The organism is Rhizobium sp. TH2 (assembly GCF_024707525.1).
GTDB lineage: Bacteria > Pseudomonadota > Alphaproteobacteria > Rhizobiales > Rhizobiaceae > Rhizobium_E.
The window spans coordinates 57,212-114,882 of the sequence record NZ_CP062232.1; the positions used below are offsets into that span (position 1 = coordinate 57,212).

Consider the following 57,671-nt stretch of genomic DNA (forward strand, 5'->3'; position numbering starts at 1 on the left):
CCAAACAGCTCCTGCAGCATGAAGAAGACGACCGCGCCGAGAATCGCCCCTCGAAGGTCTTCAGTCCGCCGACCAGAACCATGAACAGCATGAACACGGTCCACTGCACTCCGAAATTGGTGCTCGGCAGGAAGGTGATGGCGCTTGCGAGCCAAACGGTGCCGGCGAGCGCCGAGCCAAAGGCGGCGACGACGTAGATGATCTGCTTCGTGCGAGTTATGTCGATGCCGACGGAGCGGGCAGCGTCCTCGTCGTCACGGATTGCCTGCGCGGCGCTGCCCGTCCGGCTGCGCAGCAGCCAGAAGGTCAGGACAAGGAAGTCCGCCATGGCACCAAGGCCGAGCCAGTAGGTCATGTTCCGTCGGAATTCGGGATCGTAGACATTGAGCGCAATCAGCGAATTGCCGGTATCGCCCTGCACCAAGGGATCGAACATGACGATAATGCGCAACACCTCCGCCAGCACCCAGGTGGCGATGGCGAATTCGCCGTCGCGGAGTTTCAGCACATAGAAGGAAAGCGGAATGGCGATGAGACCCGCCCCGATGGCACCGGCAATCAGCGCGATCCACGGGTTCATGCCAGCCTCGACGAAGCGCAAAGTGAGATAGGCGCCGGCGCCGAAATAGCCTTGTTGCCCGACGGATACCAGGCCGGCAAAGCCCGCCAGCAGATTCCACACTACGGCGAGAATGACATAGACCCAGAGCGTGGTCAGCTTGTCGACTGCGGTTGCCGGCAGAAGGAGCGGCGCGACCAGCAGCAGGACGAGCAGGACGGCGGAAAGAAGGACAGTCGTCTTGCCCACGCGATTCCAGCGCTCGAACATGAACCGTTGCGACGATTTCAGGTTACCAAGCATCAGCGGCCTCCTGTCAGAATTGCACGAAAGCCGGAGAGATTGACGCCCTGAAATCGCAGCGCGAGAACCGCGAGGAACACCAGATGTCCGGCCAGCTGGAAGAGCTGCGGCGAGACGATTGCGCCGAGGCTCTGGGCAATTCCGAGCACGATGCCGCCGATCAACGTGCCCCAGAGCGAGCCGATGCCACCGATCACCACCGCCTCGAAGGCGAAGATCAACTGCGCCGGTCCGGCATAGGGACTGATCAGCGAACGCATGGCGAGCGCCGCCCCGGCAAGCCCCGCCAGCGCCACCGCGATCGCAACCGCGGCGCGCTGGATACGCTTGGCCTCGATGCCGGAAAGCTCCGCCGCCTCGAGGTCGGAGGACGTGGCGCGGATCGCGCGGCCGAGCCTGGTGTAGCTCAGAACCAGCTGCAGCACGGCGAGCAGCAGGACCGCTGCGGCGAAGGTCAGGACGGGAAGCTTGCCGACCGTGAGGCCGAAGGGAAGATTCCAGGAGGACCAGGAGAGGTTGCCGATATAGTTTCCGAGCGATTTCGCATCGGATGAGAAGGCGCCATAGATCCCATTCTGGAGCACGGCGCCGAGCCCGAATGTGGTGAGCAGGGGCAACAGGAAGCCGCCGCGCATGGTGCGGGCGAAGAGCAATGCCTGGAGTAGATAGCCCAGCACCGCCAGCACCGGCACCATGATCAGGATCGCGTAGCCGACCGGCATCTGGAAGCGCTCGACGAGAAGCAGCACGACATATGCGCCGAGCACGGCAAGGTCGCCATGAGCCAGGTTGATGAAGCGGATGACGCCGAACATCAGCGAGAGGCCGGCGGCGAGAATGGCATAGTAGCCACCGAGCAGAATTCCTTGAACAAGCGCGTCGAGCATCAATGTACCTCCGCGCCGGCGATGGTCACCAGCCCGAAATAGGCGCTGGTGATCTGGTCATGGCTGAGTTCGGCCGCCCTGCCTTCGAGCACGACACGCCCTTCCAGAAGGCAGATGATGCGGTCGGCGAAGGCAGTTGCCCGCACCAGGTCCTGTTCGACGATGACCATCGTGGTCTCACCTTCCTTCTTCAGCGCTTCCAGCGATCCATAGAGCCCACCGACCGCGATCGGCGAAAGCCCGAGCGACACTTCGTCAAGCAGGACGACATCCGGACTCGTCATCAGCGCACGGCCGATGGCGACGGCCTGGCGCTGGCCGCCCGAGAGATTGCCGGCAAGGGAATTGAGGATCTGGCGGAGTGACGGCAATACGGACAACACCCGTTCGAGGTTCCAGCGACCTTTGCGGCCATTCTCGCCGGCGACCTGCAGGTTTTCGCGAACCGTCATGTCGAGAAAGAGCCGACGGCCCTCCGGCACCATGGCGAGCCCGGCCGCCACGCGCTTCGCCGGCGACCAGACGCTGATATCGGTCCCGCCCAGCCGGATACGCCCCGTCATGTTGGTGTGAACGCCGGTAATGGAGCGGAACAGTGTCGTCTTGCCGGCTCCATTCGCGCCGATAATGGCGAGCACCTCGCCCTTCTTCACGTTCAACGACACGTCCCTGACGGCCGTCAGCAGGCCGTGCCGCGCCACCACGTTTTCGACCTCCAACATTATTGTACTCCCCCGAGATAGGCGCCGACCACCGCCCGATCCGCCATGACCGCGCGCGGGTCTCCTTCCGCGATCACTTGACCGGCATTCATGCAGATCAACCGGTCGATCACCTTGAGCAGTGCGTGCAGGATGTGTTCGATCCAGACAATGGTGATGCCCGATGACTTGAGGCCCGAAATCAGCGAGACAAGGATGCCGAGTTCCGCCTCGGTCAGGCCACCGCCGATTTCGTCGAGCAGCAGCACCTTCGGCCCGGTCGCAAGCGCGCGGGCAAGCTCAAGCCGCTTGCGGTCGAGCAGGCCGAGCGTCGCGGCGGGCCGGTTGGCAAACTGCAGCAGCCCGCTCCGCTCGAGTGCTTCGGCTGCGAGATTTCCCGCCTCCTCCCCGACACGCCCGGAGCCATGCTGGGCAGCCACAAGCGCGTTTTCGAACACGCTCATGCCGAGAAAGGGACGCGGCACCTGATGGGTCCGTCCGATGCCGGCGCGGCAGCGGCTCGCGGCATCCGCCTTGGTCACGTCGGCGCCGGAGAACATCACCGTGCCGGATGACGGCACGAGCGACCCTGCAACGACGGAGAACAAGGTCGTCTTGCCGGCGCCATTGGGCCCGACAATCCCCAGTGCCTCCCCTTCCGAAAGCGTGAAACTCACGTCCTTCAGCACCGGGAACGAGCCGAAAGTCTTGTTGATGCCGCTGCCTGAAAGAATTTCCGCCATATTTCCCTCCGAAGGCGGGCGCCGCATGCGACACCCGCCCGTTGTCAATCAGCCAAGCGTGTAGGGCTTGAGCGGCGCGGTGATCGGCACGCGGTCGATCAGAAAATTGGACGTCACTTCGAGCTTGAACGGGAACTTGCCGCTCTCGTCCTTCAGCCATTGCGTGCCGACGAGCCCGGTCGCGGCCATGCTGGGCGCGGGACCGTTGGTGAAATCGACCACGCCGGTGGCGGTTTCGACATTCAGCGTCGAGATAGCCTGGGCCACCGCCGCCTTGTCCTTGGGATTGCCGGATGCCTTCAGCGCCGCGATCGTCGCATCGAACAGCGCCATCTGGGCGCCGACCTGCTGGCTCCAGGGCTTGTCGGTGGCCGCCTCGAAACCATCAGCGAGTTCGGCGCAGGTCTTTCCGGTGACCGGCGAGACGAAGGGAAACGCCTTGTGCCAATAGGCGCCCGATGCCACGCCGTTGCCCAGATCCCCGAGCGCTTCCATTTCGGGCTCGAACAGCCCGGCCTTGGCGACCTGCACGATCTTGATCTGTTGCGCCAAACCCTTCTGCGCCGCCTGGCGCCAGAAAACGGGGAAATCGGGCGGGAACGGAAAGGTGTTAAAAATCTCGATGCCCGCATCCTCCAGCGTGGCGATCTGTGCCGAGAAGTCGGTAACGCCGTTCTCATAGCGTCCGGCGTCGGTCACCTCGAAGCCGGCTTCCTGCAGTGCAGGGATCATCACGCCTCGGATCGCGTTGCCATCGGCGTCGTTCGGCAGCAACAGGCCGACCTTCTTGTTGGTCTCGACCTTCGACCATTGGTCGGCATAGAGCGCCGCAAAATCGTTCGCACCGAAGGAGAAGTGAAAGGTCCACTTGTAGGGCGACGGTTCGCCCGGCTTGGCGCCGCGTCCATAATAGATCGCCTCCCAGGGGGCAACTGTCGAGAGGCAGGGCGTGCCGGCGGCCTCGCAGGTATCGGCGACGGGATTGACCGTCTCCGGCGTCGAGGATGTCATCATGATATCGACACCGTCGGAGGAAATGAGCTCCTTCGACACCTTCGAGGCGTTCACCGGATCGGACTGCGTGTCCTTGAGGATGAAGTTGACGGCATATTTCTTGCCGCCGACCTCGATCCCATCCTTCAGCGCCTCATTGACCAGGCCGAGCACATATTCGTCCGCCTCCGAGAACGCGCTGAGCGGCCCGGAGCGCGCATTGACCCAGCCGATATTGATCGTCTCGCCACCCGAAGCGAAAGCCTTGCGGATGGTCGCCGGCATGGCGAATGCGGCAGCGGCGCCTCCCGCGACGCTGCCCGTGGCGCGCAGCAGACCGCGGCGCGTGATATCGAAATGCTTGCCCATATTGTCCTCCCAGACCAAGAGCTTTGAAAAATTCGTCAGACAGCGACCCGTCGCTCCATGCCGGATCGCAGATGGTTGCGAAGAAAGCCGCCGGCTTCCTCGATCGACTGCATGCCCTCGTCGAGCATCGGCGCGAAGAGCTGCCAGGAATGCACCATGCCGTCGAAGATCTTGAGTTCGGTGGACACGCCTGCGGCCCTGAGCCTCTCGACAACGGTCACGGAATCGTCGCGCAGGATTTCCCAGGACCCGACCTGGACGAGCGTCGGCGGCAGGCCGGTGAAATCGCTGTAGAAGGGCGTGACCAGTTCGGACTTGCGGTCCCCGGTGCCGACATAGACAATATTGAAGAGCGCCATGAGTTGCGGTGTGAGCAGCGGCGCGTCGGTCACGGAATGATGGGAGTCGCCCACACTTGCGAGATCAAGCGCAGGTGACATCAGCACCAGCGCGCCGGGCTGCGGCAGACCTTCCTTCTTCGCCCGGACGGCGACCGAAAGCGCGAGATTGCCCCCGGCACTGTCTCCGGTCAGCGCGATCGCTGCCGGATCATAGCCCTGCGCCAATGCCCATTTGTAGACGGCGAGTGCATCGTCGTGTGCGGCCGGCGCTGGGTCCTCGGGCGCCAGCCGGTAATCTGCGGCAATCACCGCGGCACCCGACGTGCGGGCGAGATTGGTGGCGATCACCCGATGCGATCGGCCGGAGCCGAAGAAGAAGCCGCCGCCGTGATAGTAGATGACCAGCCTGTGCTCGTCGGTCTCATTCCGGCGGATCAGGTCGCCGCCGCAGGGCCCGGCCGAAACCCGTTCGATCATCGAACCGTCGGCGATCGGCGTCTGCGCATTGATGCCCTCGAACCACGCCCGCATCACGTCAGGCGTGGCGTTCTCGGGCGGTGGGTTCTGCGCACTGATATCGAGAATGAAATCGAGTTGTTCTTTCGACATGGTTTCCTCCCTGAAATTCCGGATGGGGAAGGGCCGGCGCGGCCCTCCACCCCGACTACTGTATGCGTACGATCGGCTTGATGGTCTTGCCGCTTTCCGAATCGTGTATCGCCTGGTTGATCTCGTCGAAGTCGTAGAACTTCACCAGCTTGTCGAGCGGGAAGCGGCCCTGGGCATAGAGTTCGACCAGCATCGGAATGAAGGTGTCTGGGTTGGACTCGCCCTCGACGATCCCCATCAGACGGCGGCCGCCGCTCATGAAATGCACTTCGTCGAGATTGATCTCAGTGCCCATGGCGGAGGCGCCGAGAATGCCGCAGGTGCCCATCGGCGCCAGCGCCATCACCGCGCCGCGGATGACGCTCGAAATGCCCGTGGTATCGAGCGCGAAGTTCAGCCCGTAGCCAGTGATCGCCATGATCTCGGCCGTCGCATCAACCTTGCCGGGATTGATCGTGTGGGTGGCGCCGAGCTCGCGGGCCATCGCCAGCCGCTCGTCGTTCATGTCGACGGCGATGATCGTCGTCGCGCCGACGACCTTTGCGGCCATCACGGCGGAAAGCCCGACCGAGCCGGACCCGAATACGGCGAAGGATTTGCCTGCGGAAACCTTGAGCGCGTTCATGACGGCGCCCGCGCCGGTTTGGATGCCGCAGGCCAGCGGTCCGAGCAGTTCGAGCGGCGCCGTGTCCGGCACCTTCACGACATTCACCTCATGGCAGATGGCGTGGGTGGCGAAGGACGACTGGCCGAAGAAGTTGCCGTGGATGCGCTCGGCGCCTAGCGAAAGCGCGCTTGAACCGTCGGTGCGGGCGGCAAAGAAGTTGCGCGGAAAGAATTCGTGGCAATAGCTGACATGATGGTCCTGGCAACTCGGGCAATGACCGCAGGAATTGAAAGTCATGACCACCTTGTCGCCGGCCTTCACCTTCGACACGGCGCGTCCGACCTTCTCGACAACGCCCGCGCCTTCATGGCCGAGCACCACCGGCAGAGGCGTCGGCAGCATGCCGTCGCGGACGACGATATCGGTGTGGCAGACGCCCGTCGCGACGACCTTGACGAGGATTTCATTGTCCCTCGGCTCCTCGATATCGATGGTTTCGAGGCTGAGGTCGGCGCCCTGCTGGCGGGCTATGGCAGCTTTGATCTGCATGGTGGTCTCCGGAATGAAATGTCACGCGGCGGATGCGGGCGCTCAGGCCCGCATCCCGGTCCCTGGGAGTGATCAGAAGGGATAGGGGGTGGCGGCGTCCTTGACGGAAATCCACTTCCAGGTGGTGAATTCCTCGATGTCGGCTGGGCCGCCGATGCGGCTACCGTTGCCGGATTTGCGGGGGCCGCCGAAGGGCGCAAACGGGCCGCCGTTGACGGTCTGGTCGTTGATATGGACCATGCCGACATCGAGTTCGTCGGCAATCCGCATGGCGCGGCCGGTATTGGCCGAGATCACGCCGGCGGCGAGGCCGTAATCGCTGTTGTTCGTCAGCGTGATCGCCTCTTCCTCGGTCCCGAAAGTGGCAATGCAGGCCACCGGGCCGAAGATCTCCTCATCGAAGGCTCGCATGCCGGGCTTGACGCCCGAAAGCACGGTCGCGGCATAATAGCGGCCGTCATGCGTACCGCCGGCGAGCAGTTTTGCGCCCTTGGCCACGGCCTCATCGACAATCGCCTGGATGCTTGCCACCTGTCCATCCGAAATGATCGGGCCGAGCGCCACCTGATTGGTGGAGGGATCGCCCGCGGGAAGGTGGGACGCTTTCACGACCAGCTTGGCTGTCAGCGCATCGGCGATCTTTTCGTCGGCGAGGATCAGCCCCGTCGCCATGCAGATCTGGCCCTGGTGCAGGAAGGCGCCCCAGGCCGAATTGGAGGCCGCGACGTCGAGATCGGCATCGTCGAGCACGATCAGCGAGTTCTTGCCGCCGAGTTCCAGCTGCACCTTCTTGAAATGCTTGCCGGCGATTTCCGCGACCTTCGAGCCGCCTTTTGCGGAGCCGGTAAAAGAGATCATCGCGATATTGGGATCGATGCACATCGCCTCGCCGGCATCGGCACCGCCGGGCACGACCTCTAGCACGCCTTTGGGCAGGCCGGCCTCCTCGAAAATGCGGGCGATGATGATGCCGCCGGAAATCGGCGTGCGGGGATCAGGCTTGTGGACGACGGTATTGCCGAAGGCCAGCGCCGCCGCGATCGAGCGGATTGAAAGCACGAGCGGGAAATTGAACGGCGAGATCACGCCGACGACACCATGCGGCACCCGCTTGGCATAATTCGCCCGGCCGTCCATCGACGGGATCATCATCCCCATCGGTGCCGTGGCCAGCGTTGCCGCATGGCGGATGAAGAGCGCACCATGTTCGATCTCAATGCCGGCCTTCGGATAGATCGAGCCGGATTCCCGCATGATCCAGGGGATCAGTTCGTCGCCGTTTTGTTCGAGCAGGTCGGCGGCCTTGGAGAGAATCCGCGCCCGGTCGGTCGGCAGCGCCTTGGCCCAGGCCTTCTGAGCGGTACGGGCTTCAGCCGCGGCACGGGCAATATCGGCGGCACCGCCGACGCCGACCGAAGCGATTACCGCGCCGGTCGCAGGATCGGTCACGTCCATGACGCCCGCCGCTGTCGCTTGCCAGCCGGCAAAGAAGGCGCGTCCCTGCCAGCGTTCGCTGTCGAGGAAATTCTGGTTCTGGATGTTCATCGTGGTCCTCCTCAAAAATGTCGCTCGGCCGTCGGGAGGTGCGGGCACAGCTTCGCCATCGCAAGAATGGGCGCTTTCGCCAACCTCGCTGGTTTGCTGTCACATGGCTGTCTGCCGATGTCCTCCTGCCGCCTCCTCAAGCGGTTCGGAAAGTACATAGCAAAGGCCGTGCCAGAATTTCGGAAGCCATGCGGCGCGTGCCGGGATGGGGCTGCAAGCGATTGACGACACTGGCTTTTCCGTCGCGCAGCGGAGGGCGGTTCGCCCCTGCGGCAAGGGTCTTGTAATTACGCAAATAATGAAATAGTGTTGATGAATTCATCAAATTATTAATGTCATCATGACAAACACACAGCAACCCGACGGACTGATCTCTCTCGCCGAAGCCTCTCGCAAGACGGGCAAGATCCTCACGCGTGGCGCTTTCAGCGAACTCGACACGGGTGCCGCCCCGACTCTCACCGATCTCACGGAGGCACTACATTTCGCGCTCGGCGATGGCCGGATCTGGCTCAACGACCAGCGCATGGTGCTGATCCAGTCGCTGGTGCTCGGTCGTCTCAGGCAGGAGATCATCGATGCCTTCGGCACCGAGACGGCCAAGGGCCTCTTCATGCGCGTGGGCTACATGCAGGGTGTGCGCGACGCCGAGCTCATCCAGAAGCGCTTCCCGCAGGAGGATCTCACGCATGCGCTCGCGGCCGGCCCGCGCGTCCATACGCTGGAAGGTTTCGTCAAGGTGACGACGAAACAGTTCCAGTTCGATCTGAAGAAGGGCACCTATTTCGGTGAGTTCTACTGGGATGACTCCTCGGAAGCCGCCGAGCACATTTCGAGCTACGGCATTTCCAGCGAGCCGGTATGCTGGATGCAGACGGGCTATCCCTCGGGCTATACGAGCACTCTCTTCGGCAGGCCGGTGATCTTCCGCGAGATCGAATGCGCCGCCATGGGCGCTCCGCGCTGTTTCGTCGTCGGCCAGCATGTCGATGCCTGGGGCAAGGACGCTCCGGAGCGGCACTATCTTGGTCTGGACTGGAAGAGCGGCCGCTATGTTGCGGTGGACCGTCCGAAACCGGCACCGGCGGCAAAGCCGTCCGGCGGGAGCGCGCAGGACGCCGCCGAGGGCCAGGTCGTCGGCGTTTCGGCGAGCTTCCTGCGCACTCGGCTGATGCTGGAAAAGGTGGCGGATACCGATGCGACGGTGCTGTTCATGGGCGAGTCCGGCGTCGGCAAGGAGCTTTTTTCCAACGAACTCCACAAGTTGAACCCCCGCGCGCAGGGACCGTTCGTGCCGATCAACTGCGCGGCTATTCCAGAAAACCTCGTGGAATCCGAACTGTTCGGCGTCGAGAAGGGCGCCTTCACCGGCGCCACCCAGTCCCGCGCCGGTTATTTCGAGCGCGCGCATGGCGGCACGCTTTTCCTCGACGAAATCGCATCGCTCACCTATTCGGCACAGGGCAAGGTGCTGCGCGCGATCCAGGAGCGGAAGATCGAACGTGTCGGCGGCGCCAAGACTATTCCGGTCGATGTCCGTGTGGTCGCCGCCTCGAATGTCGATCTCACGGACGAAGTCCGCTCCGGGCGCTTCCGCCAGGACCTCTATTTCCGCCTCTGCGTGTTCCCCATCGTCATTCCGCCGCTGCGTGACCGGCGCGACGATATTCCGCTGCTCGCAGCGCATTTCCTGAAACTCTTCCGCGAGCGGCATCGCCGCGATGTCGCCGGCTTCACGCGACGCGCGATGGATGCCCTTCTCGCTTATGGCTTTCCTGGCAATATTCGCGAGCTGCAGAACCTCGTCGAGCGTGGCGTCATCTATGCCGAAAGCGGTTCGCTGATCGACATGCAGCATATGTTCACGGGCTTCGAAAAAGTCCCGTCGCTCTCGTTGAAACTGACCGGCGAGGGCCGCATCGGCGCGGCGCCACAGGATGGGACGGACTTAACGGACGAGCGGCGGATGATAACGGCGCCCGAGGCTCTCAAGCGTGCCGAAGCCGAACTCTATCGATCGGCACTCGAGGCTGCGGGCGGGAACGTGTCCGCCGCCGCGCGCCAGTTGGGGCTGACGCGCGCCAAGTTGGAGTACCGGCTTCGGAGAATGGGGTTGTTGACGTGACCTCGACAAGAAAATCCGCTCGAAATAACAGCGTTCAGTTCAGCGCGCTGTCCACGATCACCAGCGGCCGGTTTTGCGAGCAGCGCTCGATTCTCGCCTCCACACGATAGATGTCGCGCAGCAGGTCGGATGTGATCACGTCTTCGGAAGGCCCGCTTGCGGCCAGGCGCCCATTGGCGATCACGAGCGTATGTTCGCAATAGCGGAGCGCGTGGTTGAGGTCGTGGAGTGCGATCATGACCAGCATGCCGCTGCTTTTCGCCAGCCCGGCCATATAGGTCAGGACTTCGAGCTGGCGATAGAGGTCGAGCGCCGATGTCGGCTCATCCATCAGCAGGATTTCCGGTTTGCGAATGAGGGCCTGGGCGATGGCGACGAGTTGGCGCTGGCCGCCCGAGAGCTCGCCGAGATTCTTGAAGGCCCAAGGCGCGATCTTGAGCGATGCCAGGATCCGGTCGATTTCGGCGAGCTCGCGGTCTTCCACCTGCCAGCCGGAACCCTGCTTGGCCGCCATCAGAACCGATTCATAAACGGAGAGGACGGCGTTGCAGGTGGAGTCCTGCGGCATGTAGGCGATGCCTTTCCCGCCTTGCCTGCCGTCGATGGTGATCACGCGGCCATAGCCCTTGGCGAGACCGGCGATGCGTTTGAAGAAGCTCGATTTGCCCGCCGCATTGGGGCCGATCACGGCAGTCAGCCCGCCGCCGGGTGGGATGTCGGCGCTGATGCCGGATATGATCTCCGTCCTGCCATAGCGGACGGAAAGATCCTGGATGGCAAGTCCTACCATGCGCGCCCCCGATGGGTGAAAATCAGCACAAAGAAGAAGGGCACGCCGACCAGTGCGGTGATCACCCCGATCGGCAGAATCGCGCCGGGGATGATCGACTTGCTCACCACCGAGGTCGCCGAGAGGATGAGCGCGCCGCAGATGACCGATGCAGGCAGGAAGAAGCGCTGATCCTCCCCCACCAGCATGCGGGCGATATGCGGGCCGACCAGGCCGATGAAGCCGATCGTACCGACGAAGGACACAGGGATCGCGGCAAGAAGTGCTACGATCATCAGCGTGGTCAATCGCAGGCGGCCGACATTGACGCCGAGGCTCGCGGCCTTCTCGTCACCCATCCTGAGCGCGGTCAGCTGCCAGGCGCTGCGGGCGAAGAGCGGAATGGCGAGCACCAGCATGATGGCGGTGACGGCGACCTTCAGCCATGTCGCCTTGGTGAGGCTGCCCATGGTCCAGAAGACGACTGCGGCGAGCGCCTGTTCGGAGGCGAGATATTCCAGCAGCGACAGTGCCGCATTAAAGGTGAACACCAGCGCAATGCCGAGAAGCACGATGGTCTCGACCGTCACGCCGCGCAGCGTCGAGGCAAAATGGATGAAGAGTGCTGCGACCATCGCCATGACGAAGGCATTGATCGGCACCATGAGATGGACGGCTGCGGGCACCAGCGCCACGCCGCCGACAAGGCCGAGGGCGGCGCCGAAGCTCGCGGCGGCCGAAATGCCGAGCGTGAAGGGGCTTGCCAGCGGATTGGCAAGAATGGTCTGCATCTGCGCGCCCGCGAGCGACAGTGACGCACCCACGGTGACGGCCATCAGCGCGATCGGCATGCGGATATCCCAGATCACGACGTGGAGCTGGGTATCGACGCTTTGCGGAGAGAAGAGGGCGGAGAGCACATCCGCAATCGCATAATTCGCCGGCCCGAGCGCCATGTCGGCGGCGACCGAGACGAAGAGAAGACAGCAAAGCACGCCGATCAGCAAAATGCGCTTGAACGAGAGGGCGCGGTAGATACCGCGCCCCTCCCTGATCTCTGCGGTTTCCGTGCCCGGCACCATGTCAATATCCCGGATTGAGCGAGACGAAGTAGCCGGGTCGGTATTCGACCGGCAGGAACTTCTCATGCAGCATGCGGAAGGTCTGGTCGGGATCGAGATCTTTGAAGAGATCCGGATGCAGCCATTTTGCGATCTGCTGCACGGCGACGAACTGATAGGGGCTGTTATAGAACTGGTGCCAAATAGCATGGACATTGCCGTCCTTGACCGCCTTGATGCCGGTGAAGGCCGGACGTTCCATCAGCTTGGCGAGCTTGCCTGATGCCGTCGCCTTATTGGCTCCAGGGCCTACGCCCACCCAGGCGCCGCCTGGCACATAGAGCTCCCAGTTCGAGCCGGTGATGATGACCTGATCGGGGTTGGAGGCGATAATCTGCTCCGGATTGACCGTGCCGAACGTGCCGGGAATGATGCCGGACGCCATGTTATGGCCGCCGGCGAGTTCGACCATCTGGCCGAAATTCTCGTTGCCGAACGACATGCAGCAATCGTCCGAATAGCCGCCGGCGCGCTCGATAAAGATGTTGGGGCGCTTGAGGTCCTTTGCCCTGGCGATCACATCGGTGACCTTGGCCATTTCCTCGGCACGGAACTTGACGAATTCCTCGGCACGTTCTTCCTTGCCGAACAGCTTGCCGATCACCCGCATGGACGGCTCAGTGTTGAGCATCGGTTTTTCGCGGAAATCGACATAGACGAGCGGAATTCCGACCTTGGCGAGCTTTTCGATATAGCCGGCTTCCTCAGTCGCGGTCTTGGCGTCGATGTTCATGATGATGACATCGGGCTTCAGCGCCACGGCCTGTTCGATATCAAATGTGCCGTCCTTCATGCCGCCGAAGGTCGGCAGCTTTTCCATCTCGGGGAACTTTTCGAGATAGGCGTTGTAGCCGTCGAGATCGGCCTTCCTGAAATCGTCGCGCCAGCCGACGACCCGCTTGAAGGGAGCGTCGGTATCGAGCGCCGCGACGAAGTAGATCTGCCGGCCTTCACCCAGGATCACATGGTCGACCGGCACGCTGACTTCGATCTCGCGGCCGCTGATATCCGTGACCTTGACCTTGTCCTTTGCCAGGGCGGATCCGGAAAAAAGCAATGCAATACCGAGGACGGCTTGCGCCGCCTTATTGAAGATATTCATCTTTTTCTCCTGCGTAGATTAATGCTCGCAATAGATATCTTGATATTTACAGTCAACAAATATCTTTTATAAAGCTTCCAAACTTGGCTGCGTTCGGAGCGGAAGATGAGCCTTGCCGGCAATTATGATTTGAGGGACGAGATCAAGGCCTACTGGTCAGAGCGGGCATCGACCTTCGACGACCAGCCCGGTCACGAGATATTCTCCGAGGGCGAACGGGCAGCCTGGCAGGCGCTGTTCTTGAAGCATCTGGGCCGCGGCGGCGGGCGGCATGCCGTGGATCTTGCTTGCGGCACGGCGGTCATTTCCCACATTCTCGACGATATCGGCTTTTCGGTCACCGGCATCGACTGGGCTGAGCCGATGCTGGCAAAAGCCCGAGCCAAGGCGAAGAACCGGTCCCGCAACATCCGCTTCCTGATCGGTGACGCGGAAAATACGATGGAACCAGATTGCTCCACCGACGTGGTGACGAACAGGCACCTCGTCTGGACTCTGGTCGATCCGGAGGCTGCTTTTCGTGAATGGCACCGTATCCTGAAGCCGGGCGGCAGGCTGCTGATCGTCGACGGCGATTTTGTCAATCCGAGCTCGCTCTCCCGGCTCTTTGCCCGGCTCGCCGGCTGGAGCCAGAAGCTCGGCCTATCCAAAGGCGTCAAACGCCACGGCCCCGGCGCGCTGACTGAGACGCACCGCAGCATCCTGTCCCGGGTCTATTTTTCCGGCGGCGCCCGCGCCGAGGACGTGGCGCGACTGCTCGAAGCCGCTGGGTTCGCCGATGTCCGCATCGACTACGATCTGAAAACTATTCATCGCGAGCAGCGCCGCAACTTTCCGTTTTTCGAGGGACTCCAGCGCGCCACGCAGCACCGCTATGCAATTTCGGCGGGCAAACCCCGGCCGTAGCTGCTTGAAAATCAGCAAAACTTTGCCCCGGAAGTCGCCATGTAAACAGCGTAAAGCGACTTTGTTGCGGTGATGAACAGCCTGTTGCGGCGCGGTCCGCCGAAGGTGACGTTGGACACGGTCTGCGGCACCAGGATCTTGCCGAGCAACTCACCCTCCGGCGAGAAGCAGTGCACGCCATCGCCGGCGCTCGACCAGATATTGCCCGTGCTATCGATGCGGAAACCGTCGGGCAGTCCCTTGTCGGTCACGCAAAGCTCGTCGCCACCGGTGAGCGTGCCGTCGGCCCGGACATCGAAAGACCGGATATGGGCGGGCCAGTTCGGGTCGTGGCTGTGGGCGGAGTCGGCGATGTAGAGCTTGGATTCGTCAGGCGAGAAGGCAAGGCCGTTGGGCTGCCCGAAATCGCTGGCGACAACAGTGAGTTTTCCGCTTGCAGGATCGAGGCGGTAGACATTGCACGTCGCCTGCTCCGGCTCTGCCTTGTAGCCCTCATAGTTCGACATGATGCCGTAGCTCGGATCGGTGAACCAGATCGTATCGTCCGACTTCACCACGACGTCATTCGGAGAGTTGAGCCGCATGCCCTGGTAACTGTCGGCGAGCACTGTAATCGTGCCGTCGATCTCGGTGCGGACCAGGCGACGTGCACCGTGCTGGCAGGAGATGAGCCGACCCTGGTTGTCGCGTGTATTGCCATTGGTAAAGTCCGACCGCGGCCGGAACACAGAAACTTCACCGTCCTGCGAATACCGTAGCATGCGCTCGTTCGGGATATCGCTGAAGATCAGGCAATTGAGATCGGCAAACCAAACCGGACCTTCCGCCCATCGGCAATCCGAATAAAGTTGATCAAGCGCAGCACTTCCCACGACGAGATGGCGGAAGCGCGGATCGTGGATTTCATAGATCGACGAATTGCTCATTTTATTTCCCTCCATTCCCGGCATGCTCAGCGACCCGTCCGGAACTTGCCGCTCGCCACAAGGATGACAGCGATGATGATCAGTCCGGTCAGGATGAGCCGCACGCCTGCGCCAAAGCCATAGGTGTGGAGCATCGACACGACCAGAAACATGAAAAGAGATGCGCCGCAGATACCGGGCACATTTGAGTTCCCCCCGGCCACCGCCGAGCCGCCGATAACGACCACGGCGATCGAGGTCAGCAGATATTCGGCACCCATATTGAGTGCGGCACCGCCGGAGAAGCTCGCGAATAAAAAGCCGCAGACCGCGGCGAGCACGGCGCAGAGCACGTAGGTGACGAAACGCGTCCCATCGACCGGAATACCGGCCATGCGGGCGGCGAACTGCGACTGGCCGATCGCCGAGATCCAGCGGCCATAAATGCTTTTCTCAAGCAGGAACCAGGCGGCCACGGCGAGAATGAGCGCGACAACAGCGATATTGGGTACGCCCGCCAGCTCCGAAGTGGTGAAGCTTGCAAGGCTCTCGGGCGGCTTGACCCGCAGTCCGCGGTTCGACCAGATCGCGGTCGATTGCACAATGAAGCTCATCGAGAGCGTGGCGATGATCGGCGGGATTCGAAGCAGCTTGATCAGCGCGTAATTTGCCGTGCCCACGGCGAGGCCGACAAGGATTGCGATGCCCAGGCCGGGGAGCACCAATCCCTCGCCGCCGTCCATGTATTTGAGCGACAGCGTGCCGGCGAGCGTCATGGTCGCAGGCACCGAGAGATCAACATTTCCGGGGCCGAGCGTGATAACGAACATCTGGCCGATACCGACCAGCACCGAGAAGGCGGCGAAAGTGAATGCCGCTTGCGACAGCCCGCCAGCGCTGGCGCCGCCAGTGAAGAGAATCGTGATGATCCAGACGATGGCCGCAGCGGCATAAGACCAGATCCAGGGCTTGCGGAAGACGAAACTCATGCTCGCTTCTCCCGCTTTTGCGATCGGTTGAGCAGCAGGCGAAGTCCCAGCACGATGATCAGGATCGCGCCCTGCGCGCCGATCTGCCAGTCCGGCGAAATGCGGAGGAATGATAGAAACGAGCCGGCGAGAGCCAGCGTCAGCGCACCGATGACAGCGCCGACGGGAGACACCCGCCCGCCGACGAACTCGCCGCCGCCGAGTATGACGCCCGCAATCGAAAGCAGCGTGTAGCGAAGCGCAATGTTCGCATCAGCCGAAGTTGTAAGGCCGACGGGTGTTGTCACATAAACGCGGCGTCAGTGAATTGGGCATAGAGACGGTGGGATGAAGAGTCCTGCCGTTAGCTACAAGCGCCACCGTTTCCCGCGACAGATCATCTCGAATGCGGTCTGGCTGTATTTCAGGTTTCCGCTGAGCTTACGCCTTGTCGAGGAAATGCTGCTGGAGCGCGGAATTGTCGTCTCGTATGAAACGATCCGGCGATGGGGTCGGAAATTCGGACCGGCCTACGCAAAACAACTTCGTCGCAGGCGACCTTCGCGCCAGGATGTCTGGCATCTGGATGAGGTGGTGATTTCCATCGCCGGCAGAAAGCACTGGCTTTGGCGTGCCGTTGATCAAGATGGCTATGTTCTCGACGAGATTGTTCAGAGCCGACGCGATACGAAGGCTGCCAAGCGACTGCTCGTCAGTCTACTGAAGAAAGCAGGCATGCCGCCCAAGCGGATCATCACCGACAAGCTCCGCTCGTATGGGGCAGCCAAGCGTGAGGTTATGCCGGCTGTCGAGCACCGATCCCACAAGGGTCTCAACAATCGAGCGGAAAATTCCCATCTGCCACTGCGAAAACGAGAACGAACGATGCAAAGGTTCCGATCGCCCGGAAGTCTGCAGCGCTTCATCTCGATCTTCTCCGCGCTTCGAAACCTCTTCGTCACCCCACGTCACAAACGATCCGCACTGGCCACCCACATTCATCGCATCCGCGCAATGGCGCACTGGAAGGCCGTCACCGGCGCGGCTGCTTGATAGCAGGCTGCCTGCGACAAAGACCGCTCAACGCTCGATAACGTGACAACTCCTATCAACGTTCCGGCCTCAAGACGAACTCCGTCGAGCTTTCCGGATCGGGCTCTGTGCGCCAGACGCTTCAGGTTGAAGTCGAGCATCTAACGGGCTTCGGCAAGCCACTGCGCGCCATCAGCTTCGACACCCAATCCGAGGCAATCCGCTTCCTTCATCGTGATGAATGTCGATCGCGGCATCAGATGCTCGTCAATCGGCCGGAAAGATCGGCTGCCGTCGATCCAGATCTCCGCAGATCTAAGCCGGTCTCGCAAAGCCGCGAGCGTTGCGATCTCGTAGAGACGGCGATCAGGGTTTCGTTGTTCGAAGAAGAGCCGTCGATCAGTCTGGCTGAGGTGGGTGAGCGGGATCCGATCCGGGAGTGTCCGCCGCTTCTCGGCATGGAGACGTTTCAGCAGCGCAATTGCCGCGAGAAGCGGATCGTGGCGACGCGCCGAGCGAAACGTGAACGCCTGTAGGAACGCACCGGAATATTTGTTGACGGTTGCATATTGCTCGGCCGCGACGGTCAAAGGCGGCGCCTCGTTGTCCTCAACCATCGACTCAAGCTCAGGCTTCATCCGAAGCAGCCGGTCCCAGCCGACTTTCTGGTCGAGAACCTCCAACGCGTTCCGACCATAGTCGTTGGCGGACTGCAGGGCAGTGATCGTATCGAGGAACATGCGCAGCGCCTTGGCGGTGTTCGGTCTGCAGTCAATCTGTCGCTGCTTCTTTCGGTTGTTGGCTTGCGAGAACAACTTACCCATCAGTTTGATGAACATAGTCACCGCATCGTCTGTGAGCTTCTGGCCGAGCTTGATGACCTGAGCCACTATCAGAGCGTGGCGGCGGCTGGCATTGAAGTCGTTGGCCAACCAGGCCGGCGTTGCGTTGCCCTCCCGGATCATCTGCTCCCACCGTCCCGATGATATGCGCGCCTGCAACGTCGGATCAATCTCCAGCCGACGCAGAAAGGCTATCCGCTCGGTCAGCCCGACCAGGTTCGACGCACCCGGCGCTTCTGGCGCCGAGCGCAGCCAATGAAAGCGCGTCTGGCCGATCGACGGGTCAACCTCCAACAGCCCATCCAATGACTGAAGCGTATCGAGCGGGAGGTCTTCAATCAGAGTTCTCTCTGCTCGTCGGCGGGCTATCGCACGACCGGCAAGGCCGATCCGTTCGATCGTGTCGGCCGCCGGCAGAAGCGCTCCGCGTTCACGAAACGTCGCGACAATCGAACTGGCGATTGCAGCACCGTCGTCGGACATCGTCGCCGCCTGGATTGCAGCCAATAGCGCGGCTCGGCGATCTTGCGCCGTGGCGCTTTTTGTATCCAGATACACCATTAGGCGCGCCGTGTGGTCGCGACGGGTTTCTTCGCGGCGTGCATAGAGGGCAAATGCTTCAGGCGCGGCGCCAATCTGATCAGCAACATATCTCAGCATGGCGCGAGGCGGAGTTTCTTCTGCTCCCAGCACTCGGCCCGGGTATCGCATCACACATAGCTGAATGGCAAAGCCGAGCCGATTATGATCACGCCTACGCAGTTCGATCTCCAGGCGATCCGCCAGTGACAACGAATAGTGTCGGATTAGGCTGTCCTCATCGACTGGTATATCGAAAAACTGCCGTCGATCTTGGTCTTTGAGAAGCTTCCGCTTAGCCATCGCCCGACTCCATCCACGACGAATCTGCACGAAGCGTTGCCGAGTCGGGCGGACGAAGAAATCAAAGCTGGCGCATCTTGATGGCAATCCACAGAGATCGGATGCTATAGGCCTGAGCTACAGCATCGTTCATGCTCCGTTCGGTCTTATCGTACGATTTCGGACTGCTCTTGTTCTGACCCCAGAAACCTGACGGCGCTCCTGCTCGGCATGAACAGGTAAGCGCCGCCGCGCATCCGAACGAAATCCTTTATTCCCGTCAGGTTTAGCGGGCCGCGCGGCGACGGTATCGTGAGGCGACCCATGCCGCCGCCGCGACCGGTAATAGGATCGACTTCGTTTTCCAATCCGTGGAACTGCCAGGCTGTAGCCCATGTTTGCTGAATAAACTCGAACTGGCGTTCGATATCCGCGTTGAGGCACATGAACAGCAGACCAGGCTTCTTCTCTGCCGGGTCACCGGCTCCATTTGCGTCGAAGGCGCGCCCAACGCGCAGGATGCGGTGGCGATTGACGATAGAAAGTTCGTCTTTGGAGCCCGGCGCCAGACTGTCGCGCGGATTAGATCGGCGAATGTGAGCACCGAGTGGGCAACGCTCGCCAAGCGGATCCTCCGCGCCGGGGAGGAATTCGTTGTCGGGCCGAAAATCTCCTGCCTGTTTAACGGTCGCCGGACGGTGAGGATACCGCACCAGAGAGGAACCATCCTTCCAACGGCCGACCATCTTGGCGCCGATCCACTCGGGTAAAAGTGCGGGATCGAGTTGATCGGGCACTGCGGGATGATGGGCGTAGCGTTTTGCTGCGTCCTCGAGATAGTCATTGAAGACATCGACATACTGCGCAAGCTGGCGGATTACCAGGAATGTGCCGTTTCGGCCGAGATCGCGCGCGGCAGCGGCACCGCTCGTCGCAAAATCGGGCTGGAAGGCACCGCGGGAGTGCCTCGGATCCGCAAGAGGCAGAAGATTGTCGGGATCTATTGCGGCAGGAACTTGCGGCGAAGGCGGGTAGAAGCCACGGGTGTCGGGGTAGCCGAGCAGAAATTCTCCAGGCTCGACCGCATGGATGGCATCCGATTGGCGCATCCAGCGTCGCGTCCCCTTTATAATCGGTTGCGAGATGCCGTCGGCAAAGCCAAACGGCTCGCGAACCATTTGCGCTGCGGTTTCACCGGGTTTTGGCTGTGGCAGCGGCATTGGTGTCACCCGGTGGATAATGCTGCCTCCTGCGGCATCAATGCCCGAGATCAGGCCTTCGGCATAGGAGGCGAGGGTCGCTTCTGAATCCGCATAGAGCAGCAGCGTGGCGTCGATCGCTTTTTCGGGACCGCCCCATAGCCATTGCCCAGCCTGATCGTCGCCCGTATCGGCAAGCAGGTTCGCCCGCCCAGGCGAGCCCATCCCCAAACGGAAAGCGGTTGGGAACGCGTCGCTCACATCGGAGGGCAATCCCAACCGTCGCAAACCGTCGGCGGTGAGCGCAAAGATCAACACTTTGTCGGTCGGCGTTGATCGCCGAAGGAGATTTGATCCTCGATCGATTTTAACCAGGCACACGCCTGTTTGGTATCATCCGATAGCTTGATCGCGAGACACGTTGAATATGGGTGTTTGCTCAATCCGCCATACAGCAGCGTCTGGACCTCGAATGTTTCGATCAATGTCGCCGGTCTTACTTTCGAGCCGAACAGCCCGAGCCACGCCGATGCTTCGTCCTCGGTGGATACACTCCCAAGACCTTGGCGGATTGCGGCATTGGTACGAATGCGTGCGGTTGTCAGATGCGGATAGGCACTGTACCAGAACCATGTCGGTTGTTGCTGGCGCCGCGCCCAGCGTTTGAAACGGTCGCCATCAACGGCCCCTTTGAAAAATAGGTTCTCCGTACGCGGGAAACCGAGCGTATTGCTCCAGGCGGCAGTCAGGCCGTGGGACGCCTTCGTGATGAAATCCTCCAGATAGCTTTCCCAACTGCCGCCGTAGTTCGAGAAAAACAGGAGCTTGTTGGTCTTCGGCAATCGCAGCCAGCGGGCATAGTGAATTGTGCTGATATCGCCGAGAAATCCAGGCCGGAAGCGCTTGGTCGCCATTTGGCCAATTACCCAGAAGGCTATTCTCAGGGTCATGCCGCGCAGCAACCCAGCCTGCATGATCGAGATGCCAGCAAGATGGTTCTGCTGCGTATCCTTGAGATTTTCGGCCTCTGATAGTGCCTCCATCACCACCGGATCGACCAAAGTGTCGATCGGCGTATTGGCGGCCTCGAGCCGCCGCAGCCCAAGGTAGACACTCGCCACAATCGCCAGGAGAGCCATGGCTGCTACGATGGTCGAGAGGAAAAACGCAATCACGCCAACCGCGAGGCCTTGCGAAAGCCCAGCCGTGATCGTCGCGCCAGCGACGACAATTCCGAGCAAACAAAGAGCCGGCCAGAAAAACTTGAGAAGCCCCTGGAAGGCGAGAGAGAGTATGAAGCCGATATCAAGACCGGACGGCTCTTCCGCAATAAGGCGTGGAAATGGCTCGGACACTAGCAACGGTGCCAAATCGGCATCGGCTTGTACGAACGCACGCACGCGCGCAACGGTATCTATTAGCGGCGCCCCAGCGGCGGGGTTAATGTCGAAGTAGGAACGCAATTCGCGCGCAAGTAAGTATTCGCGCTTGATCCGCTCTACCGTCATGCCTGGGGTGCCGCAGAAGTCCAGGCCCGGCACCTCGAACAGGCCTTGCCCGGTGCGGACGTGATGGGTTGCAAGGAGACGGCCCACCGAACCGCCCGCATCAATGCCTGCCACCGACAGGATTTCCGTGACGAATGACGTCAGCTTGCTATCGACCGTGTCAAAGGCATGCTGTGGCGTCCCGTCGACTGACATTTCGAAAACGAGGTGCGTCGACTCACCGACATCACCGCGAACCACCGTGATCGACATGAAATGGATGCCTTGGTCGCGCAGGGCGACGCGGATAAGTCCTTCCTTGCCGAACAACTCAGTGCGGAAGTCCTTGAGCTTTGCGTCGACGAGATCGGCCCTTTTTATGTCGAAGGGGATCGCACTCGTTACAAGCGATTGTGTCATGCCTGTCCTCCAGCCCGACGGCGTCCATGGCGGGACTGCCGCTACTCAGGATCACACTGTTTCCTGCGAGGGCCCTGCGCGTCCTCGCGTCAAGCGTGCAGTATGTGTTTCACCCTATTGGCAGAGTCACAAGTAGAAAGCTTGGAAATACCCTGCGCGAGGCGTTATTTCATTAAGTTGTCACCATAGACACCCAAGAGTGTATGCGGGGAAGAAAATGCTCGTTCTGAAAAAGCATATTCTCGTTGCTTCAATCTCATTGCACGAAATCCGTGCGCCTGCAGCGATCTCCGCCGCCCATGAGATCGCCTAGAGCCGCGCATCAGCCATCTTCGTCCAACGTTGGAGACCAAGGCATGGAAAAGGATCCGGAAGCGTCAGAAATCCAGAACGATATCGTCGCAACTGAGTCGGCAGCACTGTCTGTTATGAACCAGGTTAGAAAGCCGGCCTGCCTATTGGGCTTACCTTCTTCGAACAAGATTGACAGGCCTGGAACACTGCTCGCACCACGCTCAACGAGCTCTAATTTGGCCTCTTTCGATGCCGCATCACCGGTGAGTTTCAGGACTAGAACCGTCGTCCCGTTTTGCAGTCCCGGAGCCAGCGCGACAGTCGATCCCGCTTCAAACACGAAGCTGCTCTTCGCAGGAGCGGCAATGGCTGAGGGAAGATTGCCAGCCAATAAAATCATTGTCACCAGACTGGCGAAACAGCGAACCGGTGAGGCAGCGCTTGGGCATTTTGAAAAGCGCCGGTTTGCGTGAGCTCGTCATGCCGCGAATGGCAAACTCTCCTGGCGGCGGGTGCCAGTCAAAACTTGCAGAGCGCCACGGCAGGCGCTCAATCCGTCAATCGCCGAGAGCTACGGGTAGTAGTCACGCCAGTTGATACGAGCCATTCCTGGCGGGGTAGGTTCGTCCACTTCGGCAAGAACAACCGGCGGATCGTCTTCAAGTCCCGATCGGGCACGATCCTCCCAGTCGTCGTCGAATATCGACTTGTAGTAGCCCGCGATCTCGGGGTCGTAGATGATGAGACCGGCGTCGCGATTGCGTAGCACCCCGTCCGAGGACCAGTTCGTACTGCTGATCAAAACGATTTCGCCGTCGACGATGATGCCCTTGTTGTGGATGTTCGCCTGGACCTTGAAGCATTGCTCGTTGAATCCGTTCTCAACAAGCTTGCGGATCTTGTCGGCTGCATCCGACGATCCGACGATGATGCGTATCTCCATTTTGGGGCGGTAACTGAGGTCCGCCAGGAGCGCCAACATCTCGCGGAACGGCCCATCATGGGCTGCTGTGCTAAAATTGATGTAGGAGAATTGTAGATAGATAGAGCTTTTTGCATTCCGCAGCAATTCCATAATGCGCGGCAGATAGTTGTCCGGTGTCAGAACTGGCCTGATGCGAACCGGTCGATTGGAACTCGGTAGCCTGCGTGGTTCGACCAGATCGACAATGCTTGCAGCCAGCTCGACATCGGCCACAAGATTTTCCAGAGGAATGAGCAGGTCGGGCAGGCGAGGGACCTCCACGACGTCCATCACCAGGCCCGGCTCGCCGGCGTGGGACTCCGCTTCAGAGCCATCGCGGTCATGCTCGATGTAGCGCTCGAAGAGCCGCGACAGTGCCTCATCTTCGACAATGATGTGCCATTCCCGGTTGCCCTTCGAATACATCCCTGGTGCCTGGGCCGGATTGGCAATCGGGTCGATATCCGGCTGGCTACGGACGCTCCAATTGCCGCTCGAAAGCCAGAAGGCCTCTGAATCGCGAACTGCGACCTTTTCATGGTAGGCGGAGGCGAAGCGGCGATTGGCGCCGCATTTGACGATCCAGCCATCAAGCTGATCGCCGAGACTCGATCGCAGTTTTTCGCGGATTTTCGTCTCTGGCGCGGTCATGCCGTCGTCCCAGGTAAAGACCGCCTTGATATCGCTGGCGCGAACCGTGTCGATGAACGTCTTGGCGATGTAATCGGCGTTGAAGTCATACATCGCCGTTGTCAGCGTCTGTCGGGTCGCCTCTATGAAGGGTTTCAGGACCGGCCAACCCGCCTCTGGACCCACATGGCAAAGAAGGGACGAATTGACCTCGTACTCCTCGTCGATCGGATTGCCCTCGATCGGCTCATAGGTCAGTTCCGAAGCCGACGCAGTGACGATCGCATCCGAAAGCGATTGAAGACTTTCACGCGCTTCCAACTGCCGCTGCGGGCTGGCTTGCATGACAGACACCCGAAACGGCCCAAGCTGCCGCGGTGCCCTTTCTTCCTGCATTAAATGTGCAGGCGGTTTCTTATGAGCCACAAAAACGATGATAGCGGGCTCGCGGAAAATACGGCCATCGACAATGGGGAAGCCCGGCTCTGCGCCGACAAAGCCTGGAATGCGCCTGAGAGCCTCGGCATTGTCATCAATGACAGCCTGTACGTCGCGTCGCGTGGCGTTATCAAGGAACCGCATGACTGGCCTCCTTGGCGCAACCATTCATCCACGCCCGCGAGCTACGCGTTGCGTCATGAACCCACATTACAGCATGAAGAGGTGAAACTTGCTCGGCAGCCGGCCTGCTAGTCGATGACGGGCAGGGCTTTTGAGATCGAGATTGATTCCACCGCTGGATCGTTCTCGGCGCGGTGGAGGTCGCCCGCGTCGATCTCGCCGGAAAGCATGTCCGAACTGATACGAGCACGCTCTTGGATATAGTCCGGCGCCGAATGGCCCTTGTTGAGTTTGACCAAGATCTTGAATCGCTGCTGGGATCCAGAATCGAACTGCATCGCCGCTGAAACACTCTCCAGTTTTTGGAGCTTCGAAAAATCCATCGAACCAATCGCTCTTTGTTCGGTACAGTCCTAATATACGATCTTGCGTGATCGGAAACAAGAAGCAGCAACAATGCGCGCATTTTTTCCCTCCTAGACCGACGGCGGCTGTGCTGTCGGGAGTTGTCCTGCTGGCGGTTGTCCTAACGCATCGCCACTGGCCCGTCCGTAACCGGAGCGCGGATCCCAGGCGCCGGCGGCGGCCGCGGGGTGGGACTGCACCGAGTCCTTCAGACGTTCGCGTAACTGATCAATCGTTAGCTCCTGATTGTTGCGCTGAGCTTCTGCAAAGACCAGGGCAATGAGGCCAGTCGTGGCGGGGGCTGCCATACTGGTGCCCGATTTTCTGACGATCCCGCTGCCTGTCCTCGATCTCGCAGCGAAGACCGCATGGCCGGGCGCCGACAGTTCGGGCTTTTCGCGCCCATCACGAGTTGGCCCGGAGCTCGAGAAGCTTGACATGGGAAAGTTTGCCTTGTGTCCGTCATAGGACCCGACAACGATTGTCGACTTGCCTGTCGAGATTGAACCAAGCGTATGGGTGAACACCGGCTGTGCGAAGGACGCCTGGGCTAGGTCGTTGCGTTCGATCCAGGCATGATATTCGACCGCCGCTCCGTCATCGCTCTCGAGGCGCATGATCCATTCGCCATCGCTCAAGCCCTCGGCAATCCATACGCCAATCATGTTGTCGTGATTGTTAGGGTCGTCGAGGCGGCTGGAAACAAAGAGCACAACATTGTTGCCTGTACCTATGGGCAGGTTTTCTCCGGGTCGGACAGGCCCAAACGGCGTTCCGTCGGGCGCAATCATGGTGGCCCTGAGTCGGCTTGTCCCGGGATACCAGAGCTCCACTTCCGCACCGCCAGAACCGAACTGCCGGATAGCGATATCATGGGGACCTGCTGCCGGAGCCAGCCCTTCGGTATGCGTACCGTGCTGCTGCGAATTGCCTGCAGCGATGACGACTGCGCGGTTCGGCTTCTCCTGGACCAGAGCGTCCAGCCCCTGCTCGACCAACGACAAGCCATCATGCGGCCCGCCATTCGTTCCCAGGCTCAAATTTACCACACAGGGGCGATCACCAGCCATATTGAAGATGAAGCGGACGGCTTCGAGCAACTGGACTGAATCGCCGAAGGATTTCTGGACCACGGCCGGACCCTGCCAAGCGATATCGGAACTCGACGCCTCAACGAATATCAGGTCGGCGGCCGGCGCGACACCAGGCTGACCGGATCCGCCGCCGTTGCCCGCTGCAATGTCCATGACATGAGTGCCGTGGGTTCCCTGTTGCGAGAGGCTATCGGGTCTTGGACCATAGCCAAGCGTGTCATAGGGATTGGCTGTCGCTAATGCTCCATTGATACTCGCCGCATCGAACAACTGACCATAACCGAAAGGGCTTCCCGCCTGAGTGATCGCGCCTTGGTTCCAGATGGCAAGCAGACGCGTCTTGTCGTCCCGCAGAAAATTCTTATGAGCGAAGTCACAACCAAAATCGACAATGCCGATCACGACGCCTTTGCCGCCCTCGGGATCAACCTGCTTTGCGGCGAAGTCCATTGCGGTCACCTTCATCGCCGGAAGAGTCGCCGCAAGCGCGGGCCGAATCGGCTGGGATGCCTTTAGACTCAGGACCGGAGGCTGGCCCCGGACATATTCGACGCGGTTGATCGGTATCCTAGCCGTCACGATCCAGGAACCGTCATTGGCATCCTGCAGGCGCCCAAGTGTAGCGCCCTCAATGACATCCTCAAGATTGGTCCAGGCCTCGACGCTCGACACACGTGCGACCACCGCCACCTCATCTCCGTCGGTCGAGGCGACGGCCAGGTTTTCCTTGCCACATAGCCGATTGAGAATTGCGAGTTGCAGTCTAGGGTCCAGTGCGGACGAGACTTTCAAGGAAAGTCGCTTCAGCTCCTTGGACAGGATTGGCACTGAGGCACTCACGCGCGTGCTCAGCTTGTCGCTCTGAAAAAGCGGGCTGATAAGGCTCGTCGCGGCACTGACTATCGTACTGAGAGCTGCCTGGGAGGTCGCAGCGCCAACGACCTGTGCAGCGGCGTTGGCAGCAACACGAAACGCCCAGTCATTCTCTCCCCCGAGCAGTGCCATGGACGGGCGAGCAGCAGCAATGGGCATCCCTTGCGCGCTTTCGACGGGTTCACTGGGAGGCGCGCCCACCTTCGAGCGGGAACCTGCTTTCGATGTCTTGGGCTGCCCTCGCGATTTTCTGGCCATTGTGTTTCCCCCCGTCAGCTCTTACCCACCAATAAGCGCTGATGAACGGTGCGGCGAACTGCCCTATGAGGGGGCAGCGCCTTGACCAATCTAAGCGCTCTATCCAGCGGCAGAAACCTACTAGGGGTCGCGTTACGCGAGCGTTACAGGGCGCCGCAGGAACCGCATTGGTTCAAAGGCCAAAGATTGGTCACAAGCGCGCCGTATATAGGGTTCAATCGAGGGCTGCGCATCGCGCCTTCAACCTCTCAATCACCTCCTCGAATTCCGGTCGGGGATTATCCCAGCCAGCAGGACGGCTTGTCGAAGGCATCGTTTTTTCTGAGGCTTACCGCAGCGGGCCGCAGTATCTTTTGGACAGTGCAGGCAGCTCGTGGCATTGCGGCCGCGGCTTCAAGACGAGGGGGTGTAGCCGCGATGAAGTGTGACGGGCGACGTCTCATGCTCGTTTGAGCCCTGGGCCGCGACGTGCCACGCTTGCTTACTTGGACCTGAATTTACCGCGACCCATGCCAAGACAATGCGATTTAGCTCCTGAGGTTTCTTGACCCGAAACAATTTGGCCTTCGATGCTCCGGGATCAGCCACGACTCATTACGAATGCTAATTCGTCCCGTAGGAACTTTTTTGTATTCCCATAATAGCGTCGGCCACGTCTCCGGCGGAGCCGTCCCTGTTCGCGAGTTCGTTCCGGAGTTGCGCTGCTCGTTTCCAGGCACTCTCGCCTGATCTGAGAGCCTCTCTCTCATCGGTGGTGAGCGAGAGTGAGCTCTGCTCCACCAGGGGACCATAGATTTGCGGAATCCCGCTCACTGCACTCAAGAGGTCGTGCCCTTCTTCCCCGCCCCGCGTGAGCCCCGCAGCTTCCGTCGGCTTTCCGAAGACCTTCGCGGCTTTGTCGAACTCCAGCAGGTATCCCGCGAGCGCGGCGTCACGGTCACGCGCGATTAGTTCGGAGCCGTAGATGGTACGCTGAAGTTTGCGGAAAGAATTTGTTGCCGCGCCATCCGCTCCATTGAAGGACTCGATCACTTCCTCCCACTGTGTACCAAAGAGATCAGGTGCGGTGCCGCTCGCATCGATGATGGTCTCCCGTCGTTGCACCGCCAGTAAGCAGTAATCGAAGTCGGTGACCAGAGGGGAGTCGGCTGCTTCCCCCGTGCGGAGCCGACCACCGGACACGAACAGCTTTCCCTTATGGGGCGAGTTCTCCGGTGCGTTGGAGATGAGCAGATACCCGCTTTGCTTTAGCAAGCCCCCATGCAGCGCCTCCACTTGCGGCGTCACCCCGTCTATGCCGAGAAGTTCGTTGAATCCCGAATAAACCTTCTCAGCGACGGCGAGTGCCGGAGCAAGTGCTCCTCCCAAGGCTCCGCTCACGCTCCCCATCACATTGAGCAGTGTGCGCGCAATGTCATCGCCGGGCACAGCGTAGAGCCCGACGAAAGCCTGAAGGTTGTTGAGCGAGACCGGCATCAGGCGCACGATCTCAATATCGCGCAGTTCTACCCAACCAGGACGCGCCTTTTCGTTTTCGGGCGCGTCGGGCTGGATCTCCTTCAGGCGCTGGCGAATGGTATTCGGACCAAGCGAAAACGGTACGGTCTGTGGTTTGCCGCGGGACCGAAACTCCGCCAGGCATAGGAATAATGGGAGCACCTTTACAGCGAACCGTCGCGAATCCGCGAGATGAAGACCGGAAAGCCGAAGGGTGAAGTAACAATCTCCGGGGGTGAAAGTCTTCCCATCCACCAATTCGGGGTCGCGGTCATGGCGGATGCGTTCAGCATCAATCCATTCTACCAACCTCGGGACAGTCTGAGCACCACTAGCTTTGCGAGCCGTATCTACCGCTTTCTTAAAGCTGAACAAGTCCCACAGCGACATCGAAATTCTCCTCGTTTCTTAGACAGTTGTCCATTCGTCGTCCTGAACCACGAGCATCGGCGAGACGAAAGTAGGGCTGTGAGGGAACGCGGTTCGCACCGCGCTCCCGGCAGCGTGGAAGGCACGCGCCAGCGGAACTTGCTTGCCCAGCAATTCATGCAATTGGCCCGTAAAGAACGCTGCCTCCTTATCGTTGACTTCCCAACGGAAGCCGATAACGGCGGGAATCCCGGCCTGTGATAGGCGGAACACGGCTTCCGGGCCGCTGCTCTCGCACGACGATAATATGACGAGTTGGACTTCAGCTTTGCGAGCCCAGGCTGCGAACTCGCTTACTCGCAAAGGGAGCACGTCGCCGGGCGCACGGCCGGGCAGGATCAAATACGTGGTGTCGTTGTCAGCCCGAATGCTGTGGCCAGCATAATGGATGATCTGCGGTTTAGGGGTCTGGGCCGAGGGTGCCGCATCCAGTCGATTCCGCAGCACTGCCAACGCGTTCCCGTCGGCCGTCAGTGCCAGTTCCTCCGGAGCAACCAACTCCGCAAGTTTGCGCGCTTGATCGACAGCATCGAATTCGACATCCAAGGCCTGCAACGGTCCAAACATCCGCGCGCCGCCCGGACCAGGAAACTCGTATCGTCCATGCGCATCCGACTTGACGAAGATAATTTGGCCTGTGAGTTGCGCGGCATTCGTCAGTGCGGAAGCTGTCCGCGACTCGCTGGACAGACAGACGCGTCGAGCAATCGGCGCAAGAGAACGAACGAAGTTCTTCTTTAGCGGGTCATACAGCATCTCGAACGGCACATTGACGAACGGATTCGGCGAGTCCGGGCCAGGGCTCAGCAGGTTGAACCGGACGTGAACGCGGTCAAGCGTACCGACCTCGTCAAGGCATTTGGAGATCGCAGCGGTTACGGCTTGTCCGGCGTAGTCTGTTTCGTAAGAGATGTCTTCCCCCGCTACTTTCAATACATCGAACCAATTGTCGGTATAGCGCGCCGAACCGCCGCTACGCTGAATCGGCGTCCACTTAGCGAATTGTTCCTCCAACCGTCCCATCTTGCAGCGGCCAGCCCAATCCCGACTTGAAGATGCGCCCACAAGCTTGCCATCAAGCGCAACTTCCGTGCGGATACTTGCTGCTCCAATCTGTAGTTCAACTTTCGCGGTGCGCGGTGCGGGCCCGCTGATTAGCGGTGAGTCAGCGAGAGCCGCCGCAATCGTCGAGGGTGCGTCATTTGCAAGCAGCACAGTATCGGATGAACGCGACGCTATGCTCTCGAGACGCTCCGAGGGAAACGGAGACCACACCAGAAGAGGGATGATTTTGTCTGCCTTGCGCAATGCGTCAAGAACGTCGGTTGCTTCCAAGAGAGCGTCGCTCTGATGCTGGCCCGGGGCCGCGAGGGCACTGATGAGAACGCTTGCAAATTTGGAGGAGCGCAATGCCGCAAGCGACTGGATGACTGAACGGGGGCCAGGTACACCTGTGACTTCAACGTCATATGCTTCGAGCGCGATCTGCAGGAACTCGATCCAATTGGCATCAGGAGAGACAACGAGGAGGCGCTTCATACTGGCACCTCTTCGAATCCGGGCGAGTGATCGACGCTATCCTTGTCGGACTTTTCCAGCCGTATGATCCGCATTCCCCCTAATATGACCAACGTCCTGCCGCCTTCTCGCCGGACCTCAAGCCTTGCGGCATGCGCCCTCATCACTTTCCGAACAGCCTCGGTAGCGTGCGTTGCTACTTCGAATGCCATGGATTCAACGCGAGCGATTTGATCCGGCTGGTTGGAGTCCAGCGGCTCTTCTGAAAGGGCACTCACGATAGATGCGCTATTCTGAGTTGTCAGAACTATCTTGACGAACGCCTTTGAACCGACTTCCTCCAATGAGACCCTTAGGGGGGACTCTGCTGTACCTACGGCAAGCAAATGGCCGAGAAGGGAGCGGAACGCAAAGGCGAGGCGCTCCGGATCGCCCCTAACGACCAACATCTTGTCAGGTTCAAAGCCAAGTTCAATGTGCTCTACCTCGTCATCTGGAAGAAGTGACCAGAAGCGCCGCAATTCTGCCGCGAGGTCGAGAAAGCCGTTACGGCGCTTAGGAGCTGAGACGACATCGAACACGGACGCAATGCGCTCGAATGGTAGATCCGCTCTGGACAGATTGCGCGAAGCGCGGTCTATCAAACCACGTGCCGACGAGGAATCCTCGGCCGACAGCTTTTTCTGCGCGCTAGCGAGCAGTGCTCCCGTCAGGAGCAAGCGTCCATGGGCCTGTGCGGCCACGGTCCGCACCGCAGTTTCCATGTACTTCAAGGCGCCGATCCATTCCGCTTGTTCGACATCGGCCAGAAGTAGCACTCGGCGGTGAAATGCCTCGTCCCTGTAGGAGGCTACCGCTAGCGCGGTGCGTATGATGCCATCGGCTCCTTTTAACCGAAGGTGCATGCCGACGCTTGAAACCTGATCACCTGCGAGGAACTCGCGGGTCGTCCTATCGGCCGCATACCTCTTGAAGTCGGTGCGCTTGTCGCTACGAGAAAATATATGTTCCTTTGGCAAGCCGAGCAATTTTAGGGCCGCGACGTTGGCCCTTTCAATGCGTGTGGAACCGCCAAGCACGACGACGCCCTGCTCCACGACATTAAGCAGAGCCGCCGCGAGCCGCGCCTCAAACCACAGGGCGACCGCGCGCTCAATCTCGAGAATGACCTGTCTTAGCACTTCCTGGTCGGGGCGGGGAAAGGCATTGAATTGCGATGACTCAAGGTCAAGTATCCATTCGATTTCGGCGTCAGCGCGAAGGCCGATCTTGATCGGAAACGTAAGCGTCGACTTATGGTAATCGCTCACCCGGATGTAGTCGTGAGGCGTTGGCTCCTGCGTCACGTCCGCCACATAAAGTGCATGCCCCTTGTCCAAAGTTCGACCGAGCATCCCCGCCGTCAGGGGCTGTTCGTAATTGGTTGTGAAACTTAATTCTCCATGAGAGTCGTATTCCGCAACGACCTCAAACATGTTGCGAGCTCTATTGACGCGGAAGAGGCCTACATACTCCCACCCAAAGCCGCGACTGAGTTTTTTCACGAGTTGCCGGGCCAATTCCGTAGGCTGGGCGTCCGGCGTAAACAAACCCACGAGCTCCTGCGCAATCACCTGCGTACGCGCTTCGAACGCATCCTGAACTCGTCGCAGCACGCTTTCGAGGGACAGTGCGTCGAGCTTGATCTGATCGGCCTGTCCAAACGGACCGTAGGAATTGTCGCGTCGACGGGCGAGCGTGAGCACCGCCTTGACCCGGTTTCCGTCAAAGAGGGGTGCAACCAGGTAGCTGGTGGCTCTTCGTGCCTCGTATTCGCGTGTGACAATGTTGTTCCGCATGACTTCTGCGTGCGGGTTCTCTTCGTAGAATTTTTCAGAGTCCGCGACCCAACGCACCTCCCCCTCCGCCCAGCGCGCGAGACCTTCGGGTACGTCGACCCACCGGGCTGGCCATTGAAACTCGACGCCGCTGTCCATTGCAAAACGCCCTCGGACAAGCGTGGTGCCAGTGGTCGCTTCGTCGCCATGATAGTATTCGGCGAAGCTGACCAGATCGAAAGGGATCTGCCGCTGTAGGATCGCGATGACCGAACGCAACATCGACTCCGGTTCCACGCCCGGTCCGCACGCGTCGAGCATTTCGACCGAAGCCTTGGGCGGGGTGGAAGAGTCAGATAGGCGCATTGCGAGAAGTGCGGCCCGATCGAAAAAACCGGCGACAGCCGCGTCCAAGTCATTGTGACGCACGTGTTCCAGCGCGCGCGTGAGATCGCGCCAGTCGATCCCGGGATTGCGGAGCTGGACCGCCAAGGATCGGGCCAGATTAATCCAACGGTTCGGATCCGGGCTCAGAGCAGCTGTCGAAAACAGCGATGCGAGCTTGGTTATCCCGGATTCCTTATCATACAGCAGAGGTTCCATTCGCCATTTCCATGTCGATTGTCGCCACAGTCCGTGCGTCGCGGTCGCAAGCGGCCCCCGACTATTCATGGCCACCGAGACGGCGGCCATGAATAGTCGGGCTCATCTAGCGGAATGCGCTGACCTACTCTGCTCGGCTACCTTCTCGAACACCGTGTGCAGATGCAATCCAATCACAGGTCACGTGACGGAGCCGTTACATCGTCATCTCAAACAATGATTGGCGCGGAGCGCTAGGCTGCCGACCCAATACTTTGCACTACATTCGCAGGGAACCAACCACCGCTTTGCCGCTCGCGTTGTAACGAGAGAGTCACGCCGCATCTGCTTAGATGATCCCCCACGAGGCGACGTCTACCGTCTGACCGAGATCCGGGATCGGGATGTGGCTCAGTCATGACGTCCACCGTCGCGGCATCAACTCATTCAAAGAACGGAGGTAAGGGATATGCAAAGGCTCGAAGGCATTGCCGAGGTCGATTCCGACAGGGTCATCGCCGAGTTGATTTCGGCGGGTTTGTCGGTCGCAACGAAATTCCAGACGCCAGACCGGACCTGGACCTTGCTCGTCGACGGGCCCGGAGACGCCATGTCAGCGGCGAGAAGTCTCGTGCCCGAGGACGTCGATTACAAGCCTCCAGTCGCAGCATTGGATACGCCTTTGCCGATAAAAGCAGGGCCTGCGGGCAAATTCGTTTCCGCCCGCAAGATCGGCGACCGCCGCATTCTTTTCATCGACGAGAACGGCAGGGATTTTATCCGCGAAGGCGGGTCACGCGCATGGAGGAATTTCAACCCCGGCAATATCAGACGCGGTACCTTCGCGAAAAGCGCGGGTTCGATCGGAGACGACGGCGCATTCGCCATTTTCCCCGACGAGGATACAGGGCTGGAAGCCGTGGTCACCTTGTTGAGATCCAAGTCCTATAACGACCTCAGCTTGGTAGACGCCGTTTTCAAATACGCGCCGCCGTCCGAAAATGATTCCAAGACCTATGCCAAGTTCATCGAAGATCAGACCGGAATTAAGCGGACCACGGTCCTGTCGACATTGGGCATCGCCGAGATAAGAAAGATCGCAAGGACAATAAGGCAGATAGAAGGCTGGTCGAACGGTTCCGAGCATCCCAACATGCCGCCGTCTTCGTTGTCTGCGGACACGCAAGCGGTCGCTTCCGCTGCGGCTTCGGCGTCCGACTGGATGAGCACCGCGATAAGTGAAAGCCAGCTCCCTGCCAACGACCGCACGCAGTGGATCGACCCGGGCGAAAATCCGCGCATCCTGAATTATTTCAAGGTAGGCGCGCCCTGGTTCGATCCGGTTGGCGGTGACGAAGTCGACTGGTGCGCGGCGTTCGTGAACTATTGCCTCGTGACGGCCGGCTACATCGGAACGGAGCATCCGGGTGCGCGGTCGTTCTTCTGGAACAAGAAAAAGCAATTTGTTTCCCTGCCTGCGCCGACTTATGGCTGCGTCGCGGTGCGACGTTACGATCCCTTCACCGATCCGGAGTGGAAAACGGGCACCGGACATGTCGGTTTCGTCGTAAGCAGTACGGCGACGACCGTCACCCTCCTCGGGGGCAATCAAAGCGACACCGTGCGGACGACGACATTCCCGCTGGAGGAAAAGACCTCGGCCGGGAAGCTACTGTCCAAGTTCGTCGCCTTCATGATGCCAGTCGGCAACTGACCCGTCTTCGACCGACCATCGCGTGGGAGATGGACAACAACTATGGAGCCTGGTGCTTTTCCAACCGTCAACGTCAAGGACGTGAACGACGGCCTCTCGCGGCAGCTACAGCCGCTGTTGGATCTGACCTCCGCGAACGCGTCTGGCATCTCGGATCTTTCGTTGGCCGCACCTGTTGCCATGTTCTCGTGGGAAGCGCCAAAGCCCTCAAACTGAAGGAAGCGGAGCGCCTCGTGCTATCCACCAGCACCGATTTTCTGACGGCCTTCCTGATTGGTCTCGGTCGGCCGCCAACATGACGACACCGAAAGCGGTGGAGGACTGGCTCGGCTAAGACAGTGGGGAGAAGCGCTGCTCGGCAACTATTCCGACGCGCTCGAGAAAATAGCCCCCGAATTCTTCGAGCAAGTCCCGATACCGGATCTGGTGGAATTCGAGGCACTGCCCGATCAGACTGGGCGTGCGATCCAACAATGGACGACTACATGAAGTTGGCTCTAAATTCGGAAGGAGGGCATTTTAGACATACAAACTTCTTGGTCGAGTACGTCATCGACCGCTTCACGACGTTCTCTAAGAATCGTGGCGGGGCTTCGGGAGGATATCGTCAACCGCAGTGGGAAGGATGGACTTGACGCGTGAATCACCGGCAATCTTGCGTAGCATCGACACGTCACCATGGACGGCAAACGACTTTGCGATGCGGCTAACCGGGCCTATCGACGCGCCTCCCGCTGTTTTAACAATTTCGTGTGCCAAGGTTTCCACTTCGGAATTTGGCACATCTTCGCTCAGAAACACTTGCAGGCCGGGCTCGGCTGAGCCCGACTGCTCCAGATGTTTCATGACATCAGCCTTTTCCCAGTTCGGCGACTGACCCATGACAAATCCTTTGTTACAACGTCGACTCTACTTTTTCGCATTGCCGCGCCGTCGTGCTGCACCAACCGCCGGAACCAGCGCCGCTGCCGGCACCCCGACGCATTTGAGCGCCTTGATGGCGTCAGGCACGCCTCGGTTACCCCGGCTTTTATCCATAGTTGGTGGCAGCGTGCAGGAATTCAAGATGCAGTCCTGTATTTGGGTCACTGTGGCAAGCGGGTTGGCTTGGCACAGGATCGCGGCGAGCCCGGCAATGTGCGGCGTTGCCATCGAAGAGCCGGACATGGTTGCATACCCTCCGCCCGGGATACACGAGACGACATCGACACCGGGGCCCACGACATCAGGCACGAGCGCGTCTCGGTCGCGAAGGAAGGTCTCGCTGCTCGAGAAATCCGCGACCAGGTCATTGACGCTGCTGGCGCCGATCGAGAGAACTTCGGCATAGTTGCCCGGTGAGCGGCTTGACCCCGCATATTCGTTGCCGACAGCGATGACCGGCAGGACGTTACCATCGATCAACGCATTGATGAGGACCTGAAAGGCAGGTGTGAATCCGCGCAGTCCCAGTGACATCGATAGGACACGTGCACCTTGCCCGAGGACCCATTCCATGCCGCCGATGATGCGCGTGATGACGTCGCCATTTTCGATGACGAGTGCGCTCGCCAGCTTGCAACCGGGCGCCACGCCAAATCGTGCACCGTTGGCAAGTCCACGGCCGGCAATCGTGCCGGCAGTATGGCTGCCATGTTGACCGCTATCGCGGGGCGCCGCGTTGTCCACACGCCGCCCCGCGAGATCGAATTCGGCGAAGCTGTGAAGCGCATCGGCAAGCGCAGGGTGCGTTGCGTCGATGCCCGTGTCGAGATGGCCGACGATAACGCCCGTGCCGTCATAGCCCGCAGCCCACGCGTTGTCGACGTTGAGCCGGCGAATGCCCCACGTAACGTCTACCGGCTCAACTACTGCCATGGCTGCTGCCGGTCGGATCAGGCTGAGCACCGGTGCCTCGTGAATGGCGCGTGTTGCCGCATGGTGCCTGAGGTTGTTGATCGTCCTCCAGGTCACAATTCCGACGGCGACGCCGAGACGAGGGAACACGGTGACGGGTTGGGGCCGTATCTGGTGTTCCTCCGCGCTGTCGATCGCCGCGGCAGCGGCAAGATGGTCCGCCTGCGCCATGTCGGGAAATTCGAAGCACGCTTCGAAAGAAGGATCACCGATGGAAGCGGCAAAGCCCTCAGCGCCCAAGGCAAGTGCCGCGCCCGCAGTGTCGCGTCTCAGCGACACAAGAACTTTGGCAAAGCCCGTCCGCTCGATCGCGTTATCGACGTCGCTTGCCACGCGCGGCTGGGCCGGCGGGCGGGCCATCGCGCTTGTGCTTTCTGCGGGTGTAGCGGCCGCCGCAGCAGCGCCCGTGAAGCTGACATGGAGATGATTATCGTGGCCTCCGAGCGGAGTGACGCCCGATATGTTCGGATCGTTGAAGAAGATCGTCCTGATGGGCATCACCGCATTTTTGCGGACGATATCAACAAGGAGCCGTGTGCGGGCGGATGAGTAGGAGGCGTCCTGCCACGTCGAACCTTCTGCCCTGGCGTCTTTGCGCGGAACACGAAAGTCGACGTCGATGCCATGCTTATGATCCTTATGTGGTGGCACTGGCCCGCCGCCGTCACGGCTGATATTGCCAACGCCCAGCCGTATGCCAGTCGCTTGGAAGTATTCGTCGGCTATGGCTCGCACGGCCTGAATCGTGAGCGCAGTTCCGAACCTTTTCTGGACGGGGCCGTAAGCGTAAAAGCTTGTCTCGGAGGCGGGCAGTTGCACGTCAATTGGGGCGACAGCCGCAGCCATTGCGTCGTCGGAACTGTCAGGTGCCTCACACGCCGTCTCTGCCGTGTCTTCTTCGAATTGTTTGATTTGCGACGGCTCCGAGAGGGCGAGCGATGCCGAATTGTCGGCGAGTTTGCCATTGCGGGCGAGGACGTAGACATGTGTCTTTGTCCGCCAGCTCAGACTGGCCCAGTCCCGTGTGTCCGGCCCGAAGCCTCCATGAGACTCGGTCGTTTTGCCGTTGACGATCAGCAGGACGTGTCCAATTCCCGAGGCTGCGTCCTGTGGGCGCAGAAAGGCGATGCGCACGACGCCGTCGTTCAACGCACCGTCCGCCGGTGTGCCTTTCAAAAATCTGTTTGCCTTGACCCAATCATGCTGCACGACAGAACCGTCGGGAAACTTGAGTCGCGGCGTAGTGACCCGGCGGATGGCTTCGCGTATGAAGCCGCTGCAATCGACCTGAGTGAAATCGCGTCCGGGTACCGCCCCAAAGAACGGCACCTTGTCACCCAGTCCGTAGCGAACGCGCGGGGTCGACGACCTGCAGGCGTCGCGAAAGGCGAACGCGGCACTGCTGTCAAACGCAATGGTGCTCGCCACAACGGCTTGAAGCTCAGCCCCTTCCGGGTCGCCACCAGGAACGCCAAGATTGGCGAGCATGCGGGCGGTATCGAGATCAGCGCTGGCGTCTGGGTCGAGCGGGGCGTAGCCAGGATCCTCATCGGCTCCCCGGGCGATATCAAGCGCAGCAACGGTGCTCTGCGCAAGACCTAACCCGTCACCGTGCGCGGCTTCCTCGCAATGGGGCAGAAGGCGCATCACATCCGTTGCATATTGTTCGGCGCGCGGACCGGAGCCATTATAGGCGCGCACCGCAGCGCGTATGCTGCTGCTGCCCGTCGCAACAAACTTGCGCTGTAGTTCATCGACAGCACGTTTGACGCATTCCCCAAAATCGTACCACTTCCGCTCGCGGAAGAACGCTTCGTCAGTTTGAACGTGTTGGAGATCGTACTGGAAGATGCCGTAACCTTTGTAGATCATCGAGGAGGCGTTGAGGCCGCGCGCGGCGCGCGCTTTGTTGGTCTCAGCGATGAGGAGGTTGGTAAATACCTGGCCGTAGGTGGCGCGAAATTCAGACGTGTTGACAGGGAAGGCTGATCGCGGGGCACCGGAAACGTCGCCACTGGCATCATAGACGCAGAGCCTCAGAATCTCTGCCGAGCTTCGACCAGCGGTCAGCGGCAGCCAGTAGATTCCCGCCTCGCGGCAGGCGATGGCGCATAACAACGGCACGCTGAAACGCGTACCCCGCACCGCGTCGTCGAGTTCGTCGCGGAAATGCCGTACCATCCAGCGTGTTACGGCCTGCGCAGTATCCTTCTCACTATTGGCTACGGCAAGAAAAGTGCCGTCGAAACTTTCGCCTCCGGTTCCCGTATTCTCCAGCCCCAGTTCCCGTCCGCCGACCCATGCGTGTGGCGGTATGGGTAAGTCAGTCGCATCGCTTGTCCCGAACCTGTTGCCAGCTTCAGCCACGCCGAGATAGGCCCACGAACTCTGGCCAGCCGCCGCCGCCGAAAGCTCAATGGCATCCCCGATCTCGCTCGCGTCGGCCGTCTCGAAGCCGGCGCTCTCCACGCCGGTTCCGAGATAGGATTCGATGCCGCGCGCAAGAGCCTTCGCGATCCGAATGCGATATGCCTCGGTTTTCAGCTTTGCTTCTTCGTCAACGCGGTCGAGGAAGCTGACCTCAAGCAGGACAGCGGCGGTGCGGGATGAATGGCTGACGCGATCGATAACCCCGAACGCAGCCTGCTTGACGCCGCCAGGGTGGGATCTGTTGCGATCGGAAAGACCCAGTTCCGAGACCATGGACCCTTGCACTGTGACGCAAAGACGTCGGGAAGCGTCGATATGGTTGTTGTGGACGAATGTCTCGGTGCCCTGTGCGTTATGGTTATCCGAGGCGTTGAAATGGATTGAGACGAAGACGGGGGCGGCGCGCATTTTTGCCACCGCCGCCCTGTTCGCCAGCGACAGGTTGTTGTCACCGTCGCGCGTCAGCAGAACCTCGAATCCTCGGCCTTCGAGGACCGCCTTGGTCTTCTTCGCGACATCGAGCGTCAGAGTCTTCTCGAGCGTGCCCGATGGGCCGATCGCGTTGTTCCAGCTTGAACCACCGAGCTTAACGGGAGGAGCTGTTCCGCCATGGCCGGGATCCAGCACGACAACTGCTCGGCTTGCCGCCTCGAGGCTGGGCAGATTGCCGCCGGCCATCGTTTCGAGCGCCGCGATGGCGATTTCGGCACCGTCCGGGCTGCCGCCGGCGGCGCTCTCAGTGGCAATTTCGGCTGCCACTATTGCAATCGCCTTGCGAAATTCCTCGGCCGCGCGGCCAAAGCCTTCATTCTTTGGATGCAGTTCGTCGAACCAGCTTGCGCGACCCTTGTCGACTTTGCCTCGCAGGTCGACGAACCGAAAATTGCTGAACTCGGACTCAAGTGCTCGCAGTCCTGAGGTGAACCTATCCAACACTAACCCGACGATCTTGCGGCCAATGGCAAGCGAAATGCCGCGATCGGCCAGCGGTTTGCCGATCCATCGGGCGCCGTCCTGGGGGTAGGGCACGTCATAAGCATGGCCGAGCACCCGGACCTGAGGAAAGCGCAGGCGCACGTCGGTCAGGATGCTGCGATAGGCCGCCAAAACCTTCCGCAGTTCGGCATCGAGCATTGGCAGGTTCAATAGATCCTCGGCCTGTTTGCCTGCGGCAAAGGGGAGCAGCAAGGCGGCAAAGCGTCCGTCGCCGAGAATGTCGTTGCCGCCGCCGGAGAGAATCAGAATTCTCGCCGAGCTCTGGGTCAGGGCGGGAAGATATTCCTTGCGGGCAGCCATGTCCTCGACTAGGTCACCGGCGGCGCCCAGCGAAAAAATCGCCTTGTCGGAGTCGTTGCCGAGCTGGTCAACGATATCATCGAGCAGAAGCGGATACTGGGTCCAGCTATCGCCCTCTTCGACTATATGCAGCCCTTTGAAACCAATCGCGGTCTTTGTCTTGTAGGTAACCCAACGGCTCGCACGGGCGATCTTGTTGGCCCAGTTGAGGGCTGCATTGCTTTCGAGCGCGACCTCGGCCAATTGGCGCTTGATTTCAGGCCTTAGCTGGATAGCGGCATCGAAGGGTTTGTCGGCCTCCTGGGAAGGCTCGTAAAGTTCGTGAAGCAGCTTTTCGAGCGCCTCCCGATCGCCCGCGGCTACCGCTGCATCGATCCGTTCCTGGATCGTGTCGGCAAGTGTCTGGCCTTCATGCACATTCATAGCCGGCATTTTCATTCCCTCCGACGAGCATGATTGGAAAAATGTTTTGGCGCAGATGCAATTCTGAGTGGGTCCGGTCCCGCGAGTTGACCTAGCGGCCCGGGCGTTACTTGCCCGTTACAAGGCGTCTCGAATTGGTGCTTGACCTGCAAGAGGTAATATTATGGGACCGGTAGCGGTCCGGATGCGATCGATGACAGGGACTGCCGTGCCATCGTGCCGCGGCCGGGCAGAGCGAGGGTGGTGGAAACTCACCGCATCACGCCGGTGGAGACCCCATATGCAGCCTTGTAACGTTGCCGTCACGGCATACTCGCTATTTCTTCCGCAAAGCTTGGAGCCTTGCCTAACTTCTCGTCGCCCGGATCGAATCCGCTACGAGGGCATGTGAGGTGGAGAGGATACGGAAATTGTCCGACATATCATTGTTCCGGCCGTCAGAGCTCAAGAGGCAGCGCGATCGTGCGGAATGGTTGACGCCTTTGGAAATCCTTGTAGGCGCCTCGCCGCAGGACGGAACCGATTGCTTCGTGGGCCGGCGCAACGAACTGAAGACGCTTGTGAACTTCACGGACGTGCTTCGACCGCAGTCTGTCGGAGAAATGGAAACACGGCTCTTGCGGAGCGCGAGCAGTTCGTGCTTGCCCAGCCCGGGGGCACGCGCGATGATGCTGGTCGCCCCGAGCGGACTGGGCAAATCGACACTCGTCGCGAAATTCGCAATGACCTACGTCCTAAAGTCGGCGGTTCCGTTTCCTTTCATCTATTTCAATTTCGGCACGGCATCGAGTCGGCCTCGGCGATCCCTCGATCTTCTCGTCGAGGCCGCCCGGCAACTGTCACTTCAATTTCCCGACTACTGCCGTTCGTTCACCAACCTGAAGGGTAGAGTGAGTGATTGGATTGCAGAAGGAGATGACGTTGGGCACCGCTCGAAGAAATCGGGCGACGACAGCGCCTTACAAGGATCGTCCGAGACATTCTTCGTCTCGTTTCGAGACCAACTGCAGGCGACGTCGCGATGGTCGGATAGGACCGTGATGGTGTTCGACGCGCTCGAGACCATTCAAAGCAGCCCCGACGCAATGTCGGACCTGAAGGAGTTCCTACGGTTGTTGTGCGCGAACGGCTTCCCACAGCTTAGGCTGTTGTTTGCCGGTCGAGCCGAGGTTGCGGAATTCCGCGATGAGCCTTGGCTGGACATGGTGAAGAAGCCGCTCACTTTGGGTCCGCTCGGCATCGCCGAAGCGTGCGAGATGGTGAACAGGCTCGGTGCCCTTCTTTTGAGGGATAATTGGCGGCCGAGTTGGGCCAACAAGATCGCGGGGTGTTCCAATGATCCACCCGGCCGTCGCGAACCGTTGGCGTTGCGTGTCGGCGTCGAGCGTATTTGCTCCGCCTCGAAGGAACAACGAGACAAGGTCGTCGGCGACTACGCGGAGAGCTGGGCGCTTGCCGCCGGATCAGTATCAAACGACCGTTGCAAGCGTTGAAGTGATTTCTACATCCATCGGCGCGCAGTCCTTTAGTTCGCAGCACTTCTACCCGTAGCGGTGTTTCCATTGGCGGCCTTCAGCTCGATGCCAGGCCGCTCGGCCAGATACAGACAATACTCCTCGAAGGCATCTGCGAAAGCCAGCGCGACCTCCGATTCCCGCCAGCCAGTCTCGAGGAAAGCCAGGACGACGTGTCGGGCTGTATCCCTGGTGATCTTTGTCAGCTCACGGTTCCGCCGGCGGTCGGCTGCACTGGACACTGGCGACTTCACGAGAATTTCCATCATTGACCTCCTTGCGGACTGTTTAAGCTGAATATTCGCTGCTGCCTGCTGCTCCGCCATCGCTTCCGGCCTGTCTGCGTTTCGCTCGTTCATCCTCCGACCGCCGCACAGCGCGCCTTGATCTTCTCGATTGCGTCCTTGTACTCGGGCAGGGGATTGTCCCACCCAGCAGGCCGGACCGGGGAGGGCATCGTTTTCTCGGCAGCCTGCCGCAACAAGCCGCAAAACCGCTTCGTCGGGGCAGCCAGTTCGTGGCACTGAGAGCAGGCTCCTTCCCCCTTGTGTTCCATTGGCGAAGGGTTTTCCCAATCTTCCTGCCCGATCGGCGTATAGCGCACGTCGGGAAGACGCTGTTTGACTGCGTCCAGCGGGGTTCCGGGATGAACCAGGAAGACGTTCTCGCCGCGATGGCAATCAGTGCATCGTTCTCTCATGTTCGAACCGTTGCCCATAGTGCGGACATCGAGTTGAATTTCCAAACCCCGAATCCGGTTATCCATGCGCTCGCCCGGGACGACGTTGTCCCAGAAGCAAGCCTTCCCGGTTGCCTTGCTCTGGCAGATCATGCCCACTGCCTCGTACCACCGGTTACGATTCTTGCGCACGAGCGCGTAGCAAAGCCCCTGACCGTTTGGTTCCTCGTACGTGAAGACCTCGGTTGTTCTGGCATCCGGGAAATCCGCGAAGAAGAAGGGTAGCTCGCCGCGGGAAACCCACCTTTCGTCCGGCCAGTTGGGCGGAATCGGCACGTCGTTTGCCCGGCAGGTCTCGATGTAGCTGTCACCTGGCTTTGCCGAAGTGTCGTCCTCGCTTTCGACCGTTATTGCCTGGGGCAGCGCTCCATCGGGCGCTGTCGACATTGCGGCGAGGCTTTCTCCGATGACACTCAGCCTTCCACGCACGAACTCCCTTTGATCGCGGCTCAAGCGGTGAATTCCCTTCTCGATTTCGGCTTGCCGGGCAAGCAATTCTCTGATTTCGGCGGAAACATCGGGAAATTCCATCGGCAGTTCCGATGGCGTGCTGTCCCCCCCAGTCGGTCCCCAGACTGTCGAAGGGGCACTCTCGATAAGCTTGAGAACGGACTGCTGGATGCTCCTGATCGCGGCCGTGTCGAGTTCGATCGCCGCACGCTTCCGATTCACCGCCACACCGTGATAGACGTAGCTGATGTCCTCGATGACGGGATGGTTTCCCGACCCCCACGGGCTGAAGACCATGAAGGCGATCAGTGCGACTGCCACCGGAACGATCGTGAAACCTCTTTGAGATCTGAAATGCCACGCGCCGATGCGGCTGGTCGGTGGCGGTCTGCCGCCACCGCGGCTGAAGAGCCTGATGATCATCCAAGGCAATCCACGTCAGTGATAGCCCTGAACATGCCCTAGCTCTACCGTTCCGGATACCGATGAAATATCCACGCCTGCGATCTTGAGTTCGTCCAGTACCGAAGCGAGCGCCATGTCCAGGAAGTATGCCGGAAACGATACATTCAGATCCTGCGCCGTCTGGCGTGCGAAACTGACGATGCGCGCGAGTGCTGCAAGTTCTTTCTGAAAATTCTCCGATTGTTCGACAATACTGCGTTCCATCTTAGCCCCCGAATTGCCAACCCCCTGAAAATTTGGGGGTTTACTTGAAAAAGATAAACAGTCGCGCCGTTACATCGCCGTTACAAACGGGCGGCGTTCGGCCGGAATCCGACCACAAAACGCTCGAATTGATCCGTGTGTGAGAACGTCCAGCAGGGCGGAGGGCCTCTCACATTTTCTGCTTTCTCGACCAGTTCAACCAGCATTTGCGCGTCCAGCGACTTCCGGTCGATGGCAGCCGACTTCGCCAACGCCAGAATCTCGGCAGCACGATCGGGTGGAACACGTGCCCTGTCGATCACGTCCCGCCAGGTCCTATCCTTGAAATACAGGCCCTGCGCCGCATTCAGGAGGTGAACGGCTTCCTCGGCGCTTATCAGATCCCGATCGCGCCAGGCGGCGGCGGTCCACATGACGTTCACAAGAGGCACCGTGAGCGGTTTGTAACTCAGTTCGCGTGGGGCGTGTGCCAAGGCGACCGCGTCGTCGTCGAGGATGGATCCGTTTTTATATGCCTCGAATATCTCTCCAACGCCGATCATGCCGAATTCCATGCACTCGACCGCCCTCAGCGCACCCATGCTGGCGGCTCCGAATACGCTGACGCCGCATGAAAGGGCGTGGAGGATCTCCTTGTGCCAGATTGAGGACACCGACTCGAAGAAGCCGTCGATGATGCCGATCACATTGGCACCGTTTGCGACCGCGCGGTAAACATCGCCCTGGAAGGCGGGACCGCGAAACTCGACTGAGGCTTCGGCCGCGCGTTGCAAGCCGGAAAGTGAGGGGCCTGCGAATACGATCTTCATTCAGAACACCGTCAATTTCGCGAGCGCCCTCGCGCCATATCTCTGGCGGCGCGCGCCTTCCGGGTTCTCGAGTTCCGGCACGAAGACCTTCACGACCGAAAACTTGTTTTCCTCGGGTGTCAGGTGAACGGCGAACAACCGGGTCACACGCTCCGACAGGGTATCGAAAAGTAGCGACGCCATTTCCGGCAGTCCTGCGCCGGGATGGCAGGCGTCGGGCGGCGGCGGCTTGACAGCGGGACTGGCAAGATCCTCGACGAGATCGGGGGACAGTTCGTTCTCGTAGGCGCTCGGATCGACGTCGTCTCTTGCGCCGGTTATGAGGGTCAAGCGCGACTGCGCTGCCTCGGTGATGGCACGGATGGTCGCGCGTGCCGCGATCGGGTGTGCTCCGCAGCCGCCCGCAGCGTCGATATATCTGAATGTCGTCGCGCGGCTTTGAACGGGGCCGATAAGAGCGGAGACGACTGGAATACCGAGATCACTGGTCTTGTCGAAGAGCACAAGCCGCAACCCGGCATCCGCGATCATGGTGGAGAGCTTGTCCACCACGGGGTCGCCGAGGTCGGATGGGTCGAACCTCGACCGCAGCCTGGCGTCCCGCCGTTCGAGCGACCAAAGGATGTCGGCGTCGCGTTCGACACGCTCCAGCAATCCGTGAAACAGCGCTTCATCGAGGGTGTTTCCAGACGCCAGCCCGTCGGATGACTGCCAATACCGGGCGTCACGCGTCCGATCGATCGTGACGGCTTCGAGCGGAAGCAGGATGGCGGAGCCTGTGAGCAGGTTGCGGCCTTCGATCCATGCGAGGGGTTTGTCGCCGGCAGCCGGCACCTGCCGAAATCCGACAAAGCTGTCGAGCGCGTCGTGATCCAGGCGTTTTGACGTGAGAGAGTAGCGGGTCTCGACCACGTGAGGGATCGCCACACATTCGGCCACTGCGCGTTCGATGGCCTCCATGACGGCCGACGCACGCGCATCGTCGTCAGTGATGCCCTTTCCCTGATGGATCGAAAGCGACCTTGCGTTCGGGCGCATCGCGTTCCAGACGGGAATGCCGACACGGTCAAGCCCGGTCACCCGGGCGACGCGTGTGATGCCGTAATTCCTAAGCAACGGCGTCACTTTCTCCAGCGTCTCGGCTGCAGCACAGACACGGTCAGAGTAGATCCCCACGGGACGAATGCCGGAGCCAGAGGCTCCGGGCGGTTCCGGCTTGATCGGTGCTGGACGGGCTGTAGCCAAGTTGGGCTACGGCTTGCTGTCAAAGCGGTTTGTGAACGCCACGGAGTCGTATTTTCCGTTGAAGGCGTCGTCGTGATCATAAACGGTCACGGCCATATCGACATTCGCGATAAGCGTGGCGCCCTTGGACCGAGCCGAGGCGGTGTGGCCGAACGGCGCGGTCAAAGTATCGGGCAGTGGCGTGACCGACTGCATGTCGAAGTCCACGAGCCAGTACCCACTTTCACCAGTCACACCCAATACTACGTACTTTGCCATTGTTCACGTCTCCGTTGTTAGACTACTTGAAACCCGCTCTCTTCAGACCTTCCCGGTAGTGTTCCTTGTGCCAATTGTCCTTCACCGGCATGATCGAAAGCCACTTGTCTACCTCGAAGTCCGGATAAATCTTCATCGTCTTGCGCATCAGCCTCTTGGCCTTCGAGGCGTCGCCGAGCATTCCCCAGCAGGCCGCCGCCAACCGAGTGGCACCCGACTGGTCATCCATCTTGCCGACATACTTGAGCGCCGTCTCGAATTTCCCGAGGCAGTAGTTCGCCCCGGCCGCGGTCCACCAGTAAACGTCGGGGCAAAGGGGATTGAGGTCGATCGCTTTTTCGATCTTTTCGAGAGCAAGCTCGGGATCCGAGGCATGGACCAGCGTGTCGGCATAGTCCGCAATGAGGTCAGCGTGGGAAGGAGCACGTTTTTCGGCCTCGTCGAATGCGCCCACGCTCTCGTCGAAATCGGCCCTGTAGAGGCTTGTGACGCCAAGTTGGTGATAGCCGCTCGCATTGCCCGGATCCGCGTCGATGGCGCGCCGCGCATGCCGTTCCGACGACAACAGCAGCTCGTTGTCCCCCCGCGCCGTCACCAGCCATTCGAGATGTTCCGTTCGCGCCAGTCCGCTCAAGGCATTGGGGAAATCGGGCGCTGTCTGCAGCGAAGCACGAAACATCTTGCGCGCGCGTCTGAGATGCATGAGATCAAGCTTGCGCAGATGGAATTGCCCGAGGAGATAGTGCTGATAGGCGTCCGGCGCGGTGATGTTGGCGATCTTCGCGAACTCGTGCCGCTCGATCTGGTTGGTTACAGCGACGACCAGATTGCGGACGATGTCCCGGTACGAATGGCTGAGGTTGCCTGCGGCAATGTTGAACCGCTCTGCCCAGATGAGTTCGTCCTTGCGGACATCCGCAAGCCCTCCGAAGAGCAGCAAATCCTCGCCATCCTGGCGGAGGCTGGTCTCGAAGGCGTAGCAGACAAGATGGCGCGCGTAAGTCTCGTGACGGGGCTCTGGAACGCGGGCGATTTGGCGCGCGGTGTACGGGGCGACCACGGCGACGGTTCGCGCCTGGCAGAGCGCGACAGTGACATCTTCGATCAACGCTCCGCCAAGCGCAGCGGCATTGCCTGACAATTCCTGAGGCGGAAGAATAAGTAGACGCGGCAGGACGGTGTTGCTGTCGAGGCCGGGTTTTTGGACGCTGTCCTCGACTTTGCCTGGGCGTGCAACTGCCGGGGATTGGGGGAAGAGATCGCGCATCAGGTCGACGAGCTCCGGTTCAGGAGCAACGCCGAACTCGGAGCGTATCCGGTCCTGGTATCGGGCGAAAAGCGCGCGGGCCTGGACGCGCTGCCCCGCGGCAGCATAAGATCCGAGAAGAACGCGATGGGCCGTCGTATTGAACGGGTCGAGGTTCAATAGGCAGAGACAGGCCTTGCGGACAACATCCGTGTTCGCCGCGCTGCCATCCTCGTCGGGCGCTGCCGTAATGGCTGCCGCAAGCTGCGATACATGGCGGGACCGCTCGGATACGGCCCAGAGTTCCGCTTTCTGTGAATCCAATGCGATGCCGGCGAGAAACTCTCCGGTCATGAGGGCGATCATCTTGATTATCGCCGCCATGGGATCGACCGTGACATCCCGGGGAAGCTCGTCCAGATCGCAGATTAAGCCTTCCGATCGGAGAACGACGTCGGTGTCTTCGAAGCCTAACACTTCGAAACCGTCCGCGTTTTGTCTTGCTCTTATGCGCGCCAGAAGCTGCCTCAGGTTGCCGAGCAGATTGGACTGATCGGCATCGCCCCAGAGAAACTCGGCGAGTTCCGTGCGGGAAACGCGGCGCGTCCGGGTGGTCGACAGATAGGCGAGGGTGGTCAGTCCCTTTTCGGAAAAGGTAATCGTCCTGCCGAACTCGTCGGTCAGCCTGGCACCTGAAAACGTCGTGAGCCTCAAGACCAATGCACCGCCCCCGGGGAATAGTCAGTTAACGCTCGGTCGCTCGCCCTCGTCGGCGTCATCGTCGGCGAACGAGGATGCTAGTCCTTCGGCGTTGCCCAACGCCTTGGTGAGCGCGACAACTGACCGACGAATCTTCGTGTCCTTGATCTTGAGGAACGCGTGGTTGAGCAGTACACCTTCTTTCGTCGCGAGGAAGTTGGAAATAGCCCGCTCATCCGACGGACCTTCGATGCCGTCGAGTGAAACTCCACCGTGCTCCTGCTGGAAAAAGAAGCTGATGGGAACCGCGAGGGTCGTCGCTATCGCCTGCAGGCGCGAGGCACCAACCCTGTTCGTTCCCTTCTCATATTTCTGGACCTGTTGGAATGTAACGCCCAGATTGCCGGCCAGCCGCTCCTGGGACATTCCGATCATGTTTCGGCGTATCCGGATACGAGATCCAACAAAAACATCGGTCGGATTGGGTGATTTCAAAGACATACCGAGTCCCCCTCGCGTTCGCGACCTGAGCCGCAATCATCCCTTGAAGTCATCCAGCCTACAACTTATCGCCGTTATTTCAACCACTATTTAGTTCTTAGTAACGATTAACTCCGATCGAGGTTGGATTGAACATCGGCAAGATGCTTCCGCTCTTTATCTTCCTTTCCACATAGCAACCAGCACTCGATTGGGTTGAACAAAAAAGTACGAGGCTTATGTCAGCGCGCGAATATGCTTTCGAAATCACGGAAGCCTTTTACTTCGATCGGATTGCCGCTGGGGTCGAAGAAGAACATAGTGCGCTGCTCGCTTGGTTCGCCGGCAAAGCGAACCATCGGCGGTATGTCGAACTTGATTTCAGCGGCCTCCAGGCGGTCCGCCAGTACAAACCAATCATCGAGTGGGAGCACCACGCCGAGATGCGGCATCATCACCATATGATCGCCCACCTTGCCCGTTCGGGTAACGGCGAACGGCGTGCCGAGATGCAAGGAAATCTGATGCCCAAAAAAATCGAAATCCACCCACGAGTCGGTGCTGCGGCCTTCGCGGCAGCCGAGAACATCACCGTAGAAGCGCCTCGACGTGTCCAGGTCGGTCACGTGATAGGCGAGATGGAAGGCAGAGCGCATATGGAGTTTCCTTGTTGAGGATGATTAGCGAACGCATCCTGCATAGCAGAACAAGAGCCATTGTTTATAATGGCGGACAGGATCTCGACGCAGTGCAGGGGATTACATCGAAAAATGCCGACCCGTGATCAGGAGACCCACGGGTAATTCACGGTCCCTGCTCGTGATCGGAGTACTGGCCCCAAGCTATGGGCTCATTGACCGGGCCGAGGCTCTTCGTTCCTTGCGGAGAGTTCAGTACCCTGGCCGTCGTCTATAAGTTCGTGATCGTTTGCGACTGTTCGTTGATGTCATGTCGCCGCTCGGCAATTAAGACTGCGGCTTCCGGCCTCCTGAACGTCCATTGAGGCCATGCCCCAATGTGGCGTTTTACAGAACCCGAGCTTCAGGGGCATACTTGGAAAACTGGATACGGCATCAATCGTTGCAGGCAGGGCGTCCTGGGCAACTGCGCTATTTGGTATGGTCTGCGGTTTGGTTCCCATCACGGTGAGAGAGCTGTTGCGCCGAAAAATCACAGACCCCACCGCAGGCACTGTTAGATTGACGACGCGTTTGCGATCGGCTTTCGGGGTATCGGGATGAATGACCGATGTCGCCGGTTTCCGTGGAATAGAGGCATGGTGTGATCGAGCCCGGATTGTGGAGATCGTGCTGAAACTGTAACTATCGCGTATCTGGAATGCGTGAAAGTTGCATGGACATTGTAGTCTGAGGAAGAATACCGTAACTATCGCGTATCTGAAATGCGCGAAAGTTACAAATATGCCGCTCTATCTCGTCGGCGAAAATATCGACAAAACCCGCGGTTTCCGCCAAGCCGAGGCTGGCAAGCTCGTCCAGTTGATGCGCGGCATCTATGTCGACGCCGACGACGATATGGACCTAACGGTGCGGACCCACGCGGTACGCATCGCCAAATACCTTTATCCAAACGCGTACCTTTCGGCCGCCAGCGCCGTACTGCTCGGTCCGATGCGTGATGGCCGCCTGTTTCTGACCGGCCGCCGCGTGCAACGACAGCGTATCAGGACGCTCGAAATCATCCAAAATAAAGCGCCGGACCACCCCTCCGTTGCGCAGGCGGTGGTCGGCGACGACATGGGTGAACTGCGCGTGGACGTGTCTTCACTGCGCCAGCGTTTTCTGGAAGCCTTTCGCATCCGTAGCGAACATGCGGCCTCGTTCGACGAAACGATGAAAGAGGGGATCGCCGCGCGCCTGATCGAAGAGTACGGCAGCCCGGACGCCGCCGCCGACGCTGTTTTCAAGCTCGCTCGAGACAATGATTGGCTTGATGAAGGGCGCGCAGCCGAACGTTTCCTCAAACAGACACCGACCGCAGTGGTCGCCGTCACAAACCAAGCCGCGCTCGACCTGATCGTGGCTTGGCACGGGGTACCGATCGGCAACTTGGTGCACGATGGCTTCGAATGGCGATGGCAGGCGGCCAATCTGGATGGTCCGCCACTCGTGCGCCAGACCACGCCTGGCAGGCTGCCGCCCTTCATTGAATCTCTTCTCCCGGAAGGCTGGCTGAACCGCGTCCTGAATAGTCCGGACGAGCGGGTAGAGCTGCGCACGGGCAAGCGGTACATGTCGAACATCACGATCGTGGAACGGGCGGCCGAGCTGGCAGCCATGCCGGCTGATGTCCTACTGACGCGACTGACTAGCTTTACGACGGATCATATGTTCACGGGGACCTACGCCGGTCCCGGCCGCGGCGACATCCATGATACGTTCGAACAGAATCTGGCACGGATGTTCGCGACAGGCGCGACACCGCGCCTGTCGGGCGTCCAGATCAAGGCGCCGATGTTCCTCGATGCCGACGGCATCCTGATGCCGAGCACGGACAAGCCGTTCACGCATATTCTGAAGCCTGCCGGCACGTCCGGATTCGAGGCGCTACCGGCGATCGAATGGCAATCGATGGAGCTTGGCAGCGCGGCTGGATTCACCGTCCCGGCGATTGCGCTCGTTGCCATGCCGGATGGTATGCCGGCAGCCCTTGTTGTCGAGCGGTTCGACATCCGCACCCGCCTTGATGACATGCGCTGTCTGGCGCTCGAAGACATGACTTCGGTCTTGGGAGTGCGGGCGGAAGACAAATACACAGGCACGATGGAACGGATCGCGGCCGCGCTGCGCCCTCTTTCGACCGACGCGGATGCGGACCTGCTGCTGCTCTTGCGGCGGGCACTGTTCGCCTGGCTGATCGCAGATGGTGACATGCACCTGAAGAACATGGCGGTGCTGAAGATCGCAGAGCCAGCGAGGGGAGATTTCAGCTCGGTTCGCATGGCGCCGCTCTACGATGCCGTAACGACACGGGTGTTTCCAAACCTGCAGCATGACCGCATGGCCCTCAAAATCACCGGTAAGGACGAACGGCTGAAGCGAGCCGATTTCAAGCGTTTCGCTGCGACGGCGGGTATCCCGGCGGCGGCGGCTGATACGGCCATGGATGAACTCGTCGCAGCACTTGCGCGCGGGCTGGAACAGCTTGCGCTGCCGTCGTCGTTGACAGATGGATCAGTCGGTGCTGAACGAGCAGCGCTGATGCGGGAGCTTGTCCGCGAACGCCTTCACACATTCGAATAACCTCGAGCAATTGAGATTCCGCTAGCAAACCGAGATGATGCTTGGGTCCCTCTGCTGGATGAACGACAAGTACAGTCGTGCACGTTGGTTTTCATAATGCTCACCGACGCAAGCCATTCCAACCCGCCTTCAGCACTTATCAGATATTTGAAAAGCGACATTATTACATGTAAACAGCGCGTTGGCATCATCAAGATAGGGATCTGGGTTCGATTCCCATAAAGACCTCGAAATCGTAGCGCTGAACGCGGAAATAATTTCCGCTTTGGCGCGGGTTTAAATATCCCATGGATCGCGGAGACCTGCAGTTCGATTCCGCTCAAGGCGCTCATAAATACTCGTAGTGCGACCATTGGGAGTAGACCTTCCTGACCCAGGCCACCAACGAGGATTTCAAGGTCGGCGAGCAAACGCCCGTGCCATGTCTTGCGTACCCTGATGTGCAGGGAGATCAGCGCCACTCGTGCATCAGCGACCACCGGTTCGGCAAGCGCCATTTCCTTTTGCGCCGTCGATTCTCCGCGAGTTGACCGTTCGCTTTACCGACATGGAAAGCGATTTTTTGGAAGAGGATTCAGCCTGTTAGACGCCGAAATTTGCGACGAGCCGAAGAAAAATGGCTGAGCCGGCATAGGAGGGCTCCGGCCCGCGCTCAGATCAAGAACACGCTGAAAACAGGGAAGGTCGTCAACAGCACGATGCGCAGCAGATCCGCGCCGACGAACCAGACGATGGCGCGATAGGTCTCGCGGATCGGCACTTCCTTCGCCATGGCGGCGATGATGAAGAGGTTAAGCCCCACAGGCGGTGTGATCAACCCGATCTCGGCGACCATCAGCACCAGGATGCCGAACCAGATCGCGAAATGTTCGGGCGAGAGACCGAAATCCATTGCAGTGACGATCGGAAAAAAGATCGGCACGGTGAGGACGATCATGGACAGCGAATCCATGACGCAGCCGAAGATGATGTAGAGGATCAGGATGATGATCATCACTGTCATCGGCGTGAAGCCCTGGGCGGTGACCCATTCGGCACCGACCTGCGGCAGCCGAGAGAAGGCGAGGAAGGAGTTGAACACCGTAGCGCCGAGCACGATGAAGAAGATCATGCCGGTCGAGACTGCGGTCTCCTTGAGGCATTGGAACAGCGCACCCTTGCCGAGCCCTCCGCGCAGCCATGCGATGAGGCCGGTGCCGACGGCGCCGACGGCCGCGGCCTGGGTCGGCGTGAACCAGCCGAGATAAATACCGCCAACGACCAGGAAGAAGATCACCAGGACCGGCCAGACCGCGATCAATGGCGGGACGCGATCGGCCCAGGGCAGCCGCGCGACGGTACCGGCAGAACCGGGATTGAGGCGAACGTAAATGGCAATGACAGTGAGATAGGAAAGCGCCGCGATGATGCCAGGCACGAAGGCCGCCAGGAAGAGCTTGGCGATGTTCTGCTCAGTCAGGATCGCATAGAGCACCAGCACGACGGAAGGCGGAATGAGTATGCCAAGCGTGCCTCCGGCCGCCAGCGTCGCCGTCGCAAGGCCGCCGGCGTAGCCGTTACGGCGGAGCTCAGGCAGCGCCACCTGCGCCATCGTCGCCGCCGTGGCGAGCGAGGAGCCACAGATCGACCCGAAGCCGGCGCAGGCGCCGACGGCGGCCATGGCAACTCCGCCCTTGCGATGGCCCAGGAAGGCCGAAGCTGCGTTGAACAGCGCCTGGCTCAACCCGCCGCGGGCAGCGAACTGGCCCATCAGCAGAAAGAGAGGAATGATCGACAGCGAATAGTTCGCGTTGGTGTTCCAGGGCACCGCCTTCAACTGGTTGAAGATGATCATCCATTTGCCGGTCACCAGCCAGGTGCCGATGATGCCGGTGCCGAGCATGGCGGCTGCGATCGGGATCCGCAGGAAGATCAGGAAAATGAGGACTGGAAAGGACCAAAGGCCGATTTCGATATTGCTCATCCGTGGCCCCCGAGCGGCAATTCGACGTCGATACCACGCCTGATATCGTGGATGTCGGCATAGACCGTCCACGCGCTGACCACGAGATTGATGACGAGCAGGACCATGGCCGCGGCAAAACCCCACCAGATTGGAATGAAGAGGATCGGCGTGAACTCGCCATTGCGGAATTTGTCGAGCGTGCCGATCCAGTGCCGCCATGTCAGAAGAGCGAAGAGCACGGTGATAATGATGTCGCCGACCAGTTGGGTCCAGTTGATTGCCTTGTGCCCCAGCATGCCGATGAAAAGATCGACACCGACATGGCCCTTATGAAGCTGGCAGTAGGGCAGGAAGGCGAAAACCGCCAGGCCGCACAGGATCTCGACCACCTCGATCTCGCCCGGCAGCGGTTTGTAGGTCAGGCTGCCGGCGATGGAGATGCCCGTGAGCACAGAGGCCGCCGCGAGGCAGAGGCCTCCGACGATGGCGACCCATTCGGCAAGCCTGTATATGGTCCGTCCGGCAGTGCCGGAGGAAGCAGTGTTTTGCATCGCGCCCTCTCCGGGATCGCCTGGCGTTTCGCGTTACTGGTTGTATTTGTCGATCAGGGCAATAGCGTCGTTAAACAGGGTGGTTCCATCCAGGCCTTTGCTGTTCATGTCCTCGATCCAGGCCGTCGTCACCGTCTCCGATAGTGTCTTCCACTTCTCGGTTTCGGCCTCGTCGAGTATGATGATCTTGTTGCCGGCATCTTCAGCGATCTTTTTGCCGCGAATGTCGCCTTGGTCCATCGCGATGCCGAACTTCTTGGCAAGCTCCATGCCCGAATTCTTGTCGATGACCTGCTTGAGGTCTTCGGGAAGCGCTTCATAGGCCTCTTTGTTCATCGCAAACAGAAAGGTCGCGGTATAGAGACCTTTGTCACCCGAGAAGCCGGTATGATTGGGCGCGAGCTCGGCGATCTTGATGGCGGGCGTCACTTCCCAAGGCACGACAGAGCCGTCGATGACGCTCTTGGACAGCGCCTCAGGCACGGCCGTGACGGGCATGCCGACGGGCGAAGCCCCCATCGCTTCGAGGAGCGCGTTGACGACCTTGGAGGTGCCACGCAGCTTGAGCCCGTTCATGTCCTCGACGCTGTTGACCGGTTTGCTGCCGATCGTGTGGATCAGGCCCGGGCCGTGGGTGTGCACTGCGAGCACGTGGTAGTCGGCAAACTCGTCCTTGAGATGCTTTTCATAATATTCGTAGAAGGCCTGCGAGCTCTTTTCCGCAGTGGTGATCATGAAGGGAAGCTCGAAGGCCTCGGTCTTCGGAAAGCGGCCCGGCGTGTAGCCGATAACAGTCCAGACGATGTCGACGACGCCATCGCTCGCCTGATCGACGAGGTCGGCGGGCTTCCCGCCCAATTGCATGGCCGGGTAGAGCTCGACCTCGATGCGGCCGCCTGAATCCTTCTTGACCTGTTCGGCCCAGGGCACCAGCACTTTCGACGGAATCGTCGCCTGCGGCGGCAGCATCTGATGCAGTTTTAGCGTCACGTCGGCCGCCAGGGCGGCGCTGCCGGCCAGCAGTAGCGAGGCTACCGAAAAACCCGCAAGAACGCATCTTCTCAACATTGGCTCTCCTCCCACAGTTGATCCGGCTCGTCCGATGCATACGCGTCCTCCCTGCGTATGCCGTCGAGTGGCTTGATCATTTCAAATTGCGCGCGCAGGTTCAAATAAATTCACGCGGCCAAATCATAACAAAGCAGTTATGATTTGGCCGCGTTGTTGGCAGGTCTGTAACAGTTCAGGCCACCACCTCAGATCTCTAGTGCGTGCTTGTCCGGATCGTAGAGGCCGAAGGCGCGCTGCTCGCGAAAGTAGAGCCAGGCTCCATGTGGATCGAAAACGAATTCCAATCGTGGCAACTTCTCTCATGGATAGCTCTCCTGTCTGCCGCGGTCGATATGGATTCCATTTTGCTTCGACGAAGGGCCCAGTGCCGTATGTCGAAAGTCCGCTGAACGGAGGGGCGGGCGTCTTTTTCTATCTAAGATGGCACAATGCAGAGGGGTGAGGAGACAGTTTGAAAGGCGGCGGGTCTGTCAGGCGCTATCTGACCGCCATGATACATTTCAGGCTCTGGCTGTCGCCAGATTGGTACTGAGTTCAAAAGCGATTCCCGATCTATCGGCATAGAGTTCCATTACAGGCCCACTTTCGCTCACGATGTCGTCCACGACACGCTTGCGCTGCTGATCGTCCATTGCCTTGCCGGCGGCGCTCATGCCGACCAGCGCCATCGTGTTCATTCTAAGCAAGGGCGCGCCGTCCGCAAAACGCATGGTACGCGACAGCACCCGTGACCGGACGTCCTTGAAGCCGGCGTCCCGGAGTAGTGCCTCAAGCGATGCCGCCTCTCCAAAACTGTAGCGCAGGTCCGTGATTGGGCCCAGATAGTGCTCCGCGACGCCGCGTAGCGCCCGAAAGAAGGGGATCTCGTCGTCAGGACGCCAAGTGCTTACCGCCAATCTGCCGCCTGGCGCCAGCGCCCGCCGCATTTGCGCTGCTGCAACGGTTTTGTCGGAAAAGAACTGCAAACCCTGCTGGCAGGCGACGACGGCGAACTGCTCCCCATTATGGAGAGGCAGGGCATTGGCATTGCCCTCGCGCCAGTCGATGTCCGGTGCCGTTGCACGCGCAACCGCAAGCATGTCCGAACTCACATCGATGCCGACAATATAGCCGGTTTCACCGAGCCGCTTCCTGGCAACGCGTGCCACGATTCCCGTTCCGCAGGCGATGTCGAGGACACGATCGCCTGCAGACAAACGCACTTCTTCGAGGGTCATGTCCGCCCACGGTTGGAAAAGCGGGGCTACGAGCCACCGCTCGTACATCTCCGGGAAAGTTGCCTGATTCATCGCGTAGCTGGGCAGGGTCATGCTCGCCCCCATGGATTTCGGCAGTCCCATCCTTCATGAAACTGCTGCCTGTCGCGGCATAAGTATACTCTCACCCCGAACTGCCAGCAAGTTTCTCAAACCACCGCGCCATAGGCATGTTCAATTGGTGCAAGCGTCGAGGTCGCATTGCTGATCATTGTCGTCCGATGTTCCGATTGGTATGGTTGGACTATTGTCGGGATAAAGGCAGCCTAGGCATAAGACAAATACGCGCATCTTTGGGCATCGCAGCTCATAGCGTGCCAGGGAACGCGCAGCAAATATTGGGTCTAGAGTTCGAAGCCCCTCAAGACCTTTTAGATGCTTGTCCGCTGTCGGGGCGATTGTGGACATTTGCGATGAATGAGTTCAACGACGGCTTCGCGCCCTCAAGACGGTCGTTAAGACACCCGGTTGGTCGTTCCGAAAGCTGCCGGTCGGCTATGAAAGCGTCAATGTTGCATTGAGCGTTCAGGTAGCAAACGTTCTCCCGCAACATTCCGGTGCTTCCGATCGCAACTCGAGCAGCAATCTCCTACGATAAAATCATAGACCACCTGATTGCTATTCGGAACATTGAACCAGAAGCTGGTTCCGGAGAGACCGCTTGCATTCTTGACAGTTACTGAGCAGATGACGGCGCCATTCGAACAGGTTGCGGCTCCAGAGGCTCGCCATGCTAGTTTGTTGCCGCGCCATTCTTCGAAATAGACGCTACTGCCATAATCAACACCGTCCGTGCCGTAGACGACATGGCGAGTCCCATTCTTTTCATAAGCCCAGATCGCTGTTTTGTTC

The 57,671-nt window shown here is 60.0% G+C and carries 42 protein-coding genes and 4 pseudogenes (2 of these 46 running past the window's edge); 7 read left to right on the forward strand and 39 right to left on the reverse strand.

Features of this window, described 5'->3' with window-relative positions; translation table 11 throughout:
- The 8 genes and pseudogenes from IHQ71_RS29185 to IHQ71_RS29220 form a co-directional block, all read right to left on the reverse strand.
- A pseudogene (locus IHQ71_RS29185) lies at nucleotides 1-862 on the reverse strand (branched-chain amino acid ABC transporter permease) (it extends 175 nt beyond the left edge of the window).
- On the reverse strand, nucleotides 862-1,749 hold the full coding sequence (locus IHQ71_RS29190; protein ID WP_258163182.1) for a branched-chain amino acid ABC transporter permease: 888 nt from the start codon (nucleotides 1,747-1,749) through the stop codon (nucleotides 862-864). The pseudogene IHQ71_RS29185 and the gene IHQ71_RS29190 overlap by 1 nt, the downstream one beginning before the upstream one ends.
- On the reverse strand, nucleotides 1,749-2,471 hold the full coding sequence (locus IHQ71_RS29195; RefSeq protein ID WP_258163183.1) for an ABC transporter ATP-binding protein: 723 nt from the start codon (nucleotides 2,469-2,471) through the stop codon (nucleotides 1,749-1,751). Before IHQ71_RS29195 ends, IHQ71_RS29190 begins: the two co-directional genes overlap by 1 nt.
- Nucleotides 2,471-3,193, reverse strand: a complete 723-nt coding sequence (locus IHQ71_RS29200) for an ABC transporter ATP-binding protein (RefSeq protein WP_258163184.1) — start codon at nucleotides 3,191-3,193, stop codon at nucleotides 2,471-2,473. The genes IHQ71_RS29195 and IHQ71_RS29200 overlap by 1 nt, the downstream gene beginning before the upstream one ends.
- A gap of 48 nt (nucleotides 3,194-3,241) precedes the next feature.
- The gene (locus tag IHQ71_RS29205) at nucleotides 3,242-4,555 is read right to left on the reverse strand and encodes an ABC transporter substrate-binding protein (RefSeq protein WP_258163185.1); all 1,314 of its coding nucleotides are present in this window, start codon (nucleotides 4,553-4,555) and stop codon (nucleotides 3,242-3,244) included.
- A gap of 35 nt (nucleotides 4,556-4,590) precedes the next feature.
- Nucleotides 4,591-5,505 (reverse strand): alpha/beta hydrolase, encoded by a 915-nt coding sequence (locus IHQ71_RS29210; RefSeq protein ID WP_258163186.1) that lies wholly within the window; start codon nucleotides 5,503-5,505, stop codon nucleotides 4,591-4,593.
- A gap of 55 nt (nucleotides 5,506-5,560) precedes the next feature.
- Entirely contained in the window at nucleotides 5,561-6,661 is a 1,101-nt protein-coding gene (locus IHQ71_RS29215; protein WP_258163187.1) for an NAD(P)-dependent alcohol dehydrogenase, read from the reverse strand.
- A 72-nt stretch (nucleotides 6,662-6,733) separates the two neighbouring features.
- Entirely contained in the window at nucleotides 6,734-8,206 is a 1,473-nt protein-coding gene (locus tag IHQ71_RS29220; protein ID WP_258163188.1) for a benzaldehyde dehydrogenase, read from the reverse strand.
- 340 nt (nucleotides 8,207-8,546) lie between these two features.
- Between IHQ71_RS29220 and IHQ71_RS29225 the strand changes: the two genes are divergently transcribed.
- Nucleotides 8,547-10,331 carry a sigma-54-dependent Fis family transcriptional regulator gene (locus IHQ71_RS29225; protein ID WP_258163189.1) on the forward strand — a complete coding sequence of 595 codons (1,785 nt, stop codon included), beginning with the start codon at nucleotides 8,547-8,549 and terminating at the stop codon, nucleotides 10,329-10,331.
- 34 nt (nucleotides 10,332-10,365) lie between these two features.
- On the opposite strand, the gene IHQ71_RS29230 is transcribed toward IHQ71_RS29225, so the two are convergent.
- Genes IHQ71_RS29230 through IHQ71_RS29240 form a run of 3 tightly spaced genes read right to left on the reverse strand, consistent with a single transcriptional unit; the run spans nucleotide 10,366 to nucleotide 13,323 of the window.
- Nucleotides 10,366-11,121 (reverse strand): ABC transporter ATP-binding protein, encoded by a 756-nt coding sequence (locus IHQ71_RS29230; protein ID WP_258163190.1) that lies wholly within the window; start codon nucleotides 11,119-11,121, stop codon nucleotides 10,366-10,368.
- Nucleotides 11,115-12,182, reverse strand: coding sequence for an iron ABC transporter permease (locus IHQ71_RS29235; protein WP_258163191.1), 1,068 nt, complete (start codon nucleotides 12,180-12,182; stop codon nucleotides 11,115-11,117). Before IHQ71_RS29235 ends, IHQ71_RS29230 begins: the two co-directional genes overlap by 7 nt.
- 1 nt (nucleotide 12,183) lies before the next feature.
- Entirely contained in the window at nucleotides 12,184-13,323 is a 1,140-nt protein-coding gene (locus IHQ71_RS29240) for an ABC transporter substrate-binding protein (RefSeq protein ID WP_258163192.1), read from the reverse strand.
- A 105-nt stretch (nucleotides 13,324-13,428) separates the two neighbouring features.
- Here IHQ71_RS29240 and IHQ71_RS29245 point away from each other — a divergent pair, with 105 nt between their 5' ends.
- Nucleotides 13,429-14,229 carry a class I SAM-dependent methyltransferase gene (locus tag IHQ71_RS29245; RefSeq protein ID WP_258163193.1) on the forward strand — a complete coding sequence of 267 codons (801 nt, stop codon included), beginning with the start codon at nucleotides 13,429-13,431 and terminating at the stop codon, nucleotides 14,227-14,229.
- A gap of 11 nt (nucleotides 14,230-14,240) precedes the next feature.
- On the opposite strand, the gene IHQ71_RS29250 is transcribed toward IHQ71_RS29245, so the two are convergent.
- The 3 genes and pseudogenes from IHQ71_RS29250 to IHQ71_RS29260 form a co-directional block, all read right to left on the reverse strand.
- Nucleotides 14,241-15,155 carry an SMP-30/gluconolactonase/LRE family protein gene (locus IHQ71_RS29250; RefSeq protein ID WP_258163194.1) on the reverse strand — a complete coding sequence of 305 codons (915 nt, stop codon included), beginning with the start codon at nucleotides 15,153-15,155 and terminating at the stop codon, nucleotides 14,241-14,243.
- A gap of 26 nt (nucleotides 15,156-15,181) precedes the next feature.
- Nucleotides 15,182-16,123 (reverse strand): ABC transporter permease, encoded by a 942-nt coding sequence (locus IHQ71_RS29255; protein ID WP_258163195.1) that lies wholly within the window; start codon nucleotides 16,121-16,123, stop codon nucleotides 15,182-15,184.
- Nucleotides 16,120-16,398: pseudogene (locus tag IHQ71_RS29260) on the reverse strand (ABC transporter permease); the annotation flags it as partial. The gene IHQ71_RS29255 and the pseudogene IHQ71_RS29260, both read right to left, overlap by 4 nt.
- A 48-nt stretch (nucleotides 16,399-16,446) precedes the next feature.
- Here IHQ71_RS29260 and IHQ71_RS29265 point away from each other — a divergent pair.
- Nucleotides 16,447-17,155 (forward strand): annotated as a pseudogene (locus tag IHQ71_RS29265) (IS6 family transposase); the annotation flags it as partial.
- A 29-nt stretch (nucleotides 17,156-17,184) separates the two neighbouring features.
- Here the strand turns inward: IHQ71_RS29265 and IHQ71_RS29270 are convergent.
- The 3 genes and pseudogenes from IHQ71_RS29270 to IHQ71_RS29280 form a co-directional block, all read right to left on the reverse strand.
- Nucleotides 17,185-18,858: pseudogene (locus IHQ71_RS29270) on the reverse strand (DUF4158 domain-containing protein); the annotation flags it as partial.
- Between the two features lie 146 nt (nucleotides 18,859-19,004).
- Complete coding sequence (locus IHQ71_RS29275) at nucleotides 19,005-20,351, reverse strand: hypothetical protein (protein ID WP_258163196.1); 1,347 nt, start codon at nucleotides 20,349-20,351, stop codon at nucleotides 19,005-19,007.
- On the reverse strand, nucleotides 20,348-21,943 hold the full coding sequence (locus IHQ71_RS29280; RefSeq protein WP_258163197.1) for a hypothetical protein: 1,596 nt from the start codon (nucleotides 21,941-21,943) through the stop codon (nucleotides 20,348-20,350). Before IHQ71_RS29280 ends, IHQ71_RS29275 begins: the two co-directional genes overlap by 4 nt.
- Before the next feature lie 356 nt (nucleotides 21,944-22,299).
- Between IHQ71_RS29280 and IHQ71_RS29285 the strand changes: the two genes are divergently transcribed.
- Complete coding sequence (locus IHQ71_RS29285) at nucleotides 22,300-22,710, forward strand: hypothetical protein (RefSeq protein ID WP_258163198.1); 411 nt, start codon at nucleotides 22,300-22,302, stop codon at nucleotides 22,708-22,710.
- Between the two features lie 98 nt (nucleotides 22,711-22,808).
- Here IHQ71_RS29285 and IHQ71_RS29290 read toward each other — a convergent pair whose 3' ends face one another.
- From IHQ71_RS29290 to IHQ71_RS29315, 6 genes are all read right to left on the reverse strand, one after another.
- Nucleotides 22,809-24,413 (reverse strand): phospholipase D-like domain-containing protein, encoded by a 1,605-nt coding sequence (locus tag IHQ71_RS29290; protein ID WP_258163199.1) that lies wholly within the window; start codon nucleotides 24,411-24,413, stop codon nucleotides 22,809-22,811.
- A gap of 107 nt (nucleotides 24,414-24,520) precedes the next feature.
- Nucleotides 24,521-24,775 carry a hypothetical protein gene (locus IHQ71_RS29295; protein ID WP_258163200.1) on the reverse strand — a complete coding sequence of 85 codons (255 nt, stop codon included), beginning with the start codon at nucleotides 24,773-24,775 and terminating at the stop codon, nucleotides 24,521-24,523.
- A gap of 93 nt (nucleotides 24,776-24,868) precedes the next feature.
- Nucleotides 24,869-27,022, reverse strand: a complete 2,154-nt coding sequence (locus tag IHQ71_RS29300) for a S8 family serine peptidase (protein WP_258163201.1) — start codon at nucleotides 27,020-27,022, stop codon at nucleotides 24,869-24,871.
- A gap of 603 nt (nucleotides 27,023-27,625) precedes the next feature.
- Entirely contained in the window at nucleotides 27,626-28,909 is a 1,284-nt protein-coding gene (locus tag IHQ71_RS29305) for a hypothetical protein (RefSeq protein WP_258163202.1), read from the reverse strand.
- 18 nt (nucleotides 28,910-28,927) lie between these two features.
- Entirely contained in the window at nucleotides 28,928-30,487 is a 1,560-nt protein-coding gene (locus tag IHQ71_RS29310) for a CHAT domain-containing protein (RefSeq protein ID WP_258163203.1), read from the reverse strand.
- Nucleotides 30,484-32,886 (reverse strand): hypothetical protein, encoded by a 2,403-nt coding sequence (locus IHQ71_RS29315; protein ID WP_258163204.1) that lies wholly within the window; start codon nucleotides 32,884-32,886, stop codon nucleotides 30,484-30,486. Before IHQ71_RS29315 ends, IHQ71_RS29310 begins: the two co-directional genes overlap by 4 nt.
- A 448-nt stretch (nucleotides 32,887-33,334) precedes the next feature.
- On the opposite strand from IHQ71_RS29315, the gene IHQ71_RS29320 reads away from it, so the two are divergent.
- Nucleotides 33,335-34,579, forward strand: coding sequence for a conjugal transfer protein (locus IHQ71_RS29320; protein ID WP_258163205.1), 1,245 nt, complete (start codon nucleotides 33,335-33,337; stop codon nucleotides 34,577-34,579).
- Between the two features lie 573 nt (nucleotides 34,580-35,152).
- Here the strand turns inward: IHQ71_RS29320 and IHQ71_RS29325 are convergent.
- Together IHQ71_RS29325 and IHQ71_RS29330 are read right to left on the reverse strand one after the other, a co-directional pair.
- Entirely contained in the window at nucleotides 35,153-35,461 is a 309-nt protein-coding gene (locus tag IHQ71_RS29325) for a hypothetical protein (RefSeq protein WP_258163206.1), read from the reverse strand.
- A gap of 27 nt (nucleotides 35,462-35,488) precedes the next feature.
- Nucleotides 35,489-40,444 carry a S8 family serine peptidase gene (locus tag IHQ71_RS29330; protein WP_258163207.1) on the reverse strand — a complete coding sequence of 1,652 codons (4,956 nt, stop codon included), beginning with the start codon at nucleotides 40,442-40,444 and terminating at the stop codon, nucleotides 35,489-35,491.
- Nucleotides 40,445-41,289: 845 nt separating this feature from the next.
- On the opposite strand from IHQ71_RS29330, the gene IHQ71_RS29335 reads away from it, so the two are divergent.
- Entirely contained in the window at nucleotides 41,290-42,117 is an 828-nt protein-coding gene (locus IHQ71_RS29335) for a hypothetical protein (protein WP_258163208.1), read from the forward strand.
- Between the two features lie 32 nt (nucleotides 42,118-42,149).
- Here IHQ71_RS29335 and IHQ71_RS29340 read toward each other — a convergent pair whose 3' ends face one another.
- The 9 genes from IHQ71_RS29340 to IHQ71_RS29380 form a co-directional block, all read right to left on the reverse strand.
- Complete coding sequence (locus IHQ71_RS29340; RefSeq protein WP_258163209.1) at nucleotides 42,150-42,497, reverse strand: hypothetical protein; 348 nt, start codon at nucleotides 42,495-42,497, stop codon at nucleotides 42,150-42,152.
- Complete coding sequence (locus tag IHQ71_RS29345; RefSeq protein ID WP_258163210.1) at nucleotides 42,494-43,750, reverse strand: hypothetical protein; 1,257 nt, start codon at nucleotides 43,748-43,750, stop codon at nucleotides 42,494-42,496. Before IHQ71_RS29345 ends, IHQ71_RS29340 begins: the two co-directional genes overlap by 4 nt.
- Nucleotides 43,751-43,765: 15 nt before the next feature.
- On the reverse strand, nucleotides 43,766-43,996 hold the full coding sequence (locus IHQ71_RS29350; RefSeq protein WP_258163211.1) for a hypothetical protein: 231 nt from the start codon (nucleotides 43,994-43,996) through the stop codon (nucleotides 43,766-43,768).
- Between the two features lie 80 nt (nucleotides 43,997-44,076).
- On the reverse strand, nucleotides 44,077-44,805 hold the full coding sequence (locus tag IHQ71_RS29355; RefSeq protein ID WP_258163212.1) for a TfuA-like protein: 729 nt from the start codon (nucleotides 44,803-44,805) through the stop codon (nucleotides 44,077-44,079).
- Complete coding sequence (locus IHQ71_RS29360) at nucleotides 44,806-45,981, reverse strand: YcaO-like family protein (RefSeq protein ID WP_258163213.1); 1,176 nt, start codon at nucleotides 45,979-45,981, stop codon at nucleotides 44,806-44,808. It lies immediately after the preceding gene.
- 75 nt (nucleotides 45,982-46,056) lie between these two features.
- Nucleotides 46,057-46,308 carry a hypothetical protein gene (locus tag IHQ71_RS29365; RefSeq protein WP_258163214.1) on the reverse strand — a complete coding sequence of 84 codons (252 nt, stop codon included), beginning with the start codon at nucleotides 46,306-46,308 and terminating at the stop codon, nucleotides 46,057-46,059.
- A 22-nt stretch (nucleotides 46,309-46,330) separates the two neighbouring features.
- On the reverse strand, nucleotides 46,331-48,274 hold the full coding sequence (locus IHQ71_RS29370; protein WP_258163215.1) for a BTAD domain-containing putative transcriptional regulator: 1,944 nt from the start codon (nucleotides 48,272-48,274) through the stop codon (nucleotides 46,331-46,333).
- 21 nt (nucleotides 48,275-48,295) lie between these two features.
- On the reverse strand, nucleotides 48,296-48,754 hold the full coding sequence (locus IHQ71_RS29375) for a helix-turn-helix domain-containing protein (RefSeq protein ID WP_258163216.1): 459 nt from the start codon (nucleotides 48,752-48,754) through the stop codon (nucleotides 48,296-48,298).
- A 221-nt stretch (nucleotides 48,755-48,975) separates the two neighbouring features.
- Complete coding sequence (locus IHQ71_RS29380) at nucleotides 48,976-49,389, reverse strand: VOC family protein (protein ID WP_258163217.1); 414 nt, start codon at nucleotides 49,387-49,389, stop codon at nucleotides 48,976-48,978.
- Between the two features lie 765 nt (nucleotides 49,390-50,154).
- On the opposite strand from IHQ71_RS29380, the gene IHQ71_RS29385 reads away from it, so the two are divergent.
- Nucleotides 50,155-51,996 carry a type II toxin-antitoxin system HipA family toxin gene (locus IHQ71_RS29385; RefSeq protein WP_258163218.1) on the forward strand — a complete coding sequence of 614 codons (1,842 nt, stop codon included), beginning with the start codon at nucleotides 50,155-50,157 and terminating at the stop codon, nucleotides 51,994-51,996.
- A 652-nt stretch (nucleotides 51,997-52,648) separates the two neighbouring features.
- On the opposite strand, the gene IHQ71_RS29390 is transcribed toward IHQ71_RS29385, so the two are convergent.
- The 5 genes from IHQ71_RS29390 to IHQ71_RS29410 all read right to left on the reverse strand — a co-directional run.
- On the reverse strand, nucleotides 52,649-53,959 hold the full coding sequence (locus IHQ71_RS29390) for a TRAP transporter large permease (protein WP_258163219.1): 1,311 nt from the start codon (nucleotides 53,957-53,959) through the stop codon (nucleotides 52,649-52,651).
- Nucleotides 53,956-54,492, reverse strand: a complete 537-nt coding sequence (locus tag IHQ71_RS29395) for a TRAP transporter small permease (protein WP_258163220.1) — start codon at nucleotides 54,490-54,492, stop codon at nucleotides 53,956-53,958. Before IHQ71_RS29395 ends, IHQ71_RS29390 begins: the two co-directional genes overlap by 4 nt.
- A gap of 33 nt (nucleotides 54,493-54,525) precedes the next feature.
- Entirely contained in the window at nucleotides 54,526-55,560 is a 1,035-nt protein-coding gene (locus IHQ71_RS29400; protein ID WP_258163221.1) for a TRAP transporter substrate-binding protein, read from the reverse strand.
- A gap of 503 nt (nucleotides 55,561-56,063) precedes the next feature.
- Nucleotides 56,064-56,873, reverse strand: coding sequence for a class I SAM-dependent methyltransferase (locus IHQ71_RS29405; protein ID WP_258163222.1), 810 nt, complete (start codon nucleotides 56,871-56,873; stop codon nucleotides 56,064-56,066).
- A 452-nt stretch (nucleotides 56,874-57,325) separates the two neighbouring features.
- Nucleotides 57,326-57,671: the 3' portion of a hypothetical protein gene (locus tag IHQ71_RS29410; protein WP_258163223.1), read on the reverse strand. It continues 71 nt past the right edge of the window; the window shows 346 of its 417 coding nt (coding positions 72-417); the start codon falls outside the window, past its right edge; the stop codon is at nucleotides 57,326-57,328.

What these genes read in the sequence shown, in the direction of transcription:
- IHQ71_RS29210 (WP_258163186.1), bottom strand. Translation starts at nt 5,505, where the DNA reads ATGTCGAAAGAACAACTCGATTTCATTCTCGATATCAGTGCGCAGAAC.
- IHQ71_RS29300 (WP_258163201.1), bottom strand. Translation starts at nt 27,022, where the DNA reads ATGGCCAGAAAATCGCGAGGGCAGCCCAAGACATCGAAAGCAGGTTCC.
- IHQ71_RS29335 (WP_258163208.1), top strand. Translation starts at nt 41,290, where the DNA reads ATGATGCTGGTCGCCCCGAGCGGACTGGGCAAATCGACACTCGTCGCG.
- IHQ71_RS29380 (WP_258163217.1), bottom strand. Translation starts at nt 49,389, where the DNA reads ATGCGCTCTGCCTTCCATCTCGCCTATCACGTGACCGACCTGGACACG.
- IHQ71_RS29375 (WP_258163216.1), bottom strand. Translation starts at nt 48,754, where the DNA reads ATGTCTTTGAAATCACCCAATCCGACCGATGTTTTTGTTGGATCTCGT.
- IHQ71_RS29325 (WP_258163206.1), bottom strand. Translation starts at nt 35,461, where the DNA reads ATGGGTCAGTCGCCGAACTGGGAAAAGGCTGATGTCATGAAACATCTG.
- IHQ71_RS29215 (WP_258163187.1), bottom strand. Translation starts at nt 6,661, where the DNA reads ATGCAGATCAAAGCTGCCATAGCCCGCCAGCAGGGCGCCGACCTCAGC.
- IHQ71_RS29295 (WP_258163200.1), bottom strand. Translation starts at nt 24,775, where the DNA reads ATGGATTTTTCGAAGCTCCAAAAACTGGAGAGTGTTTCAGCGGCGATG.
- IHQ71_RS29235 (WP_258163191.1), bottom strand. Translation starts at nt 12,182, where the DNA reads ATGGTGCCGGGCACGGAAACCGCAGAGATCAGGGAGGGGCGCGGTATC.
- IHQ71_RS29190 (WP_258163182.1), bottom strand. Translation starts at nt 1,749, where the DNA reads ATGCTCGACGCGCTTGTTCAAGGAATTCTGCTCGGTGGCTACTATGCC.
- IHQ71_RS29315 (WP_258163204.1), bottom strand. Translation starts at nt 32,886, where the DNA reads ATGGAACCTCTGCTGTATGATAAGGAATCCGGGATAACCAAGCTCGCA.
- IHQ71_RS29390 (WP_258163219.1), bottom strand. Translation starts at nt 53,959, where the DNA reads ATGAGCAATATCGAAATCGGCCTTTGGTCCTTTCCAGTCCTCATTTTC.
- IHQ71_RS29240 (WP_258163192.1), bottom strand. Translation starts at nt 13,323, where the DNA reads ATGAATATCTTCAATAAGGCGGCGCAAGCCGTCCTCGGTATTGCATTG.
- IHQ71_RS29365 (WP_258163214.1), bottom strand. Translation starts at nt 46,308, where the DNA reads ATGGCAAAGTACGTAGTATTGGGTGTGACTGGTGAAAGTGGGTACTGG.
- IHQ71_RS29280 (WP_258163197.1), bottom strand. Translation starts at nt 21,943, where the DNA reads ATGACACAATCGCTTGTAACGAGTGCGATCCCCTTCGACATAAAAAGG.
- IHQ71_RS29310 (WP_258163203.1), bottom strand. Translation starts at nt 30,487, where the DNA reads ATGAAGCGCCTCCTCGTTGTCTCTCCTGATGCCAATTGGATCGAGTTC.
- IHQ71_RS29255 (WP_258163195.1), bottom strand. Translation starts at nt 16,123, where the DNA reads ATGAGTTTCGTCTTCCGCAAGCCCTGGATCTGGTCTTATGCCGCTGCG.
- IHQ71_RS29320 (WP_258163205.1), top strand. Translation starts at nt 33,335, where the DNA reads ATGCAAAGGCTCGAAGGCATTGCCGAGGTCGATTCCGACAGGGTCATC.
- IHQ71_RS29225 (WP_258163189.1), top strand. Translation starts at nt 8,547, where the DNA reads ATGACAAACACACAGCAACCCGACGGACTGATCTCTCTCGCCGAAGCC.
- IHQ71_RS29285 (WP_258163198.1), top strand. Translation starts at nt 22,300, where the DNA reads ATGGAAAAGGATCCGGAAGCGTCAGAAATCCAGAACGATATCGTCGCA.
- IHQ71_RS29205 (WP_258163185.1), bottom strand. Translation starts at nt 4,555, where the DNA reads ATGGGCAAGCATTTCGATATCACGCGCCGCGGTCTGCTGCGCGCCACG.
- IHQ71_RS29345 (WP_258163210.1), bottom strand. Translation starts at nt 43,750, where the DNA reads ATGATCATCAGGCTCTTCAGCCGCGGTGGCGGCAGACCGCCACCGACC.
- IHQ71_RS29250 (WP_258163194.1), bottom strand. Translation starts at nt 15,155, where the DNA reads ATGAGCAATTCGTCGATCTATGAAATCCACGATCCGCGCTTCCGCCAT.
- IHQ71_RS29220 (WP_258163188.1), bottom strand. Translation starts at nt 8,206, where the DNA reads ATGAACATCCAGAACCAGAATTTCCTCGACAGCGAACGCTGGCAGGGA.
- IHQ71_RS29195 (WP_258163183.1), bottom strand. Translation starts at nt 2,471, where the DNA reads ATGTTGGAGGTCGAAAACGTGGTGGCGCGGCACGGCCTGCTGACGGCC.
- IHQ71_RS29355 (WP_258163212.1), bottom strand. Translation starts at nt 44,805, where the DNA reads ATGAAGATCGTATTCGCAGGCCCCTCACTTTCCGGCTTGCAACGCGCG.
- IHQ71_RS29245 (WP_258163193.1), top strand. Translation starts at nt 13,429, where the DNA reads ATGAGCCTTGCCGGCAATTATGATTTGAGGGACGAGATCAAGGCCTAC.
- IHQ71_RS29290 (WP_258163199.1), bottom strand. Translation starts at nt 24,413, where the DNA reads ATGCGGTTCCTTGATAACGCCACGCGACGCGACGTACAGGCTGTCATT.
- IHQ71_RS29230 (WP_258163190.1), bottom strand. Translation starts at nt 11,121, where the DNA reads ATGGTAGGACTTGCCATCCAGGATCTTTCCGTCCGCTATGGCAGGACG.
- IHQ71_RS29400 (WP_258163221.1), bottom strand. Translation starts at nt 55,560, where the DNA reads ATGTTGAGAAGATGCGTTCTTGCGGGTTTTTCGGTAGCCTCGCTACTG.
- IHQ71_RS29340 (WP_258163209.1), bottom strand. Translation starts at nt 42,497, where the DNA reads ATGAACGAGCGAAACGCAGACAGGCCGGAAGCGATGGCGGAGCAGCAG.
- IHQ71_RS29395 (WP_258163220.1), bottom strand. Translation starts at nt 54,492, where the DNA reads ATGCAAAACACTGCTTCCTCCGGCACTGCCGGACGGACCATATACAGG.
- IHQ71_RS29305 (WP_258163202.1), bottom strand. Translation starts at nt 28,909, where the DNA reads ATGTCGCTGTGGGACTTGTTCAGCTTTAAGAAAGCGGTAGATACGGCT.
- IHQ71_RS29385 (WP_258163218.1), top strand. Translation starts at nt 50,155, where the DNA reads ATGCCGCTCTATCTCGTCGGCGAAAATATCGACAAAACCCGCGGTTTC.
- IHQ71_RS29200 (WP_258163184.1), bottom strand. Translation starts at nt 3,193, where the DNA reads ATGGCGGAAATTCTTTCAGGCAGCGGCATCAACAAGACTTTCGGCTCG.
- IHQ71_RS29405 (WP_258163222.1), bottom strand. Translation starts at nt 56,873, where the DNA reads ATGACCCTGCCCAGCTACGCGATGAATCAGGCAACTTTCCCGGAGATG.
- IHQ71_RS29350 (WP_258163211.1), bottom strand. Translation starts at nt 43,996, where the DNA reads ATGGAACGCAGTATTGTCGAACAATCGGAGAATTTTCAGAAAGAACTT.